Annotated in this window: 43 protein-coding genes (2 of these 43 cut by a window edge); 31 read left to right on the forward strand and 12 right to left on the reverse strand. The window is 51.4% G+C overall.

Going from position 1 to position 57,671, the window contains the following annotated elements:
* The 8 genes from G583_RS16480 to G583_RS0113045 form a co-directional block, all read left to right on the forward strand.
* On the forward strand, window positions 1-907 hold the 3' end of the coding sequence (locus G583_RS16480; protein WP_022871614.1) for a glycosyltransferase. 2,021 nt of this gene lie to the left of the window's left edge; only the last 907 of its 2,928 coding nucleotides appear in the window; the start codon falls outside the window, past its left edge; the stop codon is at window positions 905-907.
* 132 nt (window positions 908-1,039) lie between these two features.
* On the forward strand, window positions 1,040-2,293 hold the full coding sequence (gene wecC / locus G583_RS0113010; protein WP_022871615.1) for a UDP-N-acetyl-D-mannosamine dehydrogenase: 1,254 nt from the start codon (window positions 1,040-1,042) through the stop codon (window positions 2,291-2,293).
* Between the two features lie 11 nt (window positions 2,294-2,304).
* Window positions 2,305-2,664 (forward strand): hypothetical protein, encoded by a 360-nt coding sequence (locus G583_RS0113015; RefSeq protein ID WP_022871616.1) that lies wholly within the window; start codon window positions 2,305-2,307, stop codon window positions 2,662-2,664.
* A 43-nt stretch (window positions 2,665-2,707) separates the two neighbouring features.
* Window positions 2,708-5,401, forward strand: coding sequence for a glycosyltransferase (locus tag G583_RS16060; protein WP_022871617.1), 2,694 nt, complete (start codon window positions 2,708-2,710; stop codon window positions 5,399-5,401).
* Entirely contained in the window at window positions 5,401-7,866 is a 2,466-nt protein-coding gene (locus G583_RS0113025) for a glycosyltransferase (RefSeq protein WP_022871618.1), read from the forward strand. Before G583_RS16060 ends, G583_RS0113025 begins: the two co-directional genes overlap by 1 nt.
* A gap of 522 nt (window positions 7,867-8,388) precedes the next feature.
* Complete coding sequence (gene istA / locus G583_RS0113035; RefSeq protein WP_022871620.1) at window positions 8,389-9,951, forward strand: IS21 family transposase; 1,563 nt, start codon at window positions 8,389-8,391, stop codon at window positions 9,949-9,951.
* Window positions 9,948-10,697 (forward strand): ATP-binding protein, encoded by a 750-nt coding sequence (locus tag G583_RS0113040; protein WP_022871621.1) that lies wholly within the window; start codon window positions 9,948-9,950, stop codon window positions 10,695-10,697. Before istA ends, G583_RS0113040 begins: the two co-directional genes overlap by 4 nt.
* A gap of 130 nt (window positions 10,698-10,827) precedes the next feature.
* A complete protein-coding gene (locus tag G583_RS0113045; RefSeq protein WP_022871622.1) occupies window positions 10,828-12,027 on the forward strand; it encodes a hypothetical protein in 1,200 nt (399 codons plus the stop codon).
* A 149-nt stretch (window positions 12,028-12,176) separates the two neighbouring features.
* On the opposite strand, the gene G583_RS0113050 is transcribed toward G583_RS0113045, so the two are convergent.
* The 3 genes from G583_RS0113050 to G583_RS0113060 form a co-directional block, all read right to left on the reverse strand.
* Window positions 12,177-14,339: an acyltransferase family protein gene (locus G583_RS0113050; protein ID WP_084677397.1), complete on the reverse strand. Its 2,163-nt coding sequence runs from the start codon at window positions 14,337-14,339 to the stop codon at window positions 12,177-12,179.
* 160 nt (window positions 14,340-14,499) lie between these two features.
* Window positions 14,500-15,363, reverse strand: coding sequence for an ABC transporter ATP-binding protein (locus G583_RS0113055; RefSeq protein WP_022871624.1), 864 nt, complete (start codon window positions 15,361-15,363; stop codon window positions 14,500-14,502).
* Window positions 15,363-16,259, reverse strand: coding sequence for an ABC transporter permease (locus G583_RS0113060; RefSeq protein WP_022871625.1), 897 nt, complete (start codon window positions 16,257-16,259; stop codon window positions 15,363-15,365). Before G583_RS0113060 ends, G583_RS0113055 begins: the two co-directional genes overlap by 1 nt.
* Before the next feature lie 305 nt (window positions 16,260-16,564).
* Between G583_RS0113060 and wecB the strand changes: the two genes are divergently transcribed.
* Both wecB and smc read left to right on the forward strand, forming a co-directional pair.
* Window positions 16,565-17,728: a non-hydrolyzing UDP-N-acetylglucosamine 2-epimerase gene (wecB, locus tag G583_RS0113065; protein WP_029629591.1), complete on the forward strand. Its 1,164-nt coding sequence runs from the start codon at window positions 16,565-16,567 to the stop codon at window positions 17,726-17,728.
* A 23-nt stretch (window positions 17,729-17,751) separates the two neighbouring features.
* Window positions 17,752-21,312 carry a chromosome segregation protein SMC gene (gene smc, locus G583_RS0113070; protein WP_022871627.1) on the forward strand — a complete coding sequence of 1,187 codons (3,561 nt, stop codon included), beginning with the start codon at window positions 17,752-17,754 and terminating at the stop codon, window positions 21,310-21,312.
* Here smc and G583_RS0113075 read toward each other — a convergent pair.
* Window positions 21,294-22,586, reverse strand: a complete 1,293-nt coding sequence (locus tag G583_RS0113075) for an MFS transporter (protein WP_029629592.1) — start codon at window positions 22,584-22,586, stop codon at window positions 21,294-21,296. The genes smc and G583_RS0113075 overlap by 19 nt on opposite strands.
* A 104-nt stretch (window positions 22,587-22,690) precedes the next feature.
* On the opposite strand from G583_RS0113075, the gene ftsY reads away from it, so the two are divergent.
* The 19 genes from ftsY (at window position 22,691) to dprA (ending at window position 44,651) form a co-directional block, all read left to right on the forward strand.
* The gene (ftsY, locus tag G583_RS0113080) at window positions 22,691-23,860 is read left to right on the forward strand and encodes a signal recognition particle-docking protein FtsY (RefSeq protein ID WP_022871629.1); all 1,170 of its coding nucleotides are present in this window, start codon (window positions 22,691-22,693) and stop codon (window positions 23,858-23,860) included.
* 136 nt (window positions 23,861-23,996) lie between these two features.
* Complete coding sequence (gene ffh / locus G583_RS0113085) at window positions 23,997-25,592, forward strand: signal recognition particle protein (protein WP_022871630.1); 1,596 nt, start codon at window positions 23,997-23,999, stop codon at window positions 25,590-25,592.
* A 181-nt stretch (window positions 25,593-25,773) separates the two neighbouring features.
* On the forward strand, window positions 25,774-27,030 hold the full coding sequence (locus G583_RS0113090; protein WP_022871631.1) for a nucleotide sugar dehydrogenase: 1,257 nt from the start codon (window positions 25,774-25,776) through the stop codon (window positions 27,028-27,030).
* 184 nt (window positions 27,031-27,214) lie between these two features.
* Window positions 27,215-27,649 (forward strand): 30S ribosomal protein S16, encoded by a 435-nt coding sequence (gene rpsP / locus G583_RS0113095; protein ID WP_029629593.1) that lies wholly within the window; start codon window positions 27,215-27,217, stop codon window positions 27,647-27,649.
* Window positions 27,650-27,654: 5 nt separating this feature from the next.
* The gene (locus G583_RS0113100; RefSeq protein WP_029629594.1) at window positions 27,655-27,894 is read left to right on the forward strand and encodes an RNA-binding protein; all 240 of its coding nucleotides are present in this window, start codon (window positions 27,655-27,657) and stop codon (window positions 27,892-27,894) included.
* A 323-nt stretch (window positions 27,895-28,217) separates the two neighbouring features.
* On the forward strand, window positions 28,218-30,581 hold the full coding sequence (locus G583_RS16485; RefSeq protein WP_022871633.1) for a glycosyltransferase family 2 protein: 2,364 nt from the start codon (window positions 28,218-28,220) through the stop codon (window positions 30,579-30,581).
* Window positions 30,582-31,508: 927 nt separating this feature from the next.
* Window positions 31,509-34,115 carry a glycosyltransferase family 2 protein gene (locus G583_RS0113110; protein WP_084677398.1) on the forward strand — a complete coding sequence of 869 codons (2,607 nt, stop codon included), beginning with the start codon at window positions 31,509-31,511 and terminating at the stop codon, window positions 34,113-34,115.
* A 33-nt stretch (window positions 34,116-34,148) separates the two neighbouring features.
* A complete protein-coding gene (locus G583_RS0113115; protein WP_084677399.1) occupies window positions 34,149-36,692 on the forward strand; it encodes a glycosyltransferase in 2,544 nt (847 codons plus the stop codon).
* Window positions 36,689-37,102 (forward strand): hypothetical protein, encoded by a 414-nt coding sequence (locus G583_RS0113120; RefSeq protein WP_022871636.1) that lies wholly within the window; start codon window positions 36,689-36,691, stop codon window positions 37,100-37,102. The genes G583_RS0113115 and G583_RS0113120 overlap by 4 nt, the downstream gene beginning before the upstream one ends.
* A gap of 77 nt (window positions 37,103-37,179) precedes the next feature.
* A complete protein-coding gene (rimM, locus tag G583_RS0113125) occupies window positions 37,180-37,731 on the forward strand; it encodes a ribosome maturation factor RimM (protein ID WP_022871637.1) in 552 nt (183 codons plus the stop codon).
* Complete coding sequence (gene trmD, locus G583_RS0113130; RefSeq protein ID WP_022871638.1) at window positions 37,731-38,441, forward strand: tRNA (guanosine(37)-N1)-methyltransferase TrmD; 711 nt, start codon at window positions 37,731-37,733, stop codon at window positions 38,439-38,441. The genes rimM and trmD overlap by 1 nt, the downstream gene beginning before the upstream one ends.
* Window positions 38,442-38,607: 166 nt before the next feature.
* Complete coding sequence (gene rplS / locus G583_RS0113135; RefSeq protein WP_022871639.1) at window positions 38,608-38,952, forward strand: 50S ribosomal protein L19; 345 nt, start codon at window positions 38,608-38,610, stop codon at window positions 38,950-38,952.
* Window positions 38,953-38,966: 14 nt separating this feature from the next.
* Entirely contained in the window at window positions 38,967-39,617 is a 651-nt protein-coding gene (gene lepB, locus G583_RS16070) for a signal peptidase I (RefSeq protein WP_022871640.1), read from the forward strand.
* Window positions 39,614-40,309, forward strand: a complete 696-nt coding sequence (gene lepB, locus G583_RS0113145) for a signal peptidase I (protein WP_022871641.1) — start codon at window positions 39,614-39,616, stop codon at window positions 40,307-40,309. Before lepB (G583_RS16070) ends, lepB (G583_RS0113145) begins: the two co-directional genes overlap by 4 nt.
* On the forward strand, window positions 40,309-40,989 hold the full coding sequence (locus G583_RS0113150) for a ribonuclease HII (protein WP_022871642.1): 681 nt from the start codon (window positions 40,309-40,311) through the stop codon (window positions 40,987-40,989). Before lepB (G583_RS0113145) ends, G583_RS0113150 begins: the two co-directional genes overlap by 1 nt.
* A 42-nt stretch (window positions 40,990-41,031) precedes the next feature.
* Window positions 41,032-41,376: a DUF2469 family protein gene (locus G583_RS0113155; RefSeq protein WP_022871643.1), complete on the forward strand. Its 345-nt coding sequence runs from the start codon at window positions 41,032-41,034 to the stop codon at window positions 41,374-41,376.
* 113 nt (window positions 41,377-41,489) lie between these two features.
* Window positions 41,490-41,870, forward strand: a complete 381-nt coding sequence (locus G583_RS0113160; RefSeq protein ID WP_022871644.1) for a YraN family protein — start codon at window positions 41,490-41,492, stop codon at window positions 41,868-41,870.
* Complete coding sequence (locus G583_RS0113165) at window positions 41,870-43,462, forward strand: YifB family Mg chelatase-like AAA ATPase (protein ID WP_022871645.1); 1,593 nt, start codon at window positions 41,870-41,872, stop codon at window positions 43,460-43,462. The genes G583_RS0113160 and G583_RS0113165 overlap by 1 nt, the downstream gene beginning before the upstream one ends.
* Complete coding sequence (gene dprA, locus G583_RS0113170) at window positions 43,455-44,651, forward strand: DNA-processing protein DprA (protein ID WP_022871646.1); 1,197 nt, start codon at window positions 43,455-43,457, stop codon at window positions 44,649-44,651. The genes G583_RS0113165 and dprA overlap by 8 nt, the downstream gene beginning before the upstream one ends.
* A gap of 334 nt (window positions 44,652-44,985) precedes the next feature.
* Here the strand turns inward: dprA and G583_RS16760 are convergent, their stop codons facing one another.
* Both G583_RS16760 and G583_RS0113180 read right to left on the reverse strand, forming a co-directional pair.
* Window positions 44,986-45,231 (reverse strand): hypothetical protein, encoded by a 246-nt coding sequence (locus G583_RS16760; RefSeq protein ID WP_156832122.1) that lies wholly within the window; start codon window positions 45,229-45,231, stop codon window positions 44,986-44,988.
* Between the two features lie 236 nt (window positions 45,232-45,467).
* Window positions 45,468-47,240 carry a hypothetical protein gene (locus tag G583_RS0113180; protein WP_022871648.1) on the reverse strand — a complete coding sequence of 591 codons (1,773 nt, stop codon included), beginning with the start codon at window positions 47,238-47,240 and terminating at the stop codon, window positions 45,468-45,470.
* Between the two features lie 1,124 nt (window positions 47,241-48,364).
* On the opposite strand from G583_RS0113180, the gene G583_RS0113185 reads away from it, so the two are divergent.
* A complete protein-coding gene (locus G583_RS0113185) occupies window positions 48,365-49,324 on the forward strand; it encodes a tyrosine recombinase XerC (protein WP_022871649.1) in 960 nt (319 codons plus the stop codon).
* 205 nt (window positions 49,325-49,529) lie between these two features.
* The gene (locus tag G583_RS0113190) at window positions 49,530-50,033 is read left to right on the forward strand and encodes a DUF3145 domain-containing protein (RefSeq protein ID WP_022871650.1); all 504 of its coding nucleotides are present in this window, start codon (window positions 49,530-49,532) and stop codon (window positions 50,031-50,033) included.
* Window positions 50,034-50,120: 87 nt separating this feature from the next.
* Here G583_RS0113190 and fabF read toward each other — a convergent pair whose 3' ends face one another.
* The 6 genes from fabF to aceE form a co-directional block, all read right to left on the reverse strand.
* The gene (fabF, locus tag G583_RS0113195) at window positions 50,121-51,365 is read right to left on the reverse strand and encodes a beta-ketoacyl-ACP synthase II (RefSeq protein ID WP_029629597.1); all 1,245 of its coding nucleotides are present in this window, start codon (window positions 51,363-51,365) and stop codon (window positions 50,121-50,123) included.
* Between the two features lie 134 nt (window positions 51,366-51,499).
* Window positions 51,500-51,742 (reverse strand): acyl carrier protein, encoded by a 243-nt coding sequence (locus G583_RS0113200; RefSeq protein WP_022871652.1) that lies wholly within the window; start codon window positions 51,740-51,742, stop codon window positions 51,500-51,502.
* 78 nt (window positions 51,743-51,820) lie between these two features.
* On the reverse strand, window positions 51,821-52,879 hold the full coding sequence (locus tag G583_RS0113205) for a beta-ketoacyl-ACP synthase III (RefSeq protein ID WP_022871653.1): 1,059 nt from the start codon (window positions 52,877-52,879) through the stop codon (window positions 51,821-51,823).
* An 8-nt stretch (window positions 52,880-52,887) separates the two neighbouring features.
* A complete protein-coding gene (locus G583_RS0113210) occupies window positions 52,888-53,823 on the reverse strand; it encodes an ACP S-malonyltransferase (RefSeq protein ID WP_022871654.1) in 936 nt (311 codons plus the stop codon).
* 123 nt (window positions 53,824-53,946) lie between these two features.
* On the reverse strand, window positions 53,947-55,155 hold the full coding sequence (locus tag G583_RS0113215; RefSeq protein ID WP_022871655.1) for a PucR family transcriptional regulator: 1,209 nt from the start codon (window positions 55,153-55,155) through the stop codon (window positions 53,947-53,949).
* Window positions 55,156-55,299: 144 nt separating this feature from the next.
* Window positions 55,300-57,671: the 3' portion of a pyruvate dehydrogenase (acetyl-transferring), homodimeric type gene (gene aceE, locus G583_RS0113220; RefSeq protein WP_022871656.1), read on the reverse strand. It continues 379 nt past the right edge of the window; the window shows 2,372 of its 2,751 coding nt (coding positions 380-2,751); the start codon falls outside the window, past its right edge; it ends in the stop codon at window positions 55,300-55,302.

Consider the following 57,671-nt stretch of genomic DNA (forward strand, 5'->3'; position numbering starts at 1 on the left):
TCACTGGACGAATGCGATCGTTGTTGAAGCGGTGGCCAACGCCGTTGGCATCCCGTGGGTTTATGAAGTACGGGGACAACTCGCAGATACTTGGGCTTCGACCCGAGGTGATGATGCTGTCGAATCTGATTACTACCAACTCTTCCAGGCCCGTGAGCAAGAAGCCACATTGGCTGCAGACGGACTCGTTACATTGGGCGAGCAGATGCAGAAGAACCTGGTTGATTTCGGTGCAAATGATAGCGATATCGTGTTGTCTCCAAATGCAGTGGGTGGACAATTCTTAGAAGAACCAGGTGAGACTCGAGACGCTCGAGTCTCGCTCGGCTTGGACCCGGATCTTGAGTATGTCGGTACAATCAGTTCGTTGGTGCCATACGAAGGTTTGGAAACAGTTGTAGAAGCTGCAGCGCTGCTGATGCCAGAACGTCCGAACCTTCGGTTGTTGATCGTTGGAGATGGCACAGCACTCCCGAACATCCTTGCCACTGCTCGAAAACTGGGCATTGCCGATCGTCTAATTGCTCCGGGGCGTGTTGATCGAGAGCAATCTCACCTGTACCACCAGGCGTTGGACATATTTGTCGTGCCACGAGTATCCACCCAGGTTACGCGCATGGTTACGCCGATGAAATCTGTGGAGGCTTCAGCCAGCGCAAAGCCAGTCATCGCATCGGACCTGCCGGCTCTATCAGAACTCGTGAATCACAATAAAACTGGATTGTTAGTGTCCGTTGAAGATACCGGTGCTTGGGCTGAAGCAATCAATGGGTTGCTAGACAACCCCGCAAGAGCTGCTGCTATGGGGAAGGCGGGTCGCGAGTGGGTATTAACTGAGCGAACGTGGGAAGCGAACGCCGAAAAATATGATCGGCTCTACCGTAGTATTCTGTCCCCGGAACACTAAATTGTTGGGTCAGGGGGTTATGCGCGATTACTTTGAGCGCTTTTGACTTATAATAGACTGCTGAATAATTTTAAAGACTTGCTGATACCGCCAGCGAGTAGGTATCAACCCGTGCCGTGTGAAGGATAGTGAATGTCGACCATTTCTAGTGTTGCCGTGATCGGACTCGGCTATATCGGTTTACCGACTGCCGCGATTTTGGCTGATAACGGTCTACGTGTCTACGGCGTTGATGTGAATCAGCAGGCTGTGGATGCGATCAATGCTGGTGCTGTGCCGTTCGTTGAACCTGAACTCGGTGATTTCGTAGCTCGCACGGTCAAGGCGGGGGCGTTGACGGCCTCAACGGAGACGCCTGCTGCTGATGCCTATATTGTGGCGGTGCCGACCCCGTTTTTCGCGGATAAGACCCCGGACTTGTCGTATATTGAAGCCGCTGGCCGTACCCTCGCGGCCCAGTTGTCGGGTGATGAGCTGGTGATTCTGGAATCGACGTCACCGCCGGGGGCTACGGATCGTTTGGCCGAAGTCATTCATGCAGAACGCCCGGATTTGGCGGAGCAGGGCACCTTGCAGTTTGCCCATGCCCCAGAGCGGGTGTTGCCGGGCCAGGTGATGCGTGAGCTGGTGACCAATGACCGCATTATTGGTGGTTCCACCCCCGAAGCTGCTGAGCGTGCCGTGGAATTGTACCGGAGCTTCTGTGAAGCCGAACTGGTGACCACGAATACTCGGACTGCTGAGATGTCGAAGTTGGTGGAGAACTCCTTCCGGGATGTCAATATTGCCTTTGCTAATGAGCTGTCGATGATCAGTGATGAAATTGGTGTGGACGTGTGGGAAGTCATTGAACTGGCCAACCGCCACCCACGGGTGAATATTCTGCAGCCTGGTCCCGGTGTGGGTGGCCATTGTATTGCGGTGGATCCGTGGTTTATTGTGGCCGCGGCCCCGGATACGGCCACGATTATTCGTAGCGCGCGGGAGATTAATGATGCTAAGCCCCAGTGGGTCGTGGACCAGGTGAAAGCTGCCGCCTTTGATGTGCAACAGGAAACTGGCCGCGCCCCGGTTGTGGCCACCCTTGGGTTGGCGTTTAAACCGAATATTGACGACTTGCGCGAGTCGCCGGCATTGAATATCACGGAGGCGCTGTCGGATCAGTTCACTGAGTCGAAGATTCTCAGCGTGGAACCCCACGTCGACGAACTACCGGCTCGGTTGCAGAACCGGAACAATCTCACTTTGACCCCGGTAGATGAAGCCATTGAACAAGCTGACATTATCGTCCTGCTCGTGGATCACGCTGCCTTTGCTGATCTGGGCGAATCCGCCTATACGAAACGCGTCATCGACACCCGCGGCCAATGGCGCAGCGACAAGTAGAGTACTTGAATATGACCAAGAATCTTGAAGAAGCAAGTGTCGATGTCCTTCAACAACGTTTACTAGAAGAAATCGAATCTCAGCAGCGCTTGCAAGACGAACTCAAGACCGCCTTGGAAAGTGAACGCAACCTTCGTTTAGAAAATGACCTGCTGTGGGCATATTTACAGCGAAAATATCCTGCGCGTGTTGATGACGCTCGGGGCCTCTTGTCGCGATTAGTAGAAGGCGGCGACCTCTCAGCTGAAGTCCAGGATGGCAAGCAGGCCAGAGGAACACAACGTACGCTGAAGCAAAAGGTCCGAGGAAGACTCGGAAAATTGCCAGGAGTCCATCGTACCTATCACGGAATTAAGAACATCGGAAAATAACTAGTAGTCGTCGTCATCGCAGCTTACAGAAGGTGTTTCATTAATGGCTCTGGCTCCTAAACAGTCGTCTCGCCGATTCGACGTCTTACAGAAGCGCCTCGATGAACTTGTTCAGCAGCAGCGTCATCGTAAACAACGTGAGATCAGCTATCGAAGTCTCGATAAATTCGATCCGATAGAACAAATTACGGCGGTTAAATCTAAACCTGTCAGTGATCGCCTCCAGTATGCTTTTACAGCACCTGCAGGCGACGAGCTGCGTGCAGCCATGCTCGAACAGATTGCCGAGCTTCCCCCGACAAGTAGTGGAATTGCCACTAAGCCGTTTAACACCAAGATCGGGATCATCTCTGATCTCTTCTTGTTCAAGAGTTTTGACGGTTTGGCTGACTTCTACCCAATATATCCTGGCAACTATGAGCAACATGCTGACATTGATATCTTGCTACTGGTCTCTACGTGGCGTGGTGTCGATGATATATCTTGGAAAGGTGTCACAACTAAGCGCAGTGAGAAGCGAGCGTTGCTGTTTGACGAAATACTGCCGTTTTACCGGACGCTTGATATTCCCATTGTCTTTTATTCCAAAGAAGATCCACCGAACTACAATCATTTTCTACCATTTGCTCAGCAGGCCGACTACATATTCACTTCCGCAGCTGAAATGATTCCGAAGTATCAAGAAGACTGCCCCGAAGCTCGCTTAGTCGATGTGCTTCCGTTCGGTGTGAATCCAAAGAATCACTCTCCGATTGGGAGCCGGCAAGGCACTATTAATTCGATTGTGCCCTTCGCTGGTTCATGGTTCAACCACAAATATGACGACAGAAGTCGTTGGGGCGGGGACATCTTAGATGCGGTAAATGCTTCAAACGACTACAACTTGCTGGTCTTTGATCGTAACTCGCACTTGAACGATTCGAGATACCGATTTCCGAATCGATTTGCACATTCCATCACACCGGCGATTGACCATCAGTCGCTCTTAGACATACAACGAATCGCAGACATCAGCGTCAATTTGAACTCGGTACAGAACTCTTCATCGATGTTCGCCAATCGAGCTATCGAATTGCAAGCCCAAGGCACGTTTGTTCTGAGCAACTATAACGTTGGATTGAACTCTCGTTATCCGCACGTTCATCTAAGCAACGGTTTTACCGATACATTGGCTGCTTTAGATTGCCTAACAGAAAGTGAAATTCGGGAAATCCAAGCGGATGGAATTCGAACTGTCTTTTCCAACGATCTAGCAATCATGCGCATTGCAAAAATTATTCAAACTGTTGGTTTAAAAGCTGCAGTATCAGAACCACGCGTCGTGATTGTTGCACAGGACTACGATGAACAGCTTGCCCGAGATCTATCCCAACAGACTTATGGAAATATTGTTGATGTTCTTGAAGCTTCGGTTGATCATCCCACCAAAACCCCAGTTGAGCATGCAGAAATCCTCGTCCACGTAGACACGCAACATGAGTATGCTCCCACACATGTTGAAGATCTCGTCAACGCTTTCCGCTACACGGATGCCAAAACAGTCAGTAAAATTGATCGAAGCTCGCAAGTTAGCTTGGACACCCGCCGACATTCATATTCGGAAGTTGAAAAGTTCCAAGGACTGGGAGCTGAGTTTGTTGGTGAATTAGCAAACGATGTGATCCCTCGGCCTGGATATTGGGTTGATGAAATCGGGGTCAGTCGCAGAGATGGTGCCATAACAGCGGTGAGCAAACAAGGCACGCCCCAAAACCCCGCCGTTTTGTCTGTCGTCGTGCCCATTTACAATAACGGGCCGCATCTACTCCACAAGTGCATGGCCTCGCTTCGTCGGTCAAGTATCTTCGACCAGATGGAGATTGTGCTCGTGGATGACGGATCTACCGACATTGAGACGATAGAAGCGGTTAATAAGCTTGAACGCGAGTTACGCTGTGTCAAGGTTCATCGGTTTGACCAGGGAGGTTCAGGCAGCGCGTCGCGGCCTCGGAATAAGGGACTCGAACTTGCCTCGTGTGACCATGTCACGTACCTGGACCCCGATAACGAGGCTCTCAATGATGCCTACGTGAAGCTACTACATACCGTTATCGAGTCCGGAGTAGATTTTGCAGTAGGGGACATGACTCGTTGGCGCGGTGCTAATAGTGCCGTGAAGTATACGAAATTCTTGCAAACCCGGTTGGGGCTGGATGGCCATATTGGTCTTGGTGGGCGAGAAGCTTTAGTAGACATGCAATTTATGCCGATCAGTATTCAGGCCCTTGTCGCTCGGACAGACTGGTTACGAAGCACCGGTATCAACCAACCGATTGGTGCAGTAGGCCAGGATTCTTACTTTTTCCAACAGATGCTGTACTATGCTGACAAATTCGCCATTGTGAAAACCCCAGTGCACACTTATTATGCCCAGGTAGAAAATTCGGTGGTCAACACAGTTAATGCCAAGTTTTTCGATAAGTATCTTCCACTTGAGCGTGCTCGGAGCGAATGGCTGGTTGAAGTCGGCCTGCTGGATGCATATCGGCAGACTCGAATGGAAACGTTTTTTACCGGATGGTACCTGCGTAAATTAGCGGATGTTCCATTCGACCAGCGGTCGCAGGCGATCGCGACAATTGCCAAGCTTGGGAAAATGTATGGCGATCATGAGTGGGAGTCTGAGGAAGCTCAAGACTTCTGGAACGCCACTATCTCGGAACTGGAACCGTATAGCGTGAGTGGAGATAACGAGTGATGGCGCATCAGGGCTGGCAACGGCAATATCTTGCTGCACTTTTAGCCTCCAAACAACATACGGTCCGGGGCTTTGAAACTGTAGACTTTTTTATATCCATTGCCTCAGAAGATCGAAATGGTGTTCAAGAGTTACTGTTGCATCGTCTTATTCCCCGAATCCAGACGATCTCGGCAGCCCTAGCGTTAATAGACTCCTTACGTGCTACCGGATGGGACAGTTATGCGCCACGTATCTTGGCGAGAATTTCAGATACAGAAGCTGTCACTAGAGAACAACCAGAACTGGCTGAGTATTTTCAAAAGCTGCGGGAAAGCCGTGGATACACTACCTACTCTATTAAAGACTGGCGTTTACTGAGTGACGACACTAATGTGAAATTTTCTGGCGCTCCTGTGTGGGCCGATAACACCACATCGATTTCCGAGGTACTTCCCGGATTCGATGAGCAGAGCTTAGGGGTCGATGAAGTCGACAGTATTCTGCAGCATCTTTTTGAAGCGGATATTCGTCTCTTCCAATTGGGCATCATAATATTCTCAGGTGCCCAGCATGAGTGGGCAGCTGTCCTACATAACGTTACTTATGTCCCATACTTGGAAATAGATACCGCGCCCAAGCCAGAAGTCGATGAACTTATCGAGCACAGCCCTGCCACTCTATGGGCGCCACATTGGCAGATTCGTATTGCGCCAGATAGGCTTCAGCATTGGCGAACATATGAAGCGCATATGGCGCAAGATCTTCAGGGATTAGGAACAGCAACGATCCATGATCAGGTCAGCATACTGCTGGCTCTTTCAGGAATACTCAGAGAGGGTATCAGTTTATCCCCTATCGACGCAGGACTGGTCGAAGCACAATTCTCGTCGCATCCTATTTGGGGATTTCGTAACCGTGAGTTCTCGGCTGCAAGAACGTCCTTCCAAGCAGACGACGTCCGCGCAGTGGCACTCGGGTTTCTCGAACAATTGCCGGATACGAAAAGGGTGGCTGAGTTCCGTTCAAGATTAGCCATGCATCTTGTCGCACAGGCATGGTCGAGCCGTAAGAGTGCATCTGCATTGACTGCGGATAACGGGTTCTATAAACACGTTATCCGAGTAGCCCAACTGTTTGATCAGAACCGATTCAAAGACGCGAAGATTTACATTAGTGAATGCACATACGGATCGGAACCAATATTCCAACACTTTTATCGAGAAGCAAGCGCCGCGTTAGAGCTCTTCGATATTCTAGATCATCTGCCGAAAAGCGATAGTCCGACGACAGGGGCTCATCCCGGAAAGATTCTCTGTGTGACCCACGCTTCCGTACCGGACCAGACTGGCGGGTATGCAATTCGAGCGCACGGGATTCTGCAGTCATTGAAGAGCCATGATGTAGATATCACAGCAGTTACCAGACCAGGGTTCCCCTACGGTTCACGAACAGAATCATCTTCCGTCGTCGTCGATGGCGTTGAATACCATCGTTTGCCGTCGACGGGCGTGACCCGGAGCCATGGTGAAATTCAGCACATGCTCTCCTTTGTCGAAACCTTCAAAAGTTTTTTTGAAGAGCATGGGATTGGTACGGTTCATACCCGTTCTACTTTTCTTATTGCCCTGCCGGCCTTGATCGCTGCTCGACAGCTCGGTCTCAAAGTTCTCTACGAAGTCAGTGGACTTTGGGAGCTCGTATACCGAGATCGCGAAGAGGAAGCGCATCTGTTGAAACGGTCTCCCTTCGCTGAACTAGCCGAAACAATCACTATGACGCAGGCTGATCAGCTCGTGGTGATGAATGATGCAGTCCGACAGATCGCTATTGACCGCGGTGTCTCAGCCGAAAGAATCCACATAGCTCATAATGCGGTTGACGTAGAGAACTTCCAACCCTTGGTACCCGCTAGGAATGAGACGTTTACCATCGGATATGTAGGGAGCTTTGCCGATTATGAAGGGCTCGACGACATTGTAGACGTGGTCCACGAACTCCGGTCGCAAGGCGTGCAAGTTCATGTGACTATGGTGGGGGATGGGCTTCGGTTCGACCACATTCGTTTACGAGTGATTAATGAGGGTCTGGAAAGTAACTTCACATTGACTGGTCGTGTGCCCCATGAAGAGGTCGTGCTGTACTACCAAGGCATGGATGTACTTGTGTATCCACGATTGTCTACAGGAGCGACAGAGACCATCACACCGCTTAAACCTTTCGAAGCGTTGGCATTGGCGAAACCGATCATTGTTAGTGACGTTAAACCGTTGAAGGAAATTGTCGGTGACAACGAGCGTGGTCTATTTTTTAAAAGCGGCAGTGTCACTGATTTCGCATGCATAATTCGCGAGTGCATGGATAACAAAGAACGTACAACGAAGTTGGGCAGAGCTGGGCGGCGATGGGTGGTTGAAAATCGCAACTGGGAAAAGGTAGTTGAAGTATTCCGTCATTCCTATGGAAGCTTTACTCCACTGGATTAGTCTTCGACCGTAGCGGTCTAACGGTCTAGCGGATCCGTGCAAACGATCTCTTATGGTTGAACCCAGGTCCAGGAGATCGGCATCGCGCCCAGGGAACTTTTCAATTCTATTTAGCATTTTCACGGTTTGTACTTGTACCGTGATTCAATATGTCGTCCGAAACAGAAGTTACACCCTTTCCGCGAGGCTTCATTTTCGCCACCTACCCACTATCCCCGCCGCCAACATATGTGGAAGGCCCAGTTCTTGAGAATTTTTACCTACACCCTTGGACTAATGTGGATGGCACTAGCGATGAGGGTATTTTTGTCGTTACCATCGGGCATTTGGTACCGACGAATAGCGAGTTGCTAGGTCGGTGAATATTCGCAGTTTTTAGAGCCGGTGATGGTGCCGTTGAGAGCCACCGGATTGTGAGGGCGTTGGGGTTGTTCAGAGCCGTCAATGGTGTCTTTGAGAGCCACTGGGGTTTATGCTCCTTCCGTCATGTGCCAAACCCACATGGCGGAAGGAGTATCTCAAATGGTACGCAAAATACAAGCGAAGTTGGTCCTAGAACTTCGCGCGCAAGGGCTCTCAGCGCGTGCGATTGCTGCCGCCCATGGCATTTCGCGCAATAGCATCGCGGAAGTCTTCGATGCAGTCGATCGGGCTTACCTGGATTGGGACCGGATCGCTGATTTATCTGAAGATGAGGTCTATCACCTGGTGTTTCCGGGGCGGGGCGAGCATATCAGTGTTTATGCTCAACCTGATTGGCATGCGGTGCATAAAGAGCTGGCCCGGGTCGGGGTAACCCTGAAACTGCTGCATAACGAATACGTCGATGACCACGCGGCAACGGGCCAACCGGTGATGGGTTATGACCGGTTCTGCCGGGTCTATCAGAAATACGTGCTGCAAGCCGGGATCACTTCCCGGGTCGGGCATAAGGCCGGTCAGACCGTTGAAGTCGACTGGTCTGGTCCCACAATGCAACTGGTTGACCCGGTCACAGCCAAGCGGCAGAAGGTGTATTTATTCGTTGGGTGTTTACCATTTTCACGATATGGGTTTGTCGAACCCACGTTGGATATGCAGCAGAACACCTGGCTTGGCGCCCATGTGGCCATGTTCGAATTCTTTGACGGCTCCGTGCCCCGGATCGTCTGCGATAACCTCAAAACCGGAGTGACGCAGCGTCCACGGGAAGGCGAGGTTGTCCTCAACGCCGCGTATCGTGAGCTAGCAGGGCATTATGGGGCAGCAGTGCTTCCTGCCAGAATCCGGGCGCCAAAGGACAAATCGAGCGTGGAGAACACGGTATGGCATGTCGCGACTGAGGTCATTGCCCCGTTGCGCAATCAGACATTTCATTCCTTGGGAGATCTGCGGCAAGCTATCCATGAGCGACTGGCCGAATACAACCAGGAGCCGTTCCAGAAGCGTGCGGGCTCACGGTCAAGTGTGTTTGCGGCTGAGGAATGCCCAACCTTACGACCACTGCCGGCTGTCGCCTACGAGATCAGCGAGTGGGTGTATGGGCGTCGGGTAGCGCGCAATGGTCACATCACCTGGGCTAAAAACTATTACTCGGTGCCCTATACCCAGGTCGGCGAAAAAGTCGATCTGCGCATTACCGCCACCGTGGTCGAGATCTATCGTGGCAGCCAGCGGGTGGGATCGCACCTGCGATTACCAGCAGAGGTAGTGCATCAATATGCCACGCATGAGTCAGATCTGCCACCAGGGCCGGGCTATCAGCGTTGGGATCAGGACCGGATTCGAGCATGGGCGGCCAGGGTCGGACCCAACGCTGAGACCGTGATTGATCGGATCTTTGCCAGCGTGGCTGTGATTGAACAAGGCTTTGATCCAGCACTTGCGGTGTTGCGGTTAGCCAGACGCTTCTCGCACCAACGCCTCGATGCTGCCTGCGCGATAGCACTGGCCAGCCGGGTCCCATCACCACGGTATGCGCATCTGCGTCCCATCCTGGACTCTGGCCAAGACAAAACCGGAGAAATCACCAACCATTACCACGATGCCATCGACACCGCCGGATACGTACGTGGTGGCGACTACTACGCAGGAGAATCCAAATGAGCCAACTCGATACCGAAACCCGCCGCAAACTGCGTGAGATGGCCGCCGGCCCGCTGCTGGATGCCCTGTTGGCACAAGACGACACGATGACCATGAGCATGTCGTTTGAACAACGCGTGGGCCTGGCCGTAGATGAAGCCCACAGCGCTTTCACACATGCCAAAGTCCAAGGACTCATCAGCAGAGCCCAACTGCGCTACCCCAACGCCGATCTACGGCGTGTTGACCTGTTAGAAGAGCGCGGCCTCAACCAGCAGGTACTGGCTCAACTGGCGACCTGTTCGTTTATCGACCGGCGTCAAAACGTGGTCTTTCAAGGCTTTAGCGGTTCTGGTAAATCCTACCTCGGTTCCGCACTGGCTAAACAGGCCTGCACCATGCGCATCCGGGCCCATTACATCAGGATGCCAGATCTGCAGGAAGCCTGGATCCAAGCAGCTGATAAGCCCCACGGCCAAGCAAAATTACTCAAAAAATATGCCAGCTTCACGATGCTGGTCATTGATGAATGGCTCCTGGATATTCCCGATGAAGCCATGCGCAGCATGCTCTTGGAACTGCTGGAACGCCGCTATGACAACACCTCGACCGTGTTCTGCACCCAATACGCTCGAAAGGACTGGCACCAACGCCTCGGATCAGGAGTACACGCGGATGCCATCATGGATCGGATCGTGCACAACACGATATGGGTCGAAACCGGAAGTTACAATATGCGTGAGCACATAGCCATGACTAATCACTAACAATCAACCGGTGAGAGCCAGTGGCTCCCAACAACACCATCACTGGCTCTCATCGGCACCATCACCGGCTCTCCTTGGCACCAACAGGTGGCTCTAAACACCCCGGATATTCAGTCGGCCTGTTGATCGATTGCTTGTAGCACTGTGCAAAAGTCGGGTTGCTTTTTTTGAGGCGCTCAGTGACTACGGCGGAAGGCATGCTGTTATTTTCGGCAACACGGGTGATTACAACGTGGTGAATGATGCTTCCGCCATGCAAACAGTTTTTTACTCATCAGGCGGGGGAGTTATAAGCTCCCATCCTCTTCTCGTGGAGAGAGCGCTGGGAGGTGAAGTTAGAAAAAATGATCTGCCTTTTCGCTATGGCTATCCGGGTAACCGGACGCCATACTCTCGTACCAAAATACTTACTGCTAATACCTACTATTCGATTAATCAGAATTGTGTAAAGCGATTTTGGCCGACGGCGCCGCTGGCTTTGAAAACAGTCGATGAAGCAGCAGTTAAATTGCTTCGAGATTCTACTTTCGCCCTTCAACAGATGGCTGAGGGACGTACCGTACACCTCACCCTGACTGCCGGGTTGGACTCACGTACTTTACTAGCGATTGCGCTAAATTCTGACATAAAGTTTAGTTGCTACACATATGGGGATGGTTCTGACACTAAAATTGATCGGCAAGTAGCTTCCCACCTGGCTGATAAATATGATATTCGACATACTGTCGTTGCCGATCGGGCGAACAGTTCGATACTAGATGAGCGAATCAACGAGGCACATTATTCACTTCACCATAGTCGTTGGGTCGGAGCATTAAGTAATCATTTTAACGATCCTGAAGCCATTTCAGTGCTTGGTAATCTTCTGGAGATAGGCCGTTTGAATCATGGCCCGTCTCGGACGAAGGGTAAACCTCCGCCAACCACGGCTTTTGCCATGTCCCATAACCAATATGTCCTAATGGGTAAAGCTGTAAAGGATGCGATCGAAGACTCTGGCTACGATAAATTCTGCGCAATTTCGGAGGCTTGCTTTCGAAGCTTCATTGACGAAACTCAATTCAACTCAGGTGGGTACCCCCTAGATGCATTTGACCAATTTTATTGGGAGCATCGGATGTCTACCTGGCAGGGTTACTCCATGGGGGAGCGCGATTTTTATTCTGTACCCTTTATTCCCTTCAACTCCCGGTCAATATTCGAGGCGATGTTAGGGGTTCCGAGTAAACCTCGCCATAGCGACGCTATCGCATACAGAACTATTGAACTTGTTAATCCGTCGTTGCTCGACATCCCGATTAATCCTAAAGCATGGCCTCTCCGGAAATGAGTGGAGGGAATAAGACGGATCAAAATGCTCTACTCGATCTGCGGATACTTTCCTGGCTGCAAACTTCTCTTGCTTGGTAAGAAAACACACTCCCGCCTAAAGGGTAGCGCTGAGAGAAGTCAAGGTCTCGATTAATCAGCCGATATGGGTCAGGGCTGAGAAATCTTCTTGACAAGATCTAGCGGGGCAAGAAAAAAGTCTAGGACTTTATTTTCATCCATAAAGTTCAAAAAATTCGTGCTATAGGATCGAGCAAAATCGGCCGAAAGGTGATGATGATCGAACCTAGTGATGAGGTTGCCTACCATGCTGTAGCAGCGTTTGTCATCGCAAATCCCAGGTACTGGATCATAGAAATTGATTGATGAGGTGCCGGACTCAGCTGCCGAAGTGAGAATCGTTCCCCGCCCGCCAACGACTTCTTCGGACGGCGTCGAACACGCGTCAGCTATGTTCTCGGGGCTGGATTCGATACAGGTAGGACCATTGAGTTTTTCGAAGTGTGGTACTTCACCAATGACTACAACTTCTTTGCCTGCATCGTTCCATTCTTGCCACATATCAGTGAGGGCATCCACCGCTAGTTGTTCAGAAGTGTTTCCGGACTCATCATAGAATTCTCGGTCAGTCGGCGAAGCGGCGGTAACGACCGCTTCGATATTGTCGTTAGTTTGGAATTCTTCAGATGCTTCTAGAATAAATTCTTCACAAGCTTGAGACGCCTCTTTCCCCGCTTGATCGGCATCAGGTTCCGCACTTGATAAGGGAACGGGAGTGCATCCGCTTTTTGTGTAGCCTTGAATGTTCCAGTTGTTTGCTTGTCCCACTTCGTCAAACATCGGCAGCCAAGCACGTGCATGCGAGTCTCCGAAAACGGCAATGGTCAAGTCTGCAGATTCTTCAGGCGCTCCAAGACTGCAAGCCGCCCCGTCGAGATCAGTGGTTCCGTCGGGCACGATACATTCTGTATGAGCAGGCTCTTCTAGTTCTTTTTGGACTTGTGTTGGTGGTATTTTGGGTTTGCCTTCGAGTCCTTTGTCTTCGCAGTTGTTGAGTAGGGCGTTGGCGCCGGTGCATTCTTCGATGGCGACTTCTTGGTTGGTGTCTGGTGCGAGGATTTGTGGGATGAAGAAGGTCAGTGCTGCGATGATGGCCATGTTGGAGGCCATGAGTGTGAAGGCACGTTTTGGTACTTTGAAGGGTTTGGCGTGGCGTAGGGGGTCTTCGATGAGTCGTTGTGATGCTGCTGAGAGGAGGAAGGTCAGCGCGATGAGCCCGAATTTGTAGGGCCAGGTGAAGGGGTCGAGTTGGTAGGTGGCGACGATGATCAGAGGCCAGTGCCAGAGGTAGATGGCGTAGGACCAGTCGCCCATGCGTAGTGATGGTTTCAGTGAGGCCCACCAGTAGATGCCGGTGATGGGTTGTGTTGAGCCGTAGCGGAGGAACAGTGCTGCACCAATGACTGGTAGCAGGGCGGTGTAGCCGGGGAAGGCGGTGTTGCCGTCATAGGCTAGGGCGGCGATGACGATGGCGATGACGCCGGCCCAGCCCAGGAGGTTTTGGAGTTGGTGGGGCATTTTAGTTGCGGCGGGCAGCATGGCTAAGAGGCCACCGATGGAGAATTCCCAGAAGCGTGTGGGGGTAACGAAGTAGGCTTGGGCGGCGTTGTAGTTGGTGTAGAGCACCGAGAAAATGAAGGTGGCTACGGTGATGCCGATCAGTGCCCAGATGAAGATCTTTTGAGTGTCGATGCCCGAGCCGGGTTTGTTTTTACGTAGGAATTTAGTCAGTAGGTAGGTGCCCAAGAGCAGCAGCGGCAGTACGAGGTAGAACTGTTCTTCAATGGAGAGGGACCAGTAGTGCTGGACCAGTGAGGGCTCGTTTTCGGCGGCCATGTAATCGACTGAGTCGGCGGCTAGTACCCAGTTTTCAACGTAGAACAGGGAGCCTAGGATTTGTCTGACGTTCATGCCCCATACCGTTTGGGGCACGAAGAACAGCATGGCGATGACGCTGACAATCAGCACGGTGAAGGCTAGGGGGAGTAGGCGCATGACGCGTCGGGCCCAGAATTTACCGAGCGCGATTGTTCCGGTAGATGACAGTTCTCTGTAGAGATGCCCGGTAATCAGGAAGCCGGAGACTACGAAGAAGACGTCGACGCCCACAAACCCGCCACTGACGTGGTTGGGCCATAGATGGAACAACAGGACAAGGCCGACTGCTAGGGCGCGCAGTCCTTGGAGCTCTGGTCGAAACGAGCTGCGAGACGGCGCGGAGGTCTCCCTAGCTGTAACTGTTTGTGTGGGCATTCTTTGAATGTAGCCTTTGTTCTTTTATACGGTCAAACAGACTAGCTTATTTACCAGCGACTTCACAGAAACCACAAAGAAAGTGGTGTGGCAAGGGAACTTGGCTGTACGTGACCTGATAATTAATGTAGAAGGTTTCTTGGACTTTGGACTTTGGATTTTAGTTCATTTGCCAAGCAATCTTTTGTTCGATGAGTGCTTCCTTGGTTGCAGCCAACAGTTGTGCGCCCGCTTTGTATTTTTTTTGAGCCATAAATTTGGTGTAGCGCCAGTAGGTTTTGGTGACTACCTCTGGCTCACCGTCCATTACGAGCTGGCCTTGTTCAATCCAGATACAGCGATTCGTCATGCTACGAATGGTATTTAGAGAGTGACTGACTAAGAACACACAACCCGCCTGTGCGCGGAGTTCATCGATGCGAGCTTTAGTACGATCGCGGAATTGAGCATCCCCAGTATTGAGTGCCTCATCGATAATTAGGATCTCTGGGTCCATGCTGGTGGCAATCGCGAATTGAAGACGTGAGGACATGCCGGAGGAATATGCCTTGAGTGGTAGGCGTAGGGCGCTTTCCGAGAGTCCCGAAATTTCAATGACCGAAGGTCGCTTATTCTCGACCTCATCTCGAGTCATCCCCATAGCAAGACATCCCAGGGTGATGTTATCGTGCCCGGAGATAGTTTTTACTAAGGCAGCGTTGACACCAAGCATGATCGGTGTCGAAGTGGCATATATGGTTCCTGACGATGGAGGGAGATGCCCTGTCAGCATCTTCATTAACGTCGACTTTCCTGAGCCGTTTGTACCGATAACGCCTACAGCTTCACCAGTTCGTACAACAAGAGACAACGGTTTGAGCGCTTCAACGTGTTGCACGGAGACTCCCGTCGCTCCACGCATGCGTTGCCATAATGTCCTGTCTTCCGTTTGCACACTTGCTGTGCCGACGGTATAGACCTGGGACGCTTCGTCAATTACTACAACGGGCTGTCCCTGGGAAAAGGGTTTCTCAACGGTCGTCACTAGCGTTCCTCCCGTCCATAGGTTTCTTCTCCTTGCCAGAAGATGATGGATCCTGCGACCAATAGACCGACGGTCCAGGAGCCTAGAACGAGCCAGCGCATAGGGTCAGGCCAGGCGTCGTAAAGTAAAACATCGCGAGTCATATCGAGTATGCAAAATAGGGGATTCGCGTACATAAAGGTCAATACGATGGGTAAGTCTTCGAAGCGTTCCACACCGTAGAATATGGCAGAAAGGTACATCCAAATTCGGGTACCAAAAGTGATGATGTGACTAAAGTCGTTCCACACAGTGACGATTCGTGCCAAGACAAGACTCAGACCAAGATTAAAGAGAAATTGTATTGCAACGATTGGAATAAACATGAGCCATTTCCATGAAATTGGCTCCAGCGGCGGGATGATCGCAATGAGTCCAATCATCGTGACAAACGCGATCATTTGGCGCATTAGTTCGCGAACATTGATCGCGATCGGAAGGGTCATTCTTGGAAAATTGAAAGCAGTCACCAGGGATCGGTTACCGGAAATGGCCTTGGAACCAGCAACAATGGCGGACACCGTGAATCGGTACATGAAGACACCGATGATGAGATAGGCTACGAAATTCTCTATCCCGCGTCCGGTGCCGAGCATGATACCGAAAACCAGGAAATAGGCCGCACCATTGAGTATGGGGTTTAAGACAAGCCAGGTTTGACCAAGGCTGTCTTTTGCTGCGTCGCCTGCAATGCGAGACCGGGAGTCAAATATAATAAAGTGACGGAATTCCCAAACCTGTTTTAGGTATGTCCAAAAACTGGGGCGGAAACCGACCTTGCTGAGGTTTGAAGCATTGATCTTGATATGCTCTATGTCCCCGGCAGATGATGGTGTTGACGCATCGTCGGTTGCCATATAGATTCCTTTCAACGACTACCGAACAGCATTGTTCGTGTATCCAGAGCCCAGGCTGTCTTTCCAAGCTTCAATACTTACACAGATTGAAATAGCGTGGTTAATTCGACCACCGGGCACCCGCTATAGCCTACCAATCGGCTGGAGACATTAGTGGTGTGTGCTTTCGCGCGTGTAAGTCACCTGGCCCCACGCCTAAACAGACTAGACTATCGTAGCGAAACGGTTTTACACAGTCTGGCTAAGACGCCTCAGCACTGATGAGCATCCGTTATAGCGACTGTTTTCACTATGTAAGGATCGCCTTGAAGAAAATTATGCCCATTTACGGGACTCGCCCTGAGGCCATCAAGATGGCTCCTATCATCAAAGCGCTGGAAGCTTCGGACGTATTGAAGCCAGTTGTAACTGTGACAGGGCAGCACCGAGAGATGCTGGATCAGGTTAATGAGCTGTTCGAGATAGCGCCAGATTATGACCTAAATATTATCCAGCCGCGTCAGACGTTGAACGCGGTCATGGCTAAAAATATCTCTGGCCTGGACGAGATTTTAGAAGAGGTCGCACCTGACGCGGTAGTTGTTCAGGGTGATACGACTACCTCTACTGCTGGTGCGATTGCTGCATTTAATCGTGGTATCCCTGTAGTGCATGCCGAAGCAGGGTTACGCTCATTCAATATTTTCTCGCCGTTCCCAGAAGAGGCGAACCGGAAGATCACCACACAGCTCGCTTCGCTGCACCTAGCGCCGACTTCAGTCTCACGCGATAACCTGCTGCGTGAAACCGTAACTGCCGAAGATATTTTCGTCACGGGTAACACCGTCATTGACGCGTTGTTTGATGTGGTGGACAAGAAAGTACCCTTCGATGACGAAGCTCTGAAGAATACTGCTAGTGAGGTCGCTGACGGTAAGAAGGTGGTTCTCGTGACAACTCACCGTCGCGAAAACCAGGGCGATGCCATGCGCGGCGTTGGAAGGGCCCTCGGCCGCTTAGCTGATGAGCACTCAGACGTGCTCTTCGTATTGCCAGCTCACAAGAACCCCGTAGTGCGTGAAGCTGTGCTGCCATTCATCGAAGGCAAAACCAACGTAGTAGTAACAGAGCCACTTGCCTACGGGCAGTTCACCCACCTCATTAGCTTGTCCAGTGTTGTGCTGACAGACTCCGGCGGTGTCCAAGAAGAGGCACCGGGATTGGGTAAACCAGTTCTGGTCATGCGTGAGAATACCGAACGTCCTGAGGCAGTAACGGCAGGCACAGTTCGACTCATTGGTACCGACGAAGAGCGTGTCTATAACGAAGTCACCACACTGTTGACGGATGACGCCGCGTATAACGCGATGGCTGCTGCGGTTAATCCCTATGGCGATGGTAAAGCAGGAGAACGAACCGTGACCGCGATTGCAGAACTCCTTGGAGTTGGCGAACGCATGACCGAGTTCGACGATGGTCTAGGCAACTAAGGCCCCGGCCCAAATCTTCCTGCATGTACCTCAAAACACTGACAATCCGAGGATTTAAGTCCTTCGCATCTAAGACCACGTTTGATTTCGAGCCAGGCATCACTTCCGTTATCGGACCGAATGGCTCGGGTAAATCAAACGTGGTCGATGCATTGTCATGGGTTATGGGGGAGCAGGGAGTTAAAAACCTCCGTGGCGGCAAGATGGAGGATGTCATCTTTGCCGGTACGTCTGGTCGTTCTCCATTGGGGCGTGCCCAGGTAGAACTTACCATTGACAACGCGGATGGCACGTTGCCAATTGATTATTCTGAAGTCACTATTAGCCGTACGCTATTTCGGACTGGTGGTTCCGAATACCAGATCAATGGTGAAGCAGCGCGCTTACTGGATATTCAGGAATTATTGTCGGATTCGGGTCTTGGCCGTGAAATGCACGTCATTGTGGGTCAGGGTCAGTTAGATCGTATTCTCCAAGCTACGCCCGAAGAGCGGCGAGGTTTTATTGAGGAAGCTGCCGGGATCCTTAAGCACAGGAGAAGAAAAGAACGGTCCGAACGTAAACTCGATTCTATGCGTGCCAATTTGGACCGCATTCGGGATCTGACAGATGAAGTACACCGGCAGCTCGGGCCGTTGTCCAAGCAAGCAACTACGGCGAGAAAAGCACAACGAATTCAGCACGATGTTCGCGATGCAAGTGCCCGCCTACTTGCCGATGAAGTTGCATCGCAAGCTAAGCGTCTTGAAGAACTGGTTCATAGTGATTCTGACTTGGAAAAGCGTCAGCGCCAAGTATCATCCCAGCTAGAAGAAGCCGAGAAAGCCTCGGAACGACTCTCTGAACAGTTGGCACAAATTTCGCAGGCAGCCTCGATCGCTCGAGACCACCGGTATCAATTAACTGCGCTGGCAGAGCGTTACCGTTCGTTACAGGCGCTGGCGAATGAACGTTACAAAACCGCATCTCGACCGCCGATGGCATCTTCGGGACTACCCCCCGAAGATGCAGAGAAGCAATTGGATGAAAATCTACACAGCTTCGAATCGAGTCAAAACAAGGTGCAGGCCTTGTCTCAAGCGCTGAGTGAGGCGGAGACAGTGCGTGATCAAGCCGAACGTCAGGCTCGAATCTCACGCGACACGCATACCCAGCTCGTGAAGGAAGAAGCTGATCAGCAAAAGGCTCTTACCGTAGCGGAGAGTCGTAAGAACTCCGCCGAAATTAAATTGAATTCACTCACTTCCGAATATGAGCGACTTCTTACATCAGGCACTACCAGCTCGGACACAACCACTGAAATTGATCATGAGGTTCAAGAGCAGGAAACGAACCTCCAGAACGCTGAAAGACTGCTTCAAAGCCACGTCACAGACCAGGAGTCTTCCAAAGCAACTGCTGTAGCTCACAGAAAAGCGGCCACAGATGCAGAGTTAGCAGTAAACCGATCGAAGGAACAACTTAGTGCAGCGCGTGCACGTGTAGAAATTCTAGAACAATCCCTACAGCCGGCATCTGGAACCTCGTTAGCCGCCCTTAAAATCCATCAACCTCTCGACGTTTCAGAGATAATAAACATCGAAGGTGGGTGGGAGACGGCAATCGCAGCTTTGCTTGCGGGATCAACTGACCGTGCTTGGCTTGCTAGCTTCGATAGCGCTATTTCGGGCTTGGCCACGCTGCAAAACCAAGATGTGTCGGATATTCGAATTTTCTATCCAACGTCACATTGGGACGAGCCTTTGTCCGATACCGAGAAACTGGTACAAGCCAGCGCCGTGGTTTCTCCTCGACTGGAGGCGACTACCGCTTACAAAAACCTGCGGTCATTCTTAGCATCAGCGGTACTTGTCGAGGATCTGGAAGAAGCTAGTGTGCTTGGTAGCGACGCCTTCTTTGAACGGCACCCAGAAGTAAGAATAGCGACCCGAGCAGGTCATGTATTGTCGGCATCTTGCATCGATTTTCATGGTGATGGCTCGGTCAGTACCTTGGAACGTCGTGCCGAATATGATCTAGCAGTCGAAGAAGTCAACCGAATGACAGCTGTCGTCGAAGAGTCAGTAGTTGAACAGACAGAGGCTTTCCAGAGTTACCAGGATGCTCAGCGAACCGTGGATGATGCCAACGCTGAGATCCAGGCGCTACGTTCGAAAGTCGCTACATTCCGCGAGCGTATAGCAGTTCAAAAAAAGACGCTCGAGAAGCAGCATGCAGCACAAGAGCAATACGAAACTCAGCGGGTGAAATTGCATGAAGACATTGAAAAGGCACGCAATGCCCTGACTGAAGCGATGGATCATTTTGAAGCGGTGCAGGCTGCTTCCAATTTCGCAGCCGAGAGTTCAACCGGGGTTGAAACAGCAACCCAAGCCCAAAATGATGCTGAACAAGAAGCTGCCAAGTCCAGAGCCGCAGAGACAGAGGCTAGACTAGCGCTGCGCACGGAAGAAAATTTCAAGCAGCAAGCTGAGCAACGAGTTGAGCAATCCCGTAGAAGACTATCTTCCGCTAAGATCGCGCAGCAAGAATATCAACGCGCGCTCACTAGGCAACAACGTGCGGTGCAACGTCTCGCAGCGTTAGCTTCTGCTATTGAAACTGCTATTCAACGCATAGACACAAGCGTGCAGCGTGCCGATAATGACTACCAAGAGCTCGAAGAACAACGGGAAGCTCTAGTAGAACAATCTGAGGGTGCAGAACAGACTAGTAACACGTCACGCCAGCAACTTACAAAACTGCAGGAACAACTTCATCAGCGGCGCCTGCAACGCCAAGAGCATGAGCTGAAACTAGAGCAATTACATGAACGATCTTTGAACGAGCTTGGTTATTCGCATCAATACTTGGTCACTAACTTTGGACCGCACCAGCCGATCTACCTCGAAGAAGAGAGCACATCTGAAGCCGTTGCCTTTGACCGGAAGGAACAAGAGAAGCGGTTACGTACTGCTAAGCGCAACCTTAGTGCACTGGGGAAAATTAACCCGTTGGCGCTGGAGGAATATGAGGCTGTCCAGGAACGGTATGAGTATCTCACCAGGCAACTGTCGGACTTAGAAGAGTCGCGCCGGGACTTGCTGAAAATTATTGAAGATGTGGACGCTACCGTGCTCGAGGTATTCACTCAGGCATATGAAGACACCGCAGCACAGTTTCAGCATGTATTCGCAACACTATTTCCCGGGGGAGAAGGACGCCTGTCGCTTACCGAACCTGACAACATGTTGGAAACGGGCATCGAGGTTGAAGCTCGGCCCGCAGGCAAGAGAGTGAAGCGATTATCGCTGCTGTCCGGGGGAGAACGATCCTTGGCTGCAATTGCCATGCTCGTGTCTATTTTCAAAGCGAGGCCGTCGCCGTTCTACGTTATGGATGAGGTCGAGGCCGCGTTAGACGATACTAATCTGACGCGCTTACTCACGATCTTTAGAGAGTTACAAGACGATTCTCAGCTGATTATCATCACGCACCAAAAACGAACTATGGAGATCTCTGATGCGCTCTATGGTGTCTCGATGCGTGGTGACGGAGTCTCCCAGGTGATCAGCCAAAAGCTGGATCACGTCTCGTCTGAATGAGTGTCGGAATCTTTTGTCGATGACGCGATTTTAGGAAGCTGTCCTGTTCTAGGTCCGTTCGGCCCAACACGCACGTTGGTTTCTGGAGCGAAAACCCAAATAAGACCCGCAGCGGCGAGGATCAAGGCGGAAATTCCAAAGCCTAACTGGAACCCATAGATGTCTACGATCCAGCCTATGAAGAGCGGACCGATAATTGAACCAACGTCCGATGCCATTTGAGCAGAAGACATGACCGTTCCGGCTTTTCTTTCTTGCCCAACGAGGTCTGCAATGGAAGCTTGCTGTGGAGCATTCAACATGCCCGTGCCAGCGCCAGCTACGAGCGAGGCAATGAAAAACAGCCACGGATTCGTCATGAAGCCGAGTACGCCTGTTCCCACAGCCGCAACCATAAGCCCACTTACAATGAAGGGCTTTCTTCCGTATTTGTCTGAATATCGGGATAGGAATGTGACTGCAAGAACGTTTCCTACTGCGAAAATCGATAACGCCACAGCTGCCGTTTGCGCTCCGTCTAAAACAAACCCTGTGCCGGCGAAAGCTGAAGCTGCGAAAAGGGGCATGATCGCATTACGCACGCCAAATGTTGCCCAACCATTGGCGAAAAATGAACCAAGGGCAGCCTTATAAGAGTTGTCTTTAAAGGCTTCTGCGAAAGACCAAGGAACTCGTTCATCAACTATTTCGTGGCGCTTTTGTCCCTTGCGGCGGTGTAATCCGATATACACCACCAGCGAAGCAACAAGTAATGAGCTGCCGTATATCAAGAATGGAGCTCGAGGCCCAAGGCCAACGAGTAGCCCACCCACCAGTGGGCCAGAAATGTTTCCGATGAGAAAAGCTGAAGCATATGCACCTGAAACTCGGCCTCGAATACTTGGCGCTGACTTGGCCGCAAGGAATGACATGGCGGAAACGGTAAAGAGGGTTGAGCCGAAGCCACCGAGCCCTCGGAAAATCAGCAGCTGAGAATAGGTCTGCGCAAAAGCTACTAAAAACATGGAGATGCCCACGATGGTTACTCCCGTGATATACACAGGAGATTCACCGAAACGTGTGGTGGCTCGGCCAGATAAGGGCGCCAGGATGAGACGGGCCAGCCCAAAGATTGATACGACCGCCGAGACACCGAATGCACCGACGCCGAAGGACTCAGCGTAGGAAGGCAAAACCGGAGTAATAATTCCGAAACCAATAGCGATAATAAATGCCGCGGAGATAAGAACGCGAATTTCACCAGGGATTTTGAGTTTCTCGGGGGACACAGACATATAGGCCATTATCTCATGCACGAAACTATTTGGAACTTAGTTCACTGTGCCCGTGGCATAACAAAAACATTGCACAAGGTGAAAAGTGTGCCAAACTATATCGTGTGGAACTTCTGATCATATTTGCTTTTCTTGCACCCGTCATAGTCGGTGTCGGTTCGGTTGTCGCACTCGACCGTCCGATGCCTGAACCGAAAGTCCTTGAGCCCGAAGCTCCGGCTCCTGAGCCGGCATCAGCACCGGTTCAGGTCGAAGAGCCAACAGTCGAAGAAGCAACTGTTGTTGAGCCAGAGCCAGAGCCAGAGCCTGAAGCTGTTGCTGAGCCTGAGGTAGAACTCGAAAAGCCAGCACCAGCTGCAGGCCGTTTAGCTCGATTGCGTGCTCGACTCGCGAAATCGAATAACGTTTTCTCCAAAGGGTTGCTGGCTTTGCTCGCCCAAGACGACATTGACGAAGATGTCTGGGATGAGATTGAGGAGACGCTCCTCATGTCGGACCTCGGTGCCGACCCCGCGATGGAGTTGGTTGACCGCTTGAAAGAGCGCGTAACTATCGAAGGCGCTCACGAGACAGACTCAGTTCGTGAGATGTTGCGCGAAGAACTCATCACCATGGTTGATCCATCGATGGATCGTCGCCTTGCAGCAACCCGCAAAGATGACAAGCCCGCGGTCATGATGGTCGTTGGCGTCAATGGTGTTGGCAAGACGACCACTGTTGGAAAATTAGCCCGTGTTCTGGTCGCCGAGGACCGGAATGTCATTCTCGGCGCTGCAGATACGTTCCGCGCAGCTGCTGCCGAACAGCTCACTACATGGGGAGAGCGTGTCGGCGTAGAGACCGTGCGGTCTGACCAAGAAGGTGCAGATCCTGCGTCGGTTGCTTTCTCGGCAGTAGAGGAAGGCATCAAACAAGAATCTGACGTCGTCCTGGTCGATACTGCAGGTCGCTTACATTCAAAAGCGAACCTCATGGAAGAACTCGGCAAGGTAAAACGTGTAACCGAGAAACAAGCCGAGGTCGGCGAGGTCCTCTTGGTCATTGATGCCACCACGGGACAAAACGGGTTGGCTCAAGCCAAAGTGTTTACCGAAGCAGTCAATGTAACCGGTATTGTTCTTACCAAAATGGACGGTACGGCCAAAGGCGGTATCGTGGTAGCAATCCAGCGACAGCTCGGGGTCCCGGTCAAGCTCATTGGCCTGGGCGAGGGTGCTGATGACTTAGCTCCATTCGAAGCCGAAGCGTTCGTAGATGCGTTGCTAGCAAGCTAGAACTGATTTGCTGCAAGATAAATGCCATGCAGTAACTGTGTACCTGGACTGTGACTTGATAAAGTGATGGGCCAGGTACCATTTTACGCTCGAGAAATCCGACTCGAGCGGAGTCGACAACAAGGATTTATCGCACGTGTTCAATACTTTGACGGAACGTCTATCCGCAACCTTTAAAAACCTTCGTGGTAAAGGCAGGCTCACAGAGGCGGATATTGATGCAACAGCACGAGAAATACGTCGTGCACTGCTCGACGCTGACGTTGCAGTCCCTGCCGTGCGTCAGTTCATCAAACAAGTAAAAGAGCGTGCGCTTGGCCAAGAAGTTTCAGAAGCGCTCAACCCCGGTCAACAAGTGGTCAAGATTGTCCAGGGCGAGCTCGAAGACATTCTTGGCGGTGAGACCCGCAAAATTAACCTCGCCAAGAACCCGCCGACCGTCATTATGCTCGTCGGGCTGCAGGGCGCTGGTAAAACTACGCTTGCCGGGAAGCTGTCCAAACATCTAAAGCAAGAAGGTCACGCTCCACTACTGGTCGCGGCTGACCTACAGCGTCCCAACGCGGTCAAACAGCTAGAGGTCAATGGCGAACGTGCTGGTGTTCCGGTATATGCCCCACATCCTGGCGTGTCGTCGGAACACGAAGACCCCACGGGCGATCCCGTACAGGTTGCGACCTCCGGCTTAGAAGAAGCCAAAAACCGTCAACACGATATTGTCATCATTGACACGGCTGGCCGTCTGGGTGTTGACCAAGAGCTCATGCAGCAGGCATCTGATATTCGTGCTGCCACAAATCCTGACGAAGTACTATTCGTTATTGACGCGATGATTGGTCAGGACGCTGTCGCTACGGCTCAGGCCTTTAACGAAGGCGTTGGCTTTACTGGTGTCGTCCTGTCCAAGATGGACGGCGATGCCCGTGGTGGTGCTGCGTTGTCCGTTAAGTACATCACCGGTAAACCAATCATGTTTGCCTCAACCGGTGAAGACCTTCGAGACTTCGAAGTCTTCCACCCAGATCGCATGGCATCGCGAATCTTGGATATGGGTGACGTTATGTCGCTCATTGAGCAGGCTGAGCGGACCATGGACAAGTCTCAAGCCGAACGTATGGCGCAGAAGTTTGCAGATCAAGAAGATTTCACGCTTGAAGACTTCTTGCAGCAGATGCAACAGCTGAAGCAAATGGGCTCCATGAAGAAAATGCTCATGATGATGCCCGGCGCTCAGGACATGAAGAAGCAGCTCGATCAGTTTGACGATTCGCAAGTGAATCGCATCGAGGCCATCATTCAGTCGATGACTCCATACGAGCGCAATGTGCCGAAAAGCATTAACGGTTCACGCCGTGCACGTATTGCAGCCGGTTCCGGTGTTCATGTTTCTGAAATCAATACCTTGCTGGAACGCTTCCGCGAAGCCCAGAAAATGATGAAGAAAATGGCCGCTGGCGGAGGCATGCCTGGAATGCCAGGGATGCCAGGTGGTGGCGCCGGCGGTGGACGTCGCAATCAACGTAAGGGCAAAGGTAAAGGCAAAAACCGGAAGCAGCAGCGCTTCGGGAACCCAGCACGTGCAGAAGCCGAAGCACGCAAAGAGCAAGAACGGCAGGAAGCTAAGAAGGCCTCGCAAGATATCGGATCGGCTTTTGGTGCAGGAGCGGATCCCAAGAACTTCGATCCGTCTCAGCTTAACTTGCCGAAAGGTTTCGACAAGTATCTTAAGTAGATTTAATATACTTGAAATCGCTTCTAGTAGTTCGAAGTAAAATTACTGTGCAGTGCATATACAATCGCTGGAGTTTGTCATTCTTGAAAACTCTTCGAGCATTCATCCATAAAATACTGCGTACAGTTAGGACGATGCAAAGTTTGCACCGCCCCAACAATATTGGTTTGGAGTAAACCACGTGAAAGATCTCGTTGTTATTGGCCAAGGATACGTTGGTCTGCCATTATCACAAGCTGCTGCAAAGGCAGGGTTCAAAGTAACAGGTTTGGAAGTTAATCAGGACGTCGTAGACGGCCTAAACTCTGGTTCTTCACATGTGGAAGACATCTCCGAAAATGACCTTCGAATCATGCTTGAAAATGGCTATCAGGCCACGACTGACAATTCTGTCATTCAAGAAGCTGATGTCATCGTGATCTGCGTACCGACCCCGCTGGGCGACGCGGGGCGACCGGATTTGTTTGCTGTTGAGGCAGCAACTGAAGCAATTGCGCAACATCTCGTCAAGAAGTCGCTTGTGGTCTTGGAATCGACGACATACCCGGGTACAACAGAAGAGATTCTGAAGCCAGCGTTCGAAGAAAACGGTCGTCAGCTTGATGAAGACTTCTTCCTCGCGTTCTCGCCAGAACGTATCGACCCGGGCAATAAGATATACAGACTAGAAAATACGCCGAAAGTCGTTGGAGGAGCGTCCAGCAAATCGGGAGACCTTGCCGTTGAATTCTATAGTCAATTCATCGAGGAAGTCGTTAAGGTCAAAGGTACTAAAGAAGCCGAAACCGCAAAGCTTCTTGAGAATACCTACCGCCATATCAATATCGGACTGGTTAATGAAATGGCCAAGTTCAGTCACGAACTTGATATCGATATTTGGGAAGTCATTAAAGCCGCGAAGACCAAGCCATTCGGCTTCCAAGCGTTTTATCCAGGCCCCGGTGTTGGTGGTCACTGTATCCCGATTGATCCGAGCTATTTGAACTACTCTGTGCGTAAAGCCCTGGGTCACCCTTTCCGGTTCGTCGACTTGGCTGAAGACATTAACAACTCAATGCCAAACTACGTGGTGCAGCGAATACAAGATCTCCTGAATGAACACCAGAAGTCCCTAAAAGGGGCCAAGGTCCTCCTGCTCGGGGTGAGTTATAAAGCGAATATTTCTGATCAACGTCATTCACCCGCGATCCCAGTAGGACAGGGCCTCGCTGATAAGGGCGCGGAACTGTCATATCATGATGCCAACGTGGCGAAATGGCAGCTAAACGGTGAGGAGCTCGAGTCTGTAGCTGGCTTAGATGAGGCAGTACAGTCCGCTGATATTGTCATTCTCCTGCAGGCCCACAGGGAATATGATCTTCATGACATTGGGAAAAAGGCAAAGTTGTTCTTTGACACTCGTGGAGCCACTGACAGTGATGAGGCCTACGTTCTGTAGGTAATACAACACAGGATTGGATTATTCTCACGCTTTTCTGTAATAATAGTCCGGTACTGATCCATCACTTCAGACAACCCTCTAATTGCTGAAGTATGAGTCCGTCGGCGATGTATCCCGGCACCTGCCCCCAGGTTAATGGGAATGATCGCAAATTTAATATGAAACAGGAGCACCCACAAAAGTGGCCGTAAGAATCCGTCTAAAACGTTTTGGTAAAATCCGTTCCCCACACTACCGCGTTGTAGTGGCAGACCAGCGTTCCAAGCGCGATGGTGCTGTTATCGAAGAGATCGGTATATACCATCCAACCGAAGAACCATCGGTTATCAAAATTGAATCTGACCGTGCGCAGTACTGGCTAGGCGTTGGTGCACAGCCTTCGAAGCAAGTCACCGCACTGCTGAAGTTGACAGGCGACTGGCAGAAATTCAAAGGCGAAAAATACGACGAGTCGACTATGAAATACGCTGCCGAAAAAGAAGCGTTCGTAGCACCTGCCAAGGGCTCTGTCGTCGTCCCTGAGGCCATCACACCAAAGAGCGATGACGCGAAACCTGAAGAAACCGTTACTGAAGCCGCCGCTGAAGAAGAAAAGACTGAAGAGGCTGCTGAGTAGTGACCATGTTGCAAGAAGCATTAGAACACCTGGTCCGGGGAATCGTTGATTACCCAGAGGACGTACAGGTTGATCTTCGCAACAATCGTCGTGGAGAAATGCTAAGTGTCCATGTTCATCCTGATGATCTCGGAAGGGTGATTGGGCGTAAGGGGCGTACCGCTAACGCACTGCGTTCCGTTGTTGAGGGACTTGCAGGTTACTCTGTGCGTGTCGACGTAGTCGACACGGATCGCCACCGTTAAAGGCTATTAGAATAGACCATCTAACCAATTCATTTGGCTAGATGGTCTATTTTTATTACTGCGTATGCACCGCTATGAAGATTCTAGCCGTATCTATTGGAGAGTAATCAGTGAGATCGAGCCTTGTAGCTAGATTTAGGTCGTGGTTAAGAAGCTTCCAAGTAGATGGGTTGCGAGGGCCAGGCGGCGTAGGTCGTTTACCTTCCTCACTTGTAACCCAGTATACGAATCCGGTCGAAAACTATTATCGGCACAGAGCGACAACGCAACTTTCCGCATTCTATAAATTTGCCCTGCAGACGGGATCGCACGAAATTCGCGATATGTTTGCTAAAGTAGCATCGCAGCAGAGTCTCAACCTGGCTGATCTCCTCACAGTGATTGAAAATCAGGCTGTAGTAGATTTGTCTAATGAGCATTTACAGTTGCTTCAGAGCGAATTTGACGGTCACGTTCTATTAGCTCTAGCCGACCTATTGGCGAATACTGCTCAGGACGATCTGGATTTAGAATCTGCTGTCCAAATTTATGGATTTGTCACCGCCATATTCAGCGACCCGGTATTCGCGGATCAGAGCAAATTGTTGTATGTTGAAGCGCTTAGCGAGCTTGGGCAACACGATGCTGCTATACGATTCGCTGAAAAGTTCGAAATTGACGAACTAGCACCTCTTCAAAAGGAACTTCTCAAACTTCAACGTATTGGTCGTTCTGAGGAGGTACTCGACGCTTGGCTAGAAGCGCTAAATCTTTTCTACGTCGCACTAGACATGTCTGAGGTAGCGCTTCTAAATGATCAGACTGTTCCGCTTCTGGATCGTCTTACTGCGAAGTCGTCCCGAGGCATAGACGGACCGAAGGTTTCAGTCATTATGCCAACCTATTCACCAGGCCCAGGAATCAAAACTGCTCTACGAAGTCTCTTGCAGCAATCCTGGAAGAACCTAGAGATTATCGTCGTGAATGATGCCTCTCCTGAGGCATACGAAGAGACTTTTCGAGCCATTGAAGTGTTGGATCCCCGCATCCAAGTGATCCATCAGACTGACAATGCCGGTGCGTATGTTGCGAGAAACACAGGGCTTGCGGTTGCTACGGGCGACTTTGTAACAACCCATGATGATGACGATTGGTCACATCCCGACAAAATAGCGACTCAAGTCAACTTTATGCGTGAGAACCCGTCAGTCGTGGCCACCACCTCGGCACATATACGAACCACTGAGGATCTTGAATTTCGCCGGGTCAATATTCATGCGAAATTTCTGCAGACTAACTATTCGTCCCTGTTGTTTCGAAGGTCTACAGTAAGCACAATAGGTGGTTGGGATACCGTCAACCGGGGCGGGGACGCCGAATTCTATACCCGGCTCATAGAATATTTTGGAGATGACCGTGTCGTTGCGCTAGTGGACAGGCCGCTGTCGTTTAGTCGTATCTGGAAGGGGTCACTAACTTCTGGCGAGATGTCTCGTGGTCGGTTCGCATACTCACGACTCTTATATCGTTGGGCTTTTCGTCAATGGCATTGGGACTCGAAGAAGGCGGGGCGAAATGCTGTTCGCATGCCAGGTGACATTCGCCCCTATCCAGTCCCAACTTCTTTTGAACCGGGACAACGTGATAATCACCGTGGTTTCTATGACGTCATTTACGTGACTGATTTTGCACGTCAAGCGCAGTATGTCGATTACGCGCTTCAAGACATGCAAGCGCTTGCCAGCGCAGGTCTCAGGGTGGGTTATATGCATTTACAATCACCCGAAAACATTCAGCCGTCAGGTATGCCGAAACTGCTGGCAGAATTGCAGCTTGGAGAGCAGATCAGCCAAATATCGGAAGTAGATAATGCTGAAACGCGTCTCCTGTTGGTATATGGCCCCTCTATTGGGATGTTCGCAGACCGGGCGAATTCAAAAATAGTGAGCCATAGAGGTCTGGTCGTCGAGCGAAAACTGGCAACACTATCGGGATCTGAACAGCGAAGCGCTTATTATCTGAGAACCTCACTCCAGAATTTGGACGCTGCATTCGATACTGAGTTTGATGTTGTCGGCGCTACAGCAGCGGACCAATCACGCTTGCGAAGGAGTATAGGTCGGGGCCGGGTTCTGCCAGATAGTATGACTTGGAGTACACATATTAATGAGTATCCAGCAATGGTGGTCCCACCCAGTGAGGAGCCCGTCGTGGGTTTTCACTCATATGGAAATCAGTATCGTTGGCCAAGCAACGTCGCAGCGTTCAAGAGTGTCTTTCATTCGGAGGATTTTAAGACGCGCTTTATGGGGAACCTTGATGCGCCGATTAAGAAGTTTGGTTCTGAGGTTTTTCGTGATGCTGAAATTGTTGATGCGTCACAAACGTCTTTAGCGGATTTCCTAGCAGACATCGATTTTTGGGTTTATTGGCCCCATGGTCGCCTCGAGGAGGATGTTTGGGAACCTGTCTTACATGCGATGTGCTCGGGCAAAGTTGTCATATTGCCCAAAAGATATTCTTCTGTCTACGGTCAGGCTGCGGTTTATGCGGATATTGAAGAAATTGCAGATGTTGTAGCCCGTTTACAACGTGATCCTGTGCGTTATACAGCGCAAGCGGAGCAGGGTCAGAAGTTCGTACGGGCTCAATATACGGATGAAAACTTCATCGAACGTGTGACCGCGATCCTTGGATCTGGGGATTGACTTACCCGGCTGGTTTTTCTGGATGAGTTGTCAAATCATTTGGAAGAATTGCCGCGCTAGGTTTCGTACATAAACTGACCTAAATTTGAGTTAGGGGAGACCACAGACTCGCGAGTGAGCATTTCTATGCCAAAACCTGTGTATAGCATTTGCTGTGAGCTAGACTCCCCGGACATCCACTTCTGACGGGCTGGTCATGCTACCAATTGCCCGATCGACGAGTTGTCTTTGAAACTACTATGAGAACCGGGGTGGGGAATACAAAATAGACCATATCCAATTGCGTCGTTGAAAACGTTTGTATTCGATGCATGGCCGAATGTTATCGCATAGCTCCCAGCGAAGTTATCGGACCAAAGGAATTATCCAGCCTCACTTTATTGAAGCCGGACAATAACTGAGAAGCCCTAGAACCTAAGCCAGAATGTCTTGGAAAGCAGTGGCCTAGAATAATGACTAACAGATTGCTGTTGCCGACTATCTCAGTATTCGTCCAAGAATATATGAAAAACGTTGGAAGTGGTGTTCCAAGAACATTCTCCACTCGAGGAGGCTACAGGTCCAGTGGATAGCAGAGAAACACGCGGAAACTGCGATATGACAGTGTTGGATTGTACTCCGAGATACAGTGCAGGCTAGTTCAGGGACCCTGTACGCTGGCCACGACAAAGACCGGACCTTATCTTATGCGTCGCGTGTCTCCAGGCGTATTGGTTCAATTAATTCTTACACACCGATGTCCCGAGAAACAGGCGCACCCTCGTTTCTGCGTAGCCGAAAAAAATCCATGCACATGGCATTGGCCCTTTTACTTACTTAAACGTCGCGTTTAGACACGCTTACCGCGTTCGATATGCAAAAATGGCAGGGATACTTAGTTAGTTAGCGTTCGTTGTGTCGGTATCAACGGTCAGAGGGTAGGTTCATATGGATGTTCCCAAGGAACAGAAATGGAAAACCAGGATGAAACGCCTGATATTTAAGGGTGGCACACCAAGTTCGGGTCGAGTTCCCCGGACTGATGGGCAGAGTGAAGGTAGTGCTCCAACTCCGGTAGCTTTTAGTAGTACCGAGAATTTCTATATACACCAGCTCCAAAATGATCTTGAGAACTTCGAACGTTTTGCCCAACAAAGTCAGTCGAGAGCAATCTTGGAAATTTGGGCTCGTGTCGCTTCGAAGGGCAGACACTCTCTTACGAGCCTGGTGGCAGAACTGAATGAATATCTTACCTGTCAGCGGGCCTCGAACAATGATGCGCCGTTGCAAGACCCCTATGATGTGCAGGTCCTGTTGTCGCTTGCAACACTGTTATCAAATACAGCACGCAACGACATGGACATTCAAATGGCCATCGCTGTATTCGACTACGTACGCCTCGTTTTTGGCCGAACAGTTATAAATCATCGCCAATCGTTGCATTATGTGGAAGCATTAGGCGAAGTTGGCCGTTACGATGAACAAGAAGCACGTATAGCTGAGCTATCTCTGGGCGTCACGGACCCAAATCAGGTAAGGCTTTTAACCGTCAACAAGCTTCGAGATCAAGGGTCACTAGACCAATGGCTGGTGGCACTTAACGATCTGTATTCTGAGTTGGATATGTCGCAAGTAGAGCTCACGGACGAGCAATCTCTCCCATTGATGGATCGATTGGCGAGGCGGACTGAACTACGAGTCCACGGTCCCCTGATTTCTGTAATTATGCCAACGTATTCTCCAGGTCCAGGTATTCATACTGCCGTTCGTAGCTTACTGGAACAAACGTGGCAGAACATCGAGATTCTCGTAGTCGATGATGGCTCACCTGATCGTTATAACGACCTCTTTGATAAACTGGCTTCAATCGATGAGCGTGTCCGTATAATTCGAACGGGAAAAAACGGCGGAGCTTACGCGGCTCGAAATGCCGGACTAGCTGCTGCTACTGGTTTATTCGTAGCCACTCACGATGACGATGATTGGTCTCACCCAGATAAATTGGCTATGCAGGCACATGCTTTAGTTGAGGACGAATCCTTGGTTGCCAGCACAACAGCGCATATTAGAACAACCGAAGATATGCGTTTTGCACGTGTTAACTCGCGTCCCGTACACTCGCATAAAAACTATTCGTCAATCATGTTTAGAAGAGACGTGGTTAACCATATTGGTCCATGGGATACGGTCAATCGCGGGGGTGACTCAGAATTTGAAGCTCGTCTTGCCATTTTCGGTGGTGGTAAGCAAAGTATTCTAAACATTAATAAGCCAGCCTCTTTCAGCCGTGTCTGGCCTGGATCTTTGACTTCGGGCGAGATGAAGCGTGGATACCATGCTTATTCACGCCAGTTATATCATCAAGCATATTCGCAATGGCATAAACGAAGTATTGTTGATAAGAAATCGGTTGTTCTGTCAACAGGGAGCCCGAGACCCTACCCCGTTCCGACGACATTTGAAGCAGGGAAGCGGAATAATGATTTAGGACTATTTGACATAATTTTTGTATCAGATTTTTACAACGGCGCAAAATTCGTCAACAATGTCCTCCGGAATATCGAGGCATCTTCGGAAGCTGGCTTCAGAGTCGGCTTTATGCTGTTAAATTCTCCGCAAACTTCGAAGCGCACCAGGATAGCTTCGCGCATATTAGAGCTTCAAGCTGCTGGTGTAGTTACTCAGGTGTCCCACGATGACATCGCCGAGACTCGTTTGCTCATCGTCTATGACACTTCGATTGGTATGTTTCTGGATGAGTTGGAGTCAAAGGTAAGGGTTCAGCGTGGTTTAACTATTTATGATGAACTGCCAACGTTGGTGAGTCAGAAACCGCGGAATCCTGTTCTGCTCCATCAGGCGTTGCCTTATCTTGACCGTAGCTTTGGAACGCGTTTCCGTATTGCAAGCACGAGTCCTGCGGGTGCGGAACTCCTTGCTACATCGGTTCCGCCTGCGAGACTTCTCGGTAGAGACTTTGTTTGGAATACACCTCTCCCGGAATCACCGCGTGATGGGATCATGGCGCCGTCGGATACACCAGCAGTTGGCTACCATTCCTTTTCTAACAGGCTTCGTTGGCCCTCGACTCAAGCTGCGTTTAATGCTGCTTACCTATCAGAACATTTCCATACGAAGCTGTACGGTCATTTAGCACCGGCACGTAAGAAGTATGGCGAACAATGTTTGGCGGAAGTTGAAGTAATAGATTCGGATGAAAGCACCCTGGAGCAGTTTTTTGCTGATATTGATTTCTGGATCTATTTTCCAGATGACCGAATCATGGAAGCCACTGCATGGCAACCTGTAATTGAAGCCTTGCAGGCTGGCAAGGTGGTGATACTTCCAAAATATCTCGAGCGACTCTACGGAGAGGCCGCGATTTACGCAACCGAAGATGAGGTCGAGGCGCTCGTTCGTGAGTACAGCGAAGATCACGAGAAATATATTCGTCAAGCCAATTTGGGACGGACCTATTATCTGGAGCACCATTCTCTTGCCCATTACAAGCAGTGGATAGAGAGATTGACTAGTCTTAGTTCAGTAGACCGTTGAGTTTTCTATGAAGAGTCGGCAAATTAGCAAGATATGAATGTTCAAACAGGGGATGGGTTTCGAATGGCCGGAATGAGTCAAAGAGATATGACTCAACTTCGTCGAGAAGATCTACTTGACGATTATTGGAAGATATCAAAGCGCCGAAAAGGTGCGCTCGTCGCAACAGCATTGAGGACCCGTTCCATGAGTATGCGGGACATCCTGGTGCATGGTGCGGTGAAGAACGCGAGTAGTTCGGCAGAACTGAAACAACTAGTTTTCAGTGGTTCTCTGACCTCGGAAGATATTAAAAGTATTGAGGGTTTTGCTGACCTTGGCCGGTTGATCCTTCTACAGGATATACATGAGGACGATAAAATCTTTGGTGAGAAGGTTTTGAAATTCGCCTTAGCATGTTCTTCAGGTCAAAAGTTGTCGAGGAAGAATTCTCTTGCTCTTATTCAGCATCTCATCTCATCGGGTAACGCGCATGAAGCGCAGGAGGTGCTCGAACTTCACAGGGGTATTGATTCCGATTATTTCAATTATCTCGAAGCGGAACTCAATAACCCGTTTACGCTTGGCAACGAAGATACATCAGAACGATGGCTCAAGCAGTTCAATCGTATGTTCGTCGATAACGATTTAGCGCCAATTTTGATTGAAGGGGACGCTGATTCGGCACCGTTTGACCGTTTGAAGTCCGTTCCTGATGCTGAAAATATTATGAACGAGGCTGCGGCGCGACCACTGGTAACTGTAGTTCTTACCGCCTATAGGCCGGATGAAACTTCGCTTCGGACCTCAGTTCGTTCCATATTGAACCAAACCTGGGAAAATTTGGAACTGATAATAGTCAATGACGCGTCGGGTCCGGAATTTGAAAGCATATTCGCTCGCATTCAAGACTTAGATGCACGCATCCAAATTGTCCACTCAGCGACGAACCAAGGAACTTATGTTTCACGAAATATCGGATTCGCTCTGGCGCGTGGGGAGTTTATTACCGGACAGGATGACGACGACTGGTCTCATCCGGAAAGAATAGCTCGCCAAATCCAATATTTGGACGATAACCCGAATGCAATTGGGTGTAGGGTCACGGCTGTGCGTTGTGACGAAGTTTTGAGTCGCGTTCGTCCAGGTTATTCCCCGCTGGGGGAAAATGCTTCGTCACTCATGATCCGGAGAGAGGGCTACGAGGCGGCCGGAGATTACCTCGAGGCGCGAAAGGCCGCTGATACTGAGTACTATTTTCGCGTGATGGAAGTGACGGGGCGGCCGATGGGCAGGGTGTGGGCACCCCTCACAATCATTCGCATTTTATCCGATTCATTGTCACGTGGTGATTTTTCGCCAGGTTGGAAGCATTCTGCGCGTCGGAGTTTTCGATCATCATACGAGTTCTGGCATCGCACTAAAGCGCCCCATGAAATGAAAATAAGGGGAGGAACACAGCCATTCGTAAAAGTGCCGAGACGTTTTTTGGCTCCTAACGCCACGGTTCCCTCGTCTAAGCTGGATGTGGTTTTTGCGGGGAACTGGGAGAAATTAGGTGGTCCTCAAAAATCGATGTTGGAAGAAATTGAGGCGCTCGTTGATGCCGGCTACCGTGTTGGTGTCATGAATCTTGAAGCTGCTCGATTCATGACAAATGATATACAAGTGCCACTCAACCCACACATACAAGGGCTAATTAATGATGGGTATGTTGATGAGGTTCTCTATGATGACCCGGTACACGTTCGGCTTTTGATCCTCAGATATCCACCCATCCTCCAGTTCTTCACCGCGGACACAACTGGACTTGAAGTTGATTCTATGGTGATCCTTGCGAATCAGGCCCCTTCCGAACAAGACGGCCAAGATATACGTTACTTAGTTCACGATTGTCATGCGAATGCTAGGAACGCCTTTGGGGTAGAACCTGTTTGGGTACCGCAAGGTCCTCAAGTGCGCCGGTCCCTTGAGCACTACTTGACTTCGCCGGTACTATCCGAGGTTGATTTCCCCGGTATTCTGAATATCGACTCTTGGTGGCATGACCGTCGCTGGCATAGGAGCCTTACACCTGTTGTTGGACGTCATTCGCGAGATGACTCAATGAAATGGCCGGAGGACGAAAGTACGCTTCGGGAACTGTACCGGGTCGATGGTTCTTATGACGTAAGAATCATGGGCGGGGTAAAAAGTCCCCTAAAAGTGTTAAAGATGGGCCAGGCCTTGACAGGTTGGACAGTATATGAGGCAAACGAAATCGCTGTCAAGAATTTTTTGCATTCTTTAGACTACTTTGTTTACTACCAACATAGCGAAGCGATTGAGGCTTTTGGACGTGCCATACTGGAAGCTCTGGCCTCTGGAGTCGTCGTAATACTTCCCAAAAAATTCAGTGAAGTTTTTGGAGATGCAGCGTTATATGCGAATCCCGGAGACGTAGGAACGGTCATTCAGGCGCTCCATTCGGACTTTTCTGAGTATAAGAAACAAATAGATAAAGCATATACGGTATTAGATACTTACTTCAGCTATCGGTCCTACGTCAATAAAATAGAAGGACTTTTGAATGCGCTTGTTGAGCAGGAGGAAAGATGACTAGACGCGATATGCTCTTTTTCGGGCTTGGGACATTAGTAGCATGTATAGGCGTCATTGCGTCTTTGCTCGGATCTAAAATTATCGGGATAGTCGCTACCCTTGTTATAGGAAGTCTCATTCTAGTTCTGCTCCTGTTGCAACGTAAGCAAATGGCAGCGATGCAGCAGAGAACGCTTGGAATTCTTAGGAAAGTAAACTCCGGATACGAGATTGTATCGGCTTTGACTCAGCCGCAGAGCGAACAGCATCTAAGTAAAAAGGAAGTTGGCGAGGCGCTGCAAGTCCCAACGAAGAAACTCGTTGGTCTGCTTCAAGCACAACAGATGCAAATTGATGCATTGAGTTCTCAGATCGAACTATTAGATCGTAGCCGGACCAATTCAGCGAATGACCAATCTGAACTCTGATCACATCGCAGCACGCCTGAACGCCTCTAATACTTACAATCTGGTTTCGTACTTTGAGAAATCACAGGAGACACGTAATGCAAGTTGCATCCGAATATTTTGTGCGTGTTGCTCGAATTGGTCGGCCTCACGGTATACGCGGTGAGGTGACGGTTGAGCTATTTACCGACTCGCCCGAGACTCGATTCGTAAAAGGCAATGTGTTTTCGGTTCAGACTGATGGTTCTGCCTCAAAGATGTTTCCGGAATTGACGGTCGAGAAAGCGCGCTGGAACAAGAACATCATGCTGCTCAAGTTCGCTGAGTTCTCAGATCGCAATACCGCCGAGTCGTTGCGAAACAGTGAACTCTACGCTGAGCCTGAAGAGGCAGATATAGATGAGGACAGTTGGTATGCAGACGACCTCATCGGTCTATCAGTCCACGAGGATGACTTTGAAAACCCGTCTCTGGGTGAAGTGTCAGGTCTCATAACTGGCGAGGCACAGGACCTGCTCGAAATCCGCTTGACTGATGGTCGTGAAGTCCTGCTCCCATTCGTTGAAGAGATCGTTCCTGAAATCGATGAAGAACGCGGCGCGATTGTCATAACCCCACCACCTGGCTTGTTGGAGCTGAATCAAAGCTGATGAGAATAGATGTTGTCAGTATCTTTCCTGAGTACCTCGAAGCTCTGAACATATCCTTGTTGGGTAAAGCTCAAGACTCTGGCCTACTTGAAATCAATGTTCATGATCTGCGCGATCACACGTTTGACCGTCACAAGACGGTTGACGATACTCCATACGGTGGTGGTGCCGGCATGGTCATGAAGCCAGAACCTTGGGCGCTAACTCTCGAGGGGATTCTGGAGCAATCGCCAGTGGAGAGACCTGTGCTCATCGTGCCGACACCTTCCGGGGAGGTGTTTAGTCAGCCTGGTGCTTATGAGCTCGCGGAGTCGGAGCATTTGATCTTTGCCTGTGGACGTTATGAAGGTATTGATGAACGGATGTTCCATTGGGCGCGCGAACGTTTTGACGTGCGATTGATGTCGCTGGGTGACTATGTGCTCAATGGGGGAGAAGTTGCCGCGCTAGCAATGATCGAGGCGATCGGTCGTCTGGTCCCAGGGGTTGTGGGAAATCCAGAGTCGCTAGTTGAGGAATCACACAGCGATGATGGGTTACTGGAGTATCCCGTCTATACGAAGCCATCGTCCTGGCGAGAGTATGAGGTGCCAGAGATCCTGTTATCTGGGGATCACGCCAGGATTGCTGCGTGGCGAAAAGAACAACAAGCCGAGCGTACACGTACTCGGCGCCCGGATTTATGGACAAAACATCAAAATATGGCATAATAGCCAGTTGTGCCTAATGGGTGTGCAATCTGCCGTGGGGGATTGGCTCGCCAACGTTGGGCGCCGGGGAAGTAACTCGTGTTGCACCTCGAAATCTACAACCGCAAGCCGTAGTGCTTGCTGATGTATGTGGGCGACCTGCGGCGATCCACTAGGAGTAGACTCCATGAATCTTATTGATCAGCTGAATCAGAAGACCGTCCGTGACGACGTCCCAGACTTTCGTCCTGGTGACACCGTTGCTGTTCACGTGAACATTGTTGAAGGTAAAACTCAGCGTATTCAGGTTTTCGAAGGCTATGTATTGGCCCGCCAGGGTACCGGCGTTTCTGAAACCTTCACTGTTCGTAAAACTTCGTTCGGTGTAGGCATTGAGCGTCAGTTCCCAGTGCACTCGCCAATCATCGACAAGATCGAAGTTAAGAAACGCGGTCACGTTCGTCGTGCCAAGCTCTACTACATGCGCGAGCGTAGTGGTAAGGCTGCACGTATTCCGGAAAAGCGTAACTAACTGCTAACGCAGTCGTGACGAAATCGTCATCACCACAGCGGGCCGGGCATTCTTCTATGAGTGCCCGGCCCGCTGTTGGTCTTAACCGATGGATGCTACTGGCGCTGATACTGGTCGTTCTTGCCGTGGCCGCTGTTTTTGGGCTGCGCGCCTATCACCTAAATACCTATACCATTCCATCGGCTTCCATGCTTCCGGGATTGCAAGTCGGGGATCGTATTGAGATTGACCCCGATGCGTATCAAGATGCCGTGCCGCAGCGTGGTGATGTTGTGGTGTTTGACGGTGCCGGGAGCTTCACACCCTATGAATCAGAGACCACGCTAAAGCGCGTCCGTGATGGAGCACTTGGTTTAGTTGGTATCACGCCTGAGCAAAATGCTGTGGTGAAACGGGTTGTCGGTGTCGAAGGCGATACCGTGGAATGCTGTGACGATGAAGGACGGTTAGTCGTCAACGCAGAAGCGCTCAATGAGCCGTATCTGGCGGAACCTGACCGTCCAGCCTCACAGAGTCCCTTCAACGTAGAAGTCCCAGACAATCGGGTTTTTCTGCTGGGGGATAACCGTTATGACTCTATCGACTCACGGTCCCTGCTCGGAGCTCCGGGCGGGGGTATGATTCAGATGGATAAGATTTATGGACCGGTGAAAGCAATACGATGACAGTAGAAAATACAGGCCGCAGACCCAGGAAACGCCGCGGCGGCTTCTTGGGCGGGATGAAAGAAATCCTGCTCATCCTTGCGATCGCCATTGTGGTGTCGTTTGTGATTAGGACCTTCTTCTTTCGAGCCTTTTTGATCCCATCTGGCTCTATGGAAAACACGCTGCAGGTCAACGACCGTATCTTCGTCAATCTCATGGTTGATGGAGAGGAGCAGTTGGAACGCGGCGATGTGATCGTATTCGAAGACCACCAAGGTTGGCTGCCGCCCTCTGAGAGTGACCCGAACCCGTTCTTGCAGGCACTGGAATTTGTTGGACTGTATCCTTCGACTTCTGAACAGCACTTGGTAAAACGGATCATCGGGATGCCAGGGGACCACGTGACAGTTCAGCCAGAAACACGTCAACTGGTTGTCAACGGCGAGGCTATTGACGAGCCATATCTGGCGCCCGGAAGTACCGCCTCCGACATTGATTTTGAAGTGACCGTCCCCGAAGGACAACTTTGGATGATGGGTGATCACCGCGATGCCTCGGGCGACTCGCGCGCTCACATGGATGGCCCAAATGACGGTTTCGTCAACATCGATCATGTGGTGGGACGAGCGGAAGTTATCGCTTGGCCGATCGATCGGTGGGGTGATGCGGGTTCAAAGGATGAACCATTTGCTGAGGTACCTGAACCGTAATGCAGGCACCTGATCTTGCGATTGAATCCCAACTAGCACACACCTGTGGTGGGACGGTTATTGCCGGCATGGATGAAGTCGGCCGTGGAGCTCTCGCCGGGCCTGTAGCTGTCGGCGTAGCTGCCGTGGATATAGCGGTGGCTGTTCCGCTGGAAGGCCTCAAGGACTCCAAGAAGCTCACCGCATTGCAACGTGAGCGCATGACTTTAGCCATCCCTGCATGGGCTATCACGGCTGTGGGCTTTGCCTCAGCAGAAGAGATCGACACGCACGGACTCTCGGCAGCACTGGGCCTAGCTGGTCGACGCGCCTGGCATGAGTTAGTAGAAGTCTCTGGAAGTGCTCCACATGGATTGGTACTTGACGGCAACACGCAATGGTTACAGACAGCGCCCCAGACGCTGTGTGAGGCGCTTTCCCCGATGGAGGCGCACACTGTGCTGCAAACTAAAGCCGATGCGCTGTGCTCGACCGTGTCGGCTGCGGCCATTACCGCCAAAGTGGCACGCGATGCACTCATGGTCGAACTCGCCCAGCAGTATCCTGACTATGGCTGGGATCGAAATAAGGGCTATGGTTCTGCTGCTCATCGAGAATCGCTCACAACGCTGGGTGTAACCGAATATCATCGTCGCTCTTGGAACCTTGTGCCTGACCAGTTGCAACCTCGTTTGTTGTAACCGATGTCCCGTTGGCGAGCCGAACCAACTACGATGTGAGGCATGACTGATCGCGATGATGAGTTAGCCCAGTACGCGGCTGACCAAGAATTAAACCTGTACCGAGAGTACCGGGACGTGGTCGGGCTATTTCGATACATCGTCGAGACGGATCGGCGATTCTACCTAGCTAACTCGGTTGAAATGGTTACCCATGATGAAACCGGCGATACCTACTTCGAACTCCTGCTCGATGATGCATGGGTCTGGGATGTTTTCCGTTCCTCACGGTTTATCCAGCGAGCGCGGATCTTGAGTTTTCGAGATATCAATATTGAAGAGCTCCCCAATCGTGAGGATTCGACAATGCCGGCAGACGGGCCACACGTGCCACCGTTGTCCGACTAATCAGCCTGTCGGTTTTCGGCTCGTTGGCTTCTTACGGGGTTATCCACATTCGATAGCTCGGCGCTGCACTGAATTTGCAGAGTCGGTAAGACTATCAGTGGAGGTGAGGCCACATGACATTCAACCCCTCACAACCAACTGCACAGGCAGTTGGAATATATGGCGAAGATATCGCCGTGGATGCTCTAGCAGCAGCTGGATATCAAATCCTGGAACGCAATTGGTCGGCTGATGCCGGTGAAGTCGATGTTATTGCTTATCACCGTCACCATCTTGTTGCCATAGAAATCAAAACCCGGGCCGGCCGAGATTTTGGTGACCCCATTGCAACAGTGACACCAAGGCAACTGCGTCGAGTGCAGCGAGGTTTGCTGCACTATAAGCGCTCCGTGTACCCCAAGTATGCTCACACACCGATACGCGTTGATGTAGTAGGTGTGCTGGTGGATCGCGACGGGGAGACAACGGCAGAACTACTCCAGGACGTGTCCTAATGGAACCAACCCCACAGGCACCGGTTGTCCTCAACATGCACTCGGCCACCAGGATCGGGAGAAGCTACAGCGTTGCCCTCACCGGTATGAAGGGCCAGCTCGTTTCAGTAGAAGCAGACATCGGCAATGCGCTGCCAGGCTTCACGCTGCTGGGACTGCCCGATCAATCTTTACAAGAGGCCAAGGATCGCATCCGCGCGGCCGCACGAAACTCTGGCCTCAACCTGACACGTCGGCACCTAACCGTCAATTTAACGCCAGCATCAATCCATAAACGAGGATCGCTCTTTGACCTAGCCATCCTTATGGCAGCCTGGGGAGCGGACTATGCAGTCCAGCAAGAGACCGGGCCAGTATTCTTAGCAGCGCTAGGACTCGATGGCTCACTCCAATCAGCTCCCGGTATTCTTCCGGCCGTCATCGCAGCGGTGGAAGCCGGCCATACGGACATCATCGTGGCAAAATCATCCCAAAGCCAAGCTCAGTTGGTACCTGGGGCAGTCGTGCACGCCTACCAACACGTTACCGAGGTTGCTCACGCTTTTGGTGCTCCGATAGAGCCTCTACCCCAAGCAATTCCCGCGGCACATTCGGTAGCCAGACAAGAAACACCAGAACAAGTGGTCGACTTAGCTGAAATTCACGGCCAACATGAAGCCCGTTGGGCGTTAGAAATCGCCGCGGCCGGAGGTCACAATCTGCTCCTGCTTGGACCACCGGGTGCCGGCAAAACAATGCTCGCCCAGCGACTACCGACCATCATGCCGGCAATGGATACATCCATAGCGCTAGAACAGGCTGCGATTCGTTCACTTTCGCAGGGCTACGACACCGTCACCACTTTGCCGACAAGGCCTCCCTTTCAAACGCCTCATCATGCGGCAACTGTCAGTGCACTCCTAGGAGGCGGTTCAGGCGCTGTCCGCCCCGGAGCGGTATCAATGGCGCATGGGGGAGTATTGTTCTTGGACGAGGCTGCAGAATTCAAACGGCCTGTATTGGATACACTTCGCCAACCCCTAGAGACCGGTAAGGTGATGCTTCACAGAGCAAAACACACTGTTGAGTTTCCGGCTTCATTCCAACTCGTACTCGCAACGAACCCGTGTCCCTGTGGTTATGGTTACGGTACAGGTAAAGCGTGTAGCTGCACGTCCCTGCAACGCAGACGCTACGCCGCAAAGCTCTCGGGCCCTTTACTTGACCGGGTCGACTTACAAGTCACCGTCGAACCCGTGACATCCCAGCACCTGAGGGCCACGAGCTCAGCAGAATCGTCAGCAGTCGTCGCCGCACGCGTGGCTCAAGCAGTGAAACGTGCACAACAAAGACTTGCACCTTATGGGTTTCGCCGGAACCACCAAGTACCCTTGAAACTATTTAGCGAGCCAGAGCTGCAAATAGCGGACACGGGACGACGGAACCTGGAAGACGCCCTAGATGCTCAGCAAATTTCCGCGCGAGGCTTCGGACGTATCTTGCGCGTTGCGTGGACCATTGCAGATCTGCTCGGCTCAAAGCGCCCAACGGCTGAGCATATTGATATGGCCCTGTATCTCAGGCTCAACACAGGTGGTGGTAACCATGTGTGAAGACCGTATCCGTCGAGCACGTGCTGGCCTGACCCAGATCATTGAGCCAGCCGATGCTCTTGGCGTGGTTGCTTCTAAAGCATGGGGACCAATCGAGCTTCTGGACATCATTGAAGGAACCACCCCCTCCCAGCGACAATGGAAAGCCCTGGTAGGAGAATATGCTCAGGACGGTCAGTTCGCGAAGACCCTTCGCAACAATCTGGGCAGGGCAATTGAGCGGTGGAGACGAAAAAGCAGCTATCTCAAACCAGAACAGGCATTGGACTACATCCACAACCTGGGCGGAAGGCTCGTGATCCCTGAGGATGCTGAATGGCCCGCTGCGCTCGCAGACTTGGAATCAACCGAGCCAATAGGTCTGTGGACTCTCGGCGAGAGAACTGTGCCACCAGTGGATAACATCGTCGGACTGGTGGGCTCGCGGGAGGCTACGAGCTACGGTGACCAAGCAACACGGATGTTGGCTCAGAAGGCACGGAAAATGGGGCTGACAGTACTGTCAGGTGGCGCCTACGGTATTGACGCCCAAGCCCATCATCAAGCGCTCGAAACGCCGGGGCAGCATGTCGCCACGATCGCCGTGCTAGCCGGGGGACTGGACCGACTTTATCCAGCCGGAAATATAGAACTCCTTCGAAAAATTGCCCGCCAGGGTCTGTTGATTTCTGAGATGCCGCCAGGGATGCGTCCGAACCGCTATCGATTCTTGAATCGAAACCGCCTGATCGCAGCATTAGCGCGCGCAACGATTGTGGTGGAAGCACGTTATCGCTCTGGAGCTCTCAACACTGCTAACCATGCTCACGACCTGAACAGGACAGTTGGCGCAGTGCCGGGGCCTATTAACGTGCCGAGTTCTGCCGGATGTCACCGACTCATTAAAGAGACACCAACGCTGTTGGTAGACGACGCGACGGACCTAGGCCGAATGTATGAACCCTTGGTTGCTGAAGAACAAACGTCGAACGAGCATGATCATCAACGCAGCTTCGATATGTTGTCTACAGAAGAAATGCTGGTATTCGAAGCCCTCCCATTAAAGGACCGAACGAATATCCAACACCTATGTGAGATCACCGGACTTGCAGTGCCCAGTATTACTGGAATTCTCACGAAATTGTCCCGACATGACTTAGCAGATTACGATGAACATGGGTGGAGAAAAGCAAAGAACGTTGTGGCGTGATTCTGTTGCCAGCCCAGAATTTGACTCAATTAGACCTCACGTATTGACTAAACTGTAGCTCTAAAATGTTAAATATGGTTGAGTTGCTTGCCGGTTTAAGAGGACTGCAGACATCCCCTTCATTCGAGCTGATAAGTGGGAGAACGGTACACTTGAGTGGTCATCAAAGGACGGTCTAAGTAAAGGTAGTCGATGAGTCCACGTAAATCGAGAGCACATGTTAGATTATCGACAATACGAAACTCTCTTGTCCATTCAGGGCATAAAGTTGATTGTATTCTTTTAGCTTCGGTGTTGTATGATACAGCTTCAACGCCCAAAATTTGCGTCGCCGTTAGTTGTCAGCAGTAGGCAGGGAGACCGATTTTAGCGCGGAAAGATCATTTTGAATTGCATCAATCTGATCCCGAATTACCGCAATATCGTCAAAAGCATGTATTTCTAGTTTGTCAGGTTTTTCAGAATCAATATCGGCAAACACACGCCGTATTTCATCGGTATTCGTGTCGAGTAGAAATATGATGTCATCGAGCTTTTTAGCCTGGACAGAAAGTTTCTTAAGATGCGCTTGCTTAGACATGGATCTAAGGATCTGTTCTTGATTACGAATTGAGGTCTCCAACCGCCTCTTCAAAAACGCATTCGACCTATAGTGTCTTACTGCGAGCCACAATACAGAGGATATAACAGCACACACTATTATCAGTGGAGCTGTAATTTGTAGCATGGAGCTGTCGAAGAGTGTCCAACTCATGATGAGCAATATGACGAGGATGCTCTCTAGCAAGACGAATGATTTCACACTGGCGAATGATTTCATACCGAGGTCCTTTTTAATTTCGTACGCTGAATGAAGTTTAATAACGTGATAAACGTTCGAGCAGATGTGCTACTAAAATCCTGTGAACGGGACCATTGGCAATTTGCCTTCGAAATTTGGCGCCAAACTACCGGGTTACGGTATAAATTGCGGGACAAATTAGAGAGATCCATGGCATCTCTAAATCCCACCGAAACCAGATTAGAATGTTGGTTTTCTGATGCCTCTGTAATTCTTTGTAATACTGGCACGCCGTGACGCGTAGCATCGATGATGCTCTCCGGGTAAGAAATACTCGTGGATAAGAGTATAGCTAAACGCACAGTTAGCAGTCGAGGGACAAGCTTGGTTTGCTCCAAGCACCAAATTTCATCGATTCCAGGGGGAGCCTCGACTTTACTGTCGGGATCTTGGCTGGCATAAATTTTCGCCTCGGGTATGGCTGACCGAACTGCGCGCAAAAAATCTGGAAAATCGTCCCCCACTAATTTGGGATCCGTCAGCTGAGCAGCGTCGCCAACATACACTCCTTTCGAAGTGTCAAACTGGGCTAAAGGCCGGGGAGGGAAAGGCTCGAAACCGGGAAGCTCGATTGGTGTATGCCCCAGCGCGCTGTAATCGAGCTTTGAAATCCAGCTGTCACTGAATACGCCCATTCGTACCAACCCAGAGAATCGCTCATTCCATATACTCAATTGATCAAGCGTTTCATGTCCGGGTTCGTGTGCAGCGGCTGATTGGACAAGAACAGGGGTTCCGGATCGCGCATAATGTTCGACGACGCTATGGACTCGTTGCAAGTTGAGGTCACTAGCGAATACGAGAGCTAGGTCTGGATCAACAAAGCGATGAGGCTCGGTGGACAGAAGATGCCTTGACTCAATAAGACATCCATGCGCCCGCAACAGCTCCTCAGTAGTTGATGCCTCTTTGCTCAGCCGGCCACCGGTGCCCAGACGCTCATCGATCGCGTCGTAAATATTGATGCGTGTGGCTTGTCCCCGTTTTGCTTCTATCTTTTCTAATCTCGGCCATGGGGAGTTCTCTTTAACAATTTTTGTTACTGTGTCAGCCACGTTGAGACTTTGACGAGCTGAAGGGTGCTTTCTGAGAGAAGCTTCTGAGATTGACTCAGTGGTTTTCAACGGCGAAGCTTCTCGGGCTCGATGCGCAAGTACGATCATGGGTACTATTTGTTTTCTTGCAGCAAGCGCAACAAAAACATCTGCCATGTTGGGGACCCTAAAATCCGCAAAGTCAAGACGTAGTGTGTCGGTATGAAAACCACTAGCACCGGTTCCTAAAACGTGTACGGGAATATCTTCCTCGACAGCACGGAAATATGTGAAAGTCTTCCGAGAATTTTGACTGTAGTAATCATTGAACGGCTCTAGAATAATTGAGCCGTGCCAGCCGACTATCGCCTTCCTCTCATATCGCTCTATGCCAGAAAGTAAATTAGAGACGTGGTATTTAGCGTAGGCGATGTCGTCATCAACTGTGATGTAGTAGCCTGTGAAGCCGTCTAGGAAAGCAAATTTCCCCCGATCTCCAAGATCCGGACCCGTGTAGAATTTTACGTTATTCGGAACGGTACGGCATTGTCTCGGTACGCTAGCCATTTGGTTCAGGTATACAAACACTTCATCGACTTGTGGCGCGATGCGATTGAGGACTCTGGCCAAAGTTGACTCACGTCCTGGCATTGTCGCGATACCAACACGAATCGTATCTCGATAATGCGTCGAATTCCGGCTTAGTTCCTTCATGGACGCTCTTGCTTTCGTTCCGACTTATGAGGAGGTCTAAAGGCAAGCGCGAGAGGTCTAACAACTCCATCACGTTGAAGCCTACTCATCTCACGAGGACTCAGCGCTTCGACGGGTACTGGCTGTGGAAATTTTCTTGAGCCCCTTCGTGTTCCAATCGCTAGCGCTATTAGGCCAATGACGGAACTGTTCATCTCTCGAAACTGAGTACTATAGCCCATTTAACGTTACGCCCCCACGACTTAAAATATTGTGTTTTCTAGAATTATCTGCGTATAAAGCATCTACTATATTCCCATGTCTACCGGTCGGAAGTCGAAGGTATGACGGACGGTCGGTTTCCTGGGAGCTGCTTAAATAGGATTTACCTAGCTAATTCGATATTTGGCAAAAACAGTAGCCTGTTCACGACTGAATGACACTACTAGGCCTACAATTTTCGGGTGCCCCGAAACTTGCTTCACTGGACAACTGCCACTAATTCTCTATCGAAATAGTGAGTTCTGAATTTGCTGTTTCGCATTCTGAGGTGAGCCCATATATCCAATTTCGCCGATGAATTAAGTTCTTCTACTTCTGCGCTGGTTGTTTTTCTTGTCCGAGAAGTCTCGTACTAATCTTAACCATCGTCCATAAGTTGGACTGACAAAAAGGGTTATCACTAGTTGTGAAACAGCTTAGGCCAACGACAAATGGGGCAACTGCAAGATCAGAGGCGATTAGCAACGTCAATGACCCGACCTAGTGGAAGCAGTGGTGTATCAAGGGTGGTGGGTCCTTATATTCGACTTGAACAGCTTGTTGCAGGATCGCCTGTGGAGTGGTGGCTATAGTTTTAATCGATACATAACTACGTGTAGGCGATAGGGCTGAATTCTTGATTCTTGAGAGTCCCTGTCGACGCGATGAGAAAGCGTTCTTACCGTTGGACCAGTGGCATTAACGGAGCTGCTATTTTTCGTCTGATGCGATCTGGACGGCCGATCATCCTGGAGTATAGCGATGATGAACTGCGGCTTTCTGGTGGCATAAGGATTTGTCATAAGGTTGATATCAATTCCCTGGCGAGCCCAGGATGGAGCTCATGTCCGACTTCGTTATCGTTGAAAGGTAGGTGTTACAGTATGCCCCCCGCAAGTAGTACCTCATCTCAGGATGCAGAACTCATAGAAGAGTACTGCTATCACTTGGCACATGAGCTGAACCGTTCAGAGCATACAATTCGGTCATACCGTTCGGACCTTACGGGGCTTGCATCAGACCTGCAATCAGTCCCCGCCCAAGAGACAGATTCAATTTTTCGCCAGCTGACGCTGGACGATTTACGGCAATGGCTAGGTCAACTGACTAGACACGGCATGAGCCGAACAACTCTGGCGCGCAAAAGCACCTCTGTGCGGCAATTTATGGCGTGGTTAGTACGCCAGGGGATACGTGAAGACGATCCGGCCGCACGCCTCGTTGCTTCTAAGAAAGCGTCGCATCTGCCTGACACCCTCTCCCAAGCACAGATGCGACAAGCACTAGAAGGTTTGGAAGTCAGAGTATCTGAAGCAGACCCCAAGAACGGGGGCCCCGTGGCCCTGCGGAACATAGCGATGGTCGAGATGCTGTACTCCACCGGCATTCGCGTTGCGGAACTTGAGGGCCTTGATATTGATGACGTAGATTTTTCTCGGTCGACGATCAAGGTAACCGGTAAGGGCAAAAAGCAGCGCGTGGTACCCCTGACCCGGCCCGCTGTGAAGACTCTCGACACCTGGCTCAAGCAAGGCCGGGTGCATATGGTCGCCGAGAACCACCACACTCCAGCCGTTTTTCTCGGCGTACGTGGAAAACGTATCGGGGCGCGACAGATTCGGGAAGTTGTCAACGACGTACTCCGAGAGCTCGGCAATACGTCGGCCTCGGGTGTGCACGTCCTGCGACACACAGCAGCAACACATCTACTGGACGGTGGCGCAGATCTGCGCTCTGTGCAGGAGTTGCTTGGCCACGAGTCACTGCAAACCACGCAACTGTACACCCACGTCTCGATTGACCGACTCCGGCAGGGTTATAACCAGGCGCATCCTCGAGCATAAAAGCAGATAGAATATGCGAGTCACATTGCTGTTCTTTTAGCTGCAGGACGGCGAGGTTAGCGACATTGTGAAGAGTTACGTGATTTATCGTAGCGCTGGTGGCTATAATGAGACCGATCAGGCATAATGGTTGCTGTCAGAACATGCAAGATCTCTTCTTGAGTGGTCGTAGGGGAAGACGTACCGCTAACAATGGAGGATCGGAATGTCTGGCATTGACGCAAGAGGTGTACTTTACGTGCACTCTGCCCCTGCAGCCCTCTGCCCACATATTGAGTGGGCAGTCGGGGCTGCTTTGGGTGCCCAGGAACAACTTGAATGGGAAGCTCAGCCCGCAGCGCCTGGAACCTATCGCGCCGAAATCAATTGGATGGCGCAACAAGGTAGCGGCGCAAAATTAGCCTCGTCACTTCGAGGCTGGGCGCATCTTCGTTACGAAATTACGGAAGAAGCCTCTGAAGGCTCTGACGGATCGCGCTGGTCCCATACACCCGAACTGGGCATTTTCCATGCCACCACGGATGTCACCGGCAACATCATGGTTTCAGAAGATCGCATTCGCTACGCCTATGAGCAGGCCAACGGCGACCCTTCAGCTGTGTACCACGAATTGTCATTAGCTTTGGGCGAGTCCTGGGATGAGGAACTCGAACCATTCCGCCAAGCAGCAGATGGCGCCAATGTGCGCTGGTTGCACCAGGTCGGCTAACCGCTAACCGATCCTTCATAACGACAATGGAGGTCCGTCTCCTACTTGCGTAGGCAACAGACCTCCATTGAGTCGTTTAAAATCGGCCTAGTAGCTGCGGAACGCTACGACAGAGTTATGGCCTCCAAAACCGAATGAGTTGCTCAGTGCGGCAATATCACCGGAAGGCAGCTCGCCTGGTTTACCGTGGACAACATTCATCGGAATATCAGGATCCGGGTTATCCAAGTTGATAGTGACCGGAGTCTTGCGATGGTAAAGCGACAGGACCGTGAAAATTGCTTCGAGTGCACCAGATGCACCTAGGAGGTGGCCGGTCTGGGATTTGGTCGCTGATACCAAGATATCGTCGAGGTGGTCACCGAAGACCGTCTTCATTGCGACGTACTCTGGGCGATCTCCAACCGGTGTTGAGGTGGCATGAGCGTTCACGTGCACAACGTCTGTTAGCTCGATGTCATCACTAGCCATTGCTGCGCGAAGAGCCCGGGATGCGCCCAAGCCTTCTGGTTCAGGGGCGGTAATGTGGTAGGCGTCTGAAGTTACCGCCGAGCCAGCTAATACCGCGTAGATTTCAGCTCCGCGGGCACGTGCATGTTCTTCTGATTCAATGACAAGAGCGCCAGCGCCTTCACCGAGAACAAAGCCATCACGATCAACGTCATATGGACGTGAAGCCGCTTGTGGGTCGTCATTCCGTTTCGACAGTGCCTGCATGGCAGCGAAGCCTGCGATTGGTAGTGGGTGGATGGCAGCTTCAGCCCCACCGGTAACTACTACATCGGCCTGTCCAGTTTCGATTAGGCGTCGTGCGTTGTCCATAGCTTCCGTACCTGAAGCACACGCAGAGACTGTGGTCATAGCACCACCGCGGGCAGAGAGATCCATCGAGATCGCTGCTGCAGCACCGTTTGGCATGAGCATGGGAACAGTCATCGGCAAGACGCGACGAGGGCCGCGTTCACGCAGATTGTCCCACGAGTCGAGCAGGGTCCATACGCCACCGACGCCGGTCCCGAACGCAACGGCCAGACGATCTGTATCGATATCGTCGGTCGATATACCGGAGTGTGCCCAGGCTTCACGTGCAGCTACTAGACCCATTTGCGTGGTTGGATCCATGCGACGTGCTTCTACACGGGAAAGAACTTCTTTTGGATCGTTGGTGAGCTGCGCAGCAAAGGTTACTGGCAGGTCGTACTCTTGTACCCAGTCTTTTTCGATTGGCCGCGCACCAGAGGTACCTGCCAGGGCGTTCGCCCACATGGTCTCTACATCTCCACCAATTGGGGAAGTAGCTCCAAGACCGGTAATTACGGCTTTACGGGTCATATCCATTGCCTCAATTACTTGATGGCCCGTCAGGGGCCGAGTTTTTCATATTTTGTGAAGGATAGGCGGCCTGCGGGGCCGGGAGAGTTCCCGGCCCACCGCTCATGGCGGACACGAAAGTCCGACCGGTTCCGTTAGGAAGCGTTCGCGATGAAATCAACAGCGTCCTGAACGGTCTTGAGGTTTTTGACTTCCTCATCTGGAATCTTCACGTCGAATTTTTCTTCGGCGTTGACAACGATGGTCATCATCGAGATCGAGTCGATGTCGAGGTCATCGGTGAAGTTTTTGTCCAGCTGGACTTCTTCAGTTTCCAGGCCGGTTTCTTCGTTGACGATTTCGGCCAGGCCAGCCAGGATGTCTTCTTTATTAGCCATGAGCAGCTCCTTAAATAGACGTGCAACGTTACTCGTGCACGGGTTTGTACAATTTCGTGGTCAGTGCAGGGCGCAGACTTATGGAAGTCGCACGACCTGGGCGCCGTAGACCAACCCGGCACCAAAACCAATTTGTAGGGCCAAACCGCCAGAGAGTTCTGGCCGTTCTTCTAGTAGACGGTGCATTGCCAATGGAATGGATGCAGCGGAGGTGTTGCCCGAGTCAGCAATATCTCGTCCAACAGCTACGTGATCTGGGAGTTTGAGCTGTTTAGCGAATTCGTCGATGATGCGCATGTTTGCCTGGTGCGGAATGAATGCAGCCAAATCTTCAGGGCCGACCCCTGCATCAGCCAACGTTTGTTTAGCCACCTTGGCCATTTCCCAAACTGCCCAGCGGAAGACTGAAGGACCTTCTTGACGAAGTGTTGGCCAGATCCCGCCTTGGCTTCCAGGTTCGGTGATCGCGGTCGCATCTCCCGTTCTTTCGACTTCCTCGATGACATCGCGCATCTCGAGGTTCGATCTGGTCATACGGATCATGTCCCAGTCCTGACCCTTGGAGCCCCAGTTTGATTTTGAGATGCCTGGTTCTTCGGCTGCGCCAATGACAACTGCGCCCGCACCGTCTCCGAGGAGGAACGAAATTGACCGGTCGGTTGGATCAACGAAATCTGAGAGCTTCTCAGCGCCGATCACAAGAACCTTGTCAGCCATGCCAGATCGTACCAGCGCATCGGCTTGCGCTACTCCGTAGCAGTAGCCCGCACAAGCTGCTGAAATATCGTAGGCGGGAACCGTTACTTCTAAGGCTCCAGCAATCAATGCGGCGGCAGAACCAGTTGGGTAAGGAAACGTGACGGTTGAAACGACGATGGCATCCAAGTCGGATGCTTTGATTCCTGCCCGGTCGATAGCCTGCTTACCTGCGTTCAGTGCCATGTCGTAGAGGGAGATGTCGGCTTCAGCACGCTGACGTGTCACAATACCGGTACGCTGCTGAATCCACTCATCAGAGGAATCGATTGGACCGGCCAACTCTTCGTTATTCACGAGGTTGTTCGGTCGGAACGCACCGACAGAAAGGATGCGACTTCCCTTGGTGGGGTTGTACTGGTTCAAGCTGACTGTAGACAAGATAAACCTTACGCTGAGATGTTCTGGGTGTGTTCGGCGATAAAGTCCTGGGCTTTATCTAGATCTTCCGGCTTCTTAATAGCGAGAGTTTTGACACCCTTCATTGCACGTCGTGCGATGCCGGTGAGTGTGCCGCCGGGCAGAAGTTCGATTATACCGGTTACGCCTTGATCAACCATAGTTTGTTGGCACAGATCCCAGCGGACCGGGGAGGTTACCTGGTTGATGAGCCGCTCGACGAAGAGCTGACCAGAATCGATGACAGTTCCGTCGCTGTTGGAGGCCAACGCGACGCTTGGATCGTTGGGGTTGAGGGTTTCAGCAAAAGCCTGCAGGTCAGCGACAGCTGGTGCCATATATTTGGTGTGGAATGCGCCAGCAACCTTCAGCTCTATGACGCGAGTTTTGTCCAAGGGATCCTGGGCTAGCTTCGCTAGTGCATCCTGAGAGGCTGCGGCGACGACTTGGCCCCCGCCATTGACGTTGGCCGGTGTGATGTCCATGTCCTCGAGGTAGTCGATGACCTCGTCTTGGTCTCCACCCAGGACTGCCGCCATGCCGGTAGGTTCTACAGCGGCTGCTGATGCCATGCCTTGAGCGCGTACTCGAACAAATTCGAGTGCTTCCACAGGAGAGAAGACAGACGCCAGACCAGCTGCGGTGATTTCGCCAACTGAATGGCCGGCTGTCATCCAGCTCTGCTGGTCCAGTTGATCGGTGCCCATCGCCTGTGCGGCGAGTAGTCCAGCTGCGACGATCAGCGGCTGGGCTACAGCGGTATCCTTAATGGTGTCTTCATCGGAGGTCGTTCCATGTGTCACCAAATCGACCTTGGTAGCTTCCGACCATTCATTGAGGGCTTCAGAGATACCGGGGAGTTCGAGCCACGGTTCCAGGAATCCTGGTGTCTGAGAGCCCTGTCCCGGGCACACGATTGCGAGCATAGGGTTAACTCTCCCAAATTCTTTCGGTATAACCGGGCAACGAAGACGACGAGTATAAACAAAGTTTTTGTAGGAATCCTACAAAGAAAGTTTATGCACGCTCGAGCGCAGTATTGCTCCTGGTCATTGTTCTGGCTGGTTTAAGACCGTATCAAGTCTACCCGTCATCAGCGCAACTTGTAGGACATATGCATCTCTAGGCGTTGTTGGATCCCAACCGGTAATTTCGGAAACCCGTTTTAGTCGGTATCGCACAGTATTGGCGTGAATAAACAACTGGCGCGCTGTCGCTTCTAACGACCCCCCGCATGTCGTATATACGTCGACTGTTTGCAGCAGTGAATGTCCTGCGGAAGCCAGAGGTCTGTAAACTTGAGTGGTCAATGCCTTGCGTGCGGTGGCATCTCCATTGAGGGCTCGTTCGGGCAGCAGTTCAGCAGCCGAGACCGGTCGGGGAGCGGCAGGCCAGGCAGGGGCCGCAGTGAATCCCTCTAAGGCTTCTTGGGCTGATAGTGGTGCATCGACGAGTGAATCGACCATTCGGCCATAGACAATTGGGCCGTCACCGAAGCCACGCTGGATAGTTCGTGTATCTGCCTGGACATCTTTGACAGAGCCGAGCACGATTGCCAAACGGTCAGATAGCACACCGATCAGTATTTGCAGGTTTGCACGGGTTGCGATCTCGCGAAGCTGTGCGACGAGCTGTGGTTCATCGACATGATCAGGTTTCCCAACCATGACGGTGATGCCATGGGTCCCTTTCCAGCCGGCAGCCGCGGCTCTGGAACGTATTTCATCAGCTCGATCACCAGCGAGAATCGAATCCAGTAGCAGTGCTTCCAGACGGGTATCCCAGGAGCCACGTGTTTCGGCAGCTCTTGCGTACACTTCGGCCAAAGCAAAAGCGATTTCTCGTGAATAGAACACCACAGCGTAGCGTGCCGCAGCTTTATCTGCATCGGCGACGATAGCCGGAAGCTGTGTCTCCACAACCTGCAGGACCGTCCGGAGCAGCTGGACCGCTTGTTGCAGAGAGACGGTGCGCGACAGATCAGTTGGTGCATTGCCAAAAACTGACAGCAAAATACCGTGGATTGAAGTTTTGACTGTTTTTTCGCTGTGTTCAAACCAATCGGCAAATGTGCTCAAACCTTGCTGGGCAATTTCACCGAGACTGGCGCGCTCATGTGCAGGAAGTTCTCGAAACCAAGGCAGGGAGGTGTTGAGCTGGTGCAGGGCAGCCGTTTTGAGTTCACCGAGATGAGCTCGTACTGCGGCTTTTGCTTCTGCTGAGATGGGGCGAGGAAATTTAGTTGACCAGCTATTCATAAACTATTGGGCCACTTCCGGGATGATCGCGAGACACAGTTTCATCGTAACTGAGGTTGCTATTGATTCGTGGTGTTAACGACTACGGGGTGCTGGAAAGGTCCAGCACCCCGTAGCGGATGTTCTACCAGCGGTATTTAACGCTTAGGAATCGCCGCCAGCAATTCCGGTGGTACCGCGGTTGACGTCATCGAGCCCGTACTGTGCAAAGGCTGTTGCAGCAGTGCCTTCGTCGATTTCGCCAGATTTTTCCAGCATCTGTAGTGCTCGTACAACTACAGAGTGGGTATCGATCTTGAAGTGACGACGTGCTGCGGCACGTGTATCCGAGAAGCCGAAATCATCGGCGCCCAGCGTTGCAAACTCGTTCGGCACGTACTGACGGATCTGGTCCGGCAGCAGCGTAGCGAAGTCGGTGGTTGCGACAACGGGGCCTTCGGTCTTAGACATCACCTGAGTGATGTATGGGACGCGTGGTTCGTTATCTGGATTGGTGATGCGTTCACGTTCTGCGGCTACTGCATCACGACGAAGTTCGTTCCAGCTTGTCACCGACCATACGTCAGCGGATACGCCCCAGTCGTTGGCCAGGATCTCGGCTGCTTCGATAACCCATGGCAGGGAAACACCAGATCCGAAGAGGTTGGCCTTTGGCCCGCCAATGTCGGACTTGGAGTACCGGTAGATTCCGCGCAGCAGACCATCGATATCGATGTCTTCTGGCTCTGGCTGGTGGGTAATCGGCTCGTTGTACACGGTGATGTAGTACATGACGTTCCGGACATGGTCGCCCAGATCGTGCTCACCATACATTTCATACAGACCGTTGCGCATGATGTGGGCGATCTCGTAGGAGAACGCTGGGTCGTAGTGTTTCACACCGGGGTTGGTGCCAGCCAGGATTGGTGAATGACCATCCATGTGCTGGGTGCCTTCACCGGCAAGTGTTGTACGTCCAGCGGTAGCACCAATAACAAAACCGCGGGTCAGCTGGTCAGCTGCAGCCCAGAAGCTGTCGCCGGTGCGCTGGAAACCGAACATCGAGTAGAACACGTAGATCGGAATCATGATCTCGCCGTGTGTCGAGTACGAGGTACCAGCCGCAGTCAACGCTGAGGTTGCACCGGCTTCGTTAATACCAACGTGCCACAGCTGTCCCTCTTGCGATTCCTTATAGGACAAGAACAGATCACGGTCCACAGACATGTAGTTTTGTCCGCGCGGGTTGTAGATCTTGGCCGTTGGGAAGAACGAGTCCATACCGAAGGTGCGGGCCTCGTCCGGAATGATGGGTACAATCCGCTTACCAATGTTCTTGTCGCGCATGAGGTCTCGTAGGAGACGAACAAACGCCATGGTGGTAGCGATCTGCTGCTTACCGGATCCCTTCCGAGCGTGCTTATACGTCGACTCAGGCGGCAAGGGCAACGGATGGTACTTCTTGCGACGCTCAGGAACGTAGCCACCAAGTTTCTGGCGGCGTTCTTGTAGGTACTTGATCTCTGGAGCGTCTTGACCGGGGTGGTAGTACGGCATCGCGTACTGGTCTTTTTCGATTTCTTCGTCCGTGACAGGAATGCGGTGACGATCGCGGAAGAGTTTGATCTCATCGATCGTCAATTCCTTCATCTGGTGGGTCGCGTTACGACCCTCGAAGGTAGTACCCAGACCGTAGCCCTTAATGGTGTGGGCAAGAATGACCGTTGGTTTGCCCTTGTACTCGGTCGCAGCCTTGTAGGCAGCGTAAACCTTCTTGTAGTCGTGGCCACCACGCTTCAGGCCCCAGATTTCCTCGTCGGACATATCTGCGACGAGTTCCTTGGTGGTTGAAGAACGTCCAAAGAAGTGCTCGCGAACAAAGCCACCATCTTCGGCCTTGTAGGTCTGGTAGTCACCGTCTGGAGTTTCGTTCATGATGCGAACGAGCTCACCGGTGTCATCGGTTTCCAGCAGTGGGTCCCATTCGCGACCCCACAGCACCTTGATAACGTTCCAGCCGGCACCGCGGAAGGAAGCTTCGAGTTCCTGGACTATCTTGCCGTTACCGCGAACCGGGCCGTCAAGACGCTGCAGGTTACAGTTGATCACGAATGTGACATTGTCCAGTTTATTATTCGCAGCGATATGCAGCGCACCGCGAGATTCTGGCTCATCCATTTCGCCGTCGCCGAGGAAAGCCCAGACGTGCTGGTCTGAGGTGTCTTTAATGCCGCGGTCATGAATGTAGCGGTTGAACTGTGCCTGGTGAATGGCGTTCAGAGGACCAAGGCCCATCGACACAGTAGGGAATTGCCAGAAGTTGTCCAGCATTTTTGGGTGCGGGTAGGAAGGCAGTCCATTTGGTGCCTGCGACTTTTCCTGACGGAAGCCATCGAGCTCCTCTTCGGAGAGGCGGCCTTCCAGGAATGCACGGGCGTAGTTACCGGGGGAGGAGTGGCCCTGGAAGAAAATCTGGTCGCCACCACCTGGGTGGTCCTGACCGCGGAAGAAGTGGTTTAGTCCAACTTCATATAGCG

The organism is Yaniella halotolerans DSM 15476, assembly GCF_000420805.1.
Classification (GTDB): domain Bacteria; phylum Actinomycetota; class Actinomycetes; order Actinomycetales; family Micrococcaceae; genus Yaniella; species Yaniella halotolerans.

Bases quoted from the DNA above. Each gene is read 5' to 3' on its own strand.
- G583_RS0113155 (WP_022871643.1), top strand. From the start codon at position 41,032: ATGACTGATCGCGATGATGAGTTAGCCCAGTACGCGGCTGACCAAGAA.
- G583_RS0113160 (WP_022871644.1), top strand. From the start codon at position 41,490: ATGACATTCAACCCCTCACAACCAACTGCACAGGCAGTTGGAATATAT.
- istA (WP_022871620.1), top strand. From the start codon at position 8,389: ATGGTACGCAAAATACAAGCGAAGTTGGTCCTAGAACTTCGCGCGCAA.
- G583_RS0113165 (WP_022871645.1), top strand. From the start codon at position 41,870: ATGGAACCAACCCCACAGGCACCGGTTGTCCTCAACATGCACTCGGCC.
- G583_RS0113025 (WP_022871618.1), top strand. From the start codon at position 5,401: ATGGCGCATCAGGGCTGGCAACGGCAATATCTTGCTGCACTTTTAGCC.
- dprA (WP_022871646.1), top strand. From the start codon at position 43,455: ATGTGTGAAGACCGTATCCGTCGAGCACGTGCTGGCCTGACCCAGATC.
- G583_RS0113150 (WP_022871642.1), top strand. From the start codon at position 40,309: ATGCAGGCACCTGATCTTGCGATTGAATCCCAACTAGCACACACCTGT.
- G583_RS0113100 (WP_029629594.1), top strand. From the start codon at position 27,655: ATGTTGCAAGAAGCATTAGAACACCTGGTCCGGGGAATCGTTGATTAC.
- G583_RS0113185 (WP_022871649.1), top strand. From the start codon at position 48,365: ATGCCCCCCGCAAGTAGTACCTCATCTCAGGATGCAGAACTCATAGAA.
- G583_RS16485 (WP_022871633.1), top strand. From the start codon at position 28,218: ATGTTTGCTAAAGTAGCATCGCAGCAGAGTCTCAACCTGGCTGATCTC.
- G583_RS16760 (WP_156832122.1), bottom strand. From the start codon at position 45,231: ATGTCTAAGCAAGCGCATCTTAAGAAACTTTCTGTCCAGGCTAAAAAG.
- G583_RS0113180 (WP_022871648.1), bottom strand. From the start codon at position 47,240: ATGAAGGAACTAAGCCGGAATTCGACGCATTATCGAGATACGATTCGT.
- G583_RS0113075 (WP_029629592.1), bottom strand. From the start codon at position 22,586: ATGTCTGTGTCCCCCGAGAAACTCAAAATCCCTGGTGAAATTCGCGTT.
- G583_RS0113040 (WP_022871621.1), top strand. From the start codon at position 9,948: ATGAGCCAACTCGATACCGAAACCCGCCGCAAACTGCGTGAGATGGCC.
- G583_RS0113190 (WP_022871650.1), top strand. From the start codon at position 49,530: ATGTCTGGCATTGACGCAAGAGGTGTACTTTACGTGCACTCTGCCCCT.
- G583_RS0113060 (WP_022871625.1), bottom strand. From the start codon at position 16,259: ATGGCAACCGACGATGCGTCAACACCATCATCTGCCGGGGACATAGAG.
- trmD (WP_022871638.1), top strand. From the start codon at position 37,731: ATGAGAATAGATGTTGTCAGTATCTTTCCTGAGTACCTCGAAGCTCTG.
- G583_RS0113215 (WP_022871655.1), bottom strand. From the start codon at position 55,155: ATGAATAGCTGGTCAACTAAATTTCCTCGCCCCATCTCAGCAGAAGCA.
- rimM (WP_022871637.1), top strand. From the start codon at position 37,180: ATGCAAGTTGCATCCGAATATTTTGTGCGTGTTGCTCGAATTGGTCGG.
- G583_RS0113200 (WP_022871652.1), bottom strand. From the start codon at position 51,742: ATGGCTAATAAAGAAGACATCCTGGCTGGCCTGGCCGAAATCGTCAAC.
- rplS (WP_022871639.1), top strand. From the start codon at position 38,608: ATGAATCTTATTGATCAGCTGAATCAGAAGACCGTCCGTGACGACGTC.
- fabF (WP_029629597.1), bottom strand. From the start codon at position 51,365: ATGACCCGTAAAGCCGTAATTACCGGTCTTGGAGCTACTTCCCCAATT.
- G583_RS0113015 (WP_022871616.1), top strand. From the start codon at position 2,305: ATGACCAAGAATCTTGAAGAAGCAAGTGTCGATGTCCTTCAACAACGT.
- G583_RS0113110 (WP_084677398.1), top strand. From the start codon at position 31,509: ATGGATGTTCCCAAGGAACAGAAATGGAAAACCAGGATGAAACGCCTG.
- G583_RS0113115 (WP_084677399.1), top strand. From the start codon at position 34,149: ATGAATGTTCAAACAGGGGATGGGTTTCGAATGGCCGGAATGAGTCAA.
- G583_RS0113210 (WP_022871654.1), bottom strand. From the start codon at position 53,823: ATGCTCGCAATCGTGTGCCCGGGACAGGGCTCTCAGACACCAGGATTC.
- lepB (WP_022871641.1), top strand. From the start codon at position 39,614: ATGACAGTAGAAAATACAGGCCGCAGACCCAGGAAACGCCGCGGCGGC.
- G583_RS0113050 (WP_084677397.1), bottom strand. From the start codon at position 14,339: ATGCCCACACAAACAGTTACAGCTAGGGAGACCTCCGCGCCGTCTCGC.
- G583_RS16060 (WP_022871617.1), top strand. From the start codon at position 2,708: ATGGCTCTGGCTCCTAAACAGTCGTCTCGCCGATTCGACGTCTTACAG.
- G583_RS0113120 (WP_022871636.1), top strand. From the start codon at position 36,689: ATGACTAGACGCGATATGCTCTTTTTCGGGCTTGGGACATTAGTAGCA.
- smc (WP_022871627.1), top strand. From the start codon at position 17,752: ATGTACCTCAAAACACTGACAATCCGAGGATTTAAGTCCTTCGCATCT.
- wecC (WP_022871615.1), top strand. From the start codon at position 1,040: ATGTCGACCATTTCTAGTGTTGCCGTGATCGGACTCGGCTATATCGGT.